At 68.8% G+C, this 55,710-nt stretch carries 58 protein-coding genes (1 of these 58 only partly in view); 20 read left to right on the top strand and 38 right to left on the bottom strand.

Annotated features, from left to right (window positions below; translation table 11 throughout):
- The 5 genes from QM591_RS10090 to QM591_RS10070 form a co-directional block, all read left to right on the top strand.
- On the top strand, positions 1-955 hold the 3' portion of the coding sequence (locus tag QM591_RS10090; RefSeq protein WP_415132148.1) for an ROK family transcriptional regulator. Its footprint begins 260 nt before the window's first position; the window shows 955 of its 1,215 coding nt (coding positions 261-1,215); its start codon lies off the left edge, out of view; its stop codon occupies positions 953-955.
- A 118-nt stretch (positions 956-1,073) separates the two neighbouring features.
- Positions 1,074-2,423 carry an extracellular solute-binding protein gene (locus QM591_RS10085; RefSeq protein ID WP_415132146.1) on the top strand — a complete coding sequence of 450 codons (1,350 nt, stop codon included), beginning with the start codon at positions 1,074-1,076 and terminating at the stop codon, positions 2,421-2,423.
- A gap of 7 nt (positions 2,424-2,430) precedes the next feature.
- Positions 2,431-3,381 (top strand): carbohydrate ABC transporter permease, encoded by a 951-nt coding sequence (locus QM591_RS10080; RefSeq protein ID WP_415132144.1) that lies wholly within the window; start codon positions 2,431-2,433, stop codon positions 3,379-3,381.
- Position 3,382: 1 nt separating this feature from the next.
- Positions 3,383-4,240, top strand: a complete 858-nt coding sequence (locus QM591_RS10075) for a carbohydrate ABC transporter permease (RefSeq protein ID WP_415132142.1) — start codon at positions 3,383-3,385, stop codon at positions 4,238-4,240.
- Positions 4,241-4,292: 52 nt separating this feature from the next.
- On the top strand, positions 4,293-7,331 hold the full coding sequence (locus QM591_RS10070) for an alpha-mannosidase (RefSeq protein ID WP_415132140.1): 3,039 nt from the start codon (positions 4,293-4,295) through the stop codon (positions 7,329-7,331).
- Positions 7,332-7,492: 161 nt separating this feature from the next.
- Here the strand turns inward: QM591_RS10070 and guaA are convergent, their stop codons facing one another.
- The 6 genes from guaA to guaB all read right to left on the bottom strand — a co-directional run bounded on the left by guaA (position 7,493) and on the right by guaB (position 14,995).
- Entirely contained in the window at positions 7,493-9,076 is a 1,584-nt protein-coding gene (guaA, locus tag QM591_RS10065) for a glutamine-hydrolyzing GMP synthase (protein WP_415132138.1), read from the bottom strand.
- Positions 9,073-9,597: a DUF3817 domain-containing protein gene (locus QM591_RS10060; protein WP_415132136.1), complete on the bottom strand. Its 525-nt coding sequence runs from the start codon at positions 9,595-9,597 to the stop codon at positions 9,073-9,075. The genes guaA and QM591_RS10060 overlap by 4 nt, the downstream gene beginning before the upstream one ends.
- A gap of 10 nt (positions 9,598-9,607) precedes the next feature.
- Positions 9,608-10,513, bottom strand: a complete 906-nt coding sequence (locus tag QM591_RS10055; protein ID WP_415132134.1) for an SURF1 family protein — start codon at positions 10,511-10,513, stop codon at positions 9,608-9,610.
- Positions 10,513-11,631 (bottom strand): GuaB3 family IMP dehydrogenase-related protein, encoded by a 1,119-nt coding sequence (locus tag QM591_RS10050; RefSeq protein ID WP_415132188.1) that lies wholly within the window; start codon positions 11,629-11,631, stop codon positions 10,513-10,515. The genes QM591_RS10055 and QM591_RS10050 overlap by 1 nt, the downstream gene beginning before the upstream one ends.
- 55 nt (positions 11,632-11,686) lie before the next feature.
- Positions 11,687-13,375, bottom strand: a complete 1,689-nt coding sequence (locus tag QM591_RS10045; RefSeq protein WP_415132132.1) for an ABC-F family ATP-binding cassette domain-containing protein — start codon at positions 13,373-13,375, stop codon at positions 11,687-11,689.
- Between the two features lie 117 nt (positions 13,376-13,492).
- Positions 13,493-14,995 carry an IMP dehydrogenase gene (gene guaB / locus QM591_RS10040; protein ID WP_415132130.1) on the bottom strand — a complete coding sequence of 501 codons (1,503 nt, stop codon included), beginning with the start codon at positions 14,993-14,995 and terminating at the stop codon, positions 13,493-13,495.
- Positions 14,996-15,229: 234 nt separating this feature from the next.
- Here guaB and QM591_RS10035 point away from each other — a divergent pair, with 234 nt between their 5' ends.
- Genes QM591_RS10035 through QM591_RS10020 form a run of 4 tightly spaced genes read left to right on the top strand, consistent with a single transcriptional unit; the run spans position 15,230 to position 19,254 of the window.
- Entirely contained in the window at positions 15,230-16,522 is a 1,293-nt protein-coding gene (locus QM591_RS10035; protein WP_415132128.1) for a branched-chain amino acid ABC transporter permease, read from the top strand.
- Between the two features lie 5 nt (positions 16,523-16,527).
- Positions 16,528-17,508: a branched-chain amino acid ABC transporter permease gene (locus QM591_RS10030; protein WP_415132186.1), complete on the top strand. Its 981-nt coding sequence runs from the start codon at positions 16,528-16,530 to the stop codon at positions 17,506-17,508.
- The gene (locus QM591_RS10025; protein WP_415132126.1) at positions 17,498-18,487 is read left to right on the top strand and encodes an ABC transporter ATP-binding protein; all 990 of its coding nucleotides are present in this window, start codon (positions 17,498-17,500) and stop codon (positions 18,485-18,487) included. The genes QM591_RS10030 and QM591_RS10025 overlap by 11 nt, the downstream gene beginning before the upstream one ends.
- Entirely contained in the window at positions 18,484-19,254 is a 771-nt protein-coding gene (locus QM591_RS10020) for an ABC transporter ATP-binding protein (protein WP_415132124.1), read from the top strand. Before QM591_RS10025 ends, QM591_RS10020 begins: the two co-directional genes overlap by 4 nt.
- On the opposite strand, the gene QM591_RS10015 is transcribed toward QM591_RS10020, so the two are convergent.
- From QM591_RS10015 to QM591_RS10005, 3 genes are all read right to left on the bottom strand, one after another.
- Positions 19,227-19,442: a hypothetical protein gene (locus QM591_RS10015; RefSeq protein ID WP_415132122.1), complete on the bottom strand. Its 216-nt coding sequence runs from the start codon at positions 19,440-19,442 to the stop codon at positions 19,227-19,229. The two genes, QM591_RS10020 and QM591_RS10015, sit on opposite strands and share 28 nt — an antisense overlap.
- Before the next feature lie 98 nt (positions 19,443-19,540).
- A complete protein-coding gene (locus QM591_RS10010; RefSeq protein ID WP_415132120.1) occupies positions 19,541-20,896 on the bottom strand; it encodes an ABC transporter substrate-binding protein in 1,356 nt (451 codons plus the stop codon).
- 96 nt (positions 20,897-20,992) lie between these two features.
- A complete protein-coding gene (locus QM591_RS10005; protein ID WP_415132118.1) occupies positions 20,993-21,274 on the bottom strand; it encodes a helix-turn-helix domain-containing protein in 282 nt (93 codons plus the stop codon).
- A 353-nt stretch (positions 21,275-21,627) separates the two neighbouring features.
- Here QM591_RS10005 and QM591_RS10000 point away from each other — a divergent pair, with 353 nt between their 5' ends.
- Positions 21,628-21,810: a hypothetical protein gene (locus tag QM591_RS10000; protein WP_415132116.1), complete on the top strand. Its 183-nt coding sequence runs from the start codon at positions 21,628-21,630 to the stop codon at positions 21,808-21,810.
- Between the two features lie 53 nt (positions 21,811-21,863).
- Here QM591_RS10000 and QM591_RS09995 read toward each other — a convergent pair whose 3' ends face one another.
- Entirely contained in the window at positions 21,864-22,124 is a 261-nt protein-coding gene (locus tag QM591_RS09995) for a hypothetical protein (protein WP_415132115.1), read from the bottom strand.
- Between the two features lie 383 nt (positions 22,125-22,507).
- On the opposite strand from QM591_RS09995, the gene QM591_RS09990 reads away from it, so the two are divergent.
- From QM591_RS09990 to QM591_RS09965, 6 genes are all read left to right on the top strand, one after another.
- Positions 22,508-23,605, top strand: coding sequence for a hypothetical protein (locus tag QM591_RS09990; protein ID WP_415132113.1), 1,098 nt, complete (start codon positions 22,508-22,510; stop codon positions 23,603-23,605).
- Between the two features lie 90 nt (positions 23,606-23,695).
- Complete coding sequence (locus QM591_RS09985) at positions 23,696-24,040, top strand: hypothetical protein (RefSeq protein WP_415132111.1); 345 nt, start codon at positions 23,696-23,698, stop codon at positions 24,038-24,040.
- 470 nt (positions 24,041-24,510) lie between these two features.
- Entirely contained in the window at positions 24,511-24,702 is a 192-nt protein-coding gene (locus QM591_RS09980; RefSeq protein ID WP_415132109.1) for a hypothetical protein, read from the top strand.
- Positions 24,703-24,774: 72 nt separating this feature from the next.
- Entirely contained in the window at positions 24,775-26,721 is a 1,947-nt protein-coding gene (locus QM591_RS09975; RefSeq protein WP_415132107.1) for a hypothetical protein, read from the top strand.
- Positions 26,721-26,990, top strand: coding sequence for a hypothetical protein (locus QM591_RS09970; RefSeq protein WP_415132105.1), 270 nt, complete (start codon positions 26,721-26,723; stop codon positions 26,988-26,990). The genes QM591_RS09975 and QM591_RS09970 overlap by 1 nt, the downstream gene beginning before the upstream one ends.
- A 91-nt stretch (positions 26,991-27,081) precedes the next feature.
- On the top strand, positions 27,082-28,059 hold the full coding sequence (locus tag QM591_RS09965) for a hypothetical protein (protein ID WP_415132103.1): 978 nt from the start codon (positions 27,082-27,084) through the stop codon (positions 28,057-28,059).
- Here QM591_RS09965 and QM591_RS09960 read toward each other — a convergent pair.
- From QM591_RS09960 to groES, 6 genes are all read right to left on the bottom strand, one after another.
- A complete protein-coding gene (locus QM591_RS09960) occupies positions 28,056-28,187 on the bottom strand; it encodes a hypothetical protein (RefSeq protein ID WP_415132101.1) in 132 nt (43 codons plus the stop codon). The two genes, QM591_RS09965 and QM591_RS09960, sit on opposite strands and share 4 nt — an antisense overlap.
- Positions 28,184-28,390 carry a hypothetical protein gene (locus tag QM591_RS09955; RefSeq protein ID WP_415132099.1) on the bottom strand — a complete coding sequence of 69 codons (207 nt, stop codon included), beginning with the start codon at positions 28,388-28,390 and terminating at the stop codon, positions 28,184-28,186. The genes QM591_RS09960 and QM591_RS09955 overlap by 4 nt, the downstream gene beginning before the upstream one ends.
- Positions 28,381-28,560 carry a hypothetical protein gene (locus QM591_RS09950; RefSeq protein WP_415132097.1) on the bottom strand — a complete coding sequence of 60 codons (180 nt, stop codon included), beginning with the start codon at positions 28,558-28,560 and terminating at the stop codon, positions 28,381-28,383. The genes QM591_RS09955 and QM591_RS09950 overlap by 10 nt, the downstream gene beginning before the upstream one ends.
- Positions 28,561-28,766: 206 nt before the next feature.
- A complete protein-coding gene (locus QM591_RS09945) occupies positions 28,767-29,546 on the bottom strand; it encodes a tyrosine-type recombinase/integrase (RefSeq protein ID WP_415132095.1) in 780 nt (259 codons plus the stop codon).
- Between the two features lie 599 nt (positions 29,547-30,145).
- The gene (gene rarD, locus QM591_RS09940) at positions 30,146-31,072 is read right to left on the bottom strand and encodes an EamA family transporter RarD (protein WP_415132093.1); all 927 of its coding nucleotides are present in this window, start codon (positions 31,070-31,072) and stop codon (positions 30,146-30,148) included.
- A gap of 173 nt (positions 31,073-31,245) precedes the next feature.
- The gene (groES, locus tag QM591_RS09935; protein ID WP_005050391.1) at positions 31,246-31,542 is read right to left on the bottom strand and encodes a co-chaperone GroES; all 297 of its coding nucleotides are present in this window, start codon (positions 31,540-31,542) and stop codon (positions 31,246-31,248) included.
- Positions 31,543-31,748: 206 nt separating this feature from the next.
- On the opposite strand from groES, the gene QM591_RS09930 reads away from it, so the two are divergent.
- Complete coding sequence (locus QM591_RS09930) at positions 31,749-32,951, top strand: THUMP-like domain-containing protein (protein ID WP_415132091.1); 1,203 nt, start codon at positions 31,749-31,751, stop codon at positions 32,949-32,951.
- Between the two features lie 77 nt (positions 32,952-33,028).
- Here QM591_RS09930 and QM591_RS09925 read toward each other — a convergent pair whose 3' ends face one another.
- The gene (locus tag QM591_RS09925) at positions 33,029-33,862 is read right to left on the bottom strand and encodes an oxidoreductase (protein WP_415132089.1); all 834 of its coding nucleotides are present in this window, start codon (positions 33,860-33,862) and stop codon (positions 33,029-33,031) included.
- Between the two features lie 119 nt (positions 33,863-33,981).
- On the opposite strand from QM591_RS09925, the gene QM591_RS09920 reads away from it, so the two are divergent.
- Positions 33,982-34,545 (top strand): TetR/AcrR family transcriptional regulator, encoded by a 564-nt coding sequence (locus tag QM591_RS09920; protein ID WP_415132087.1) that lies wholly within the window; start codon positions 33,982-33,984, stop codon positions 34,543-34,545.
- 99 nt (positions 34,546-34,644) lie between these two features.
- Here the strand turns inward: QM591_RS09920 and QM591_RS09915 are convergent, their stop codons facing one another.
- From QM591_RS09915 to coaA, 9 genes are all read right to left on the bottom strand, one after another.
- Complete coding sequence (locus QM591_RS09915; RefSeq protein WP_415132085.1) at positions 34,645-35,118, bottom strand: hypothetical protein; 474 nt, start codon at positions 35,116-35,118, stop codon at positions 34,645-34,647.
- Positions 35,115-36,176 carry a tRNA (adenosine(37)-N6)-threonylcarbamoyltransferase complex transferase subunit TsaD gene (gene tsaD, locus QM591_RS09910; RefSeq protein ID WP_415132083.1) on the bottom strand — a complete coding sequence of 354 codons (1,062 nt, stop codon included), beginning with the start codon at positions 36,174-36,176 and terminating at the stop codon, positions 35,115-35,117. The genes QM591_RS09915 and tsaD overlap by 4 nt, the downstream gene beginning before the upstream one ends.
- Complete coding sequence (rimI, locus tag QM591_RS09905; protein ID WP_415132081.1) at positions 36,173-36,682, bottom strand: ribosomal protein S18-alanine N-acetyltransferase; 510 nt, start codon at positions 36,680-36,682, stop codon at positions 36,173-36,175. Before rimI ends, tsaD begins: the two co-directional genes overlap by 4 nt.
- Positions 36,679-37,347, bottom strand: a complete 669-nt coding sequence (gene tsaB / locus QM591_RS09900) for a tRNA (adenosine(37)-N6)-threonylcarbamoyltransferase complex dimerization subunit type 1 TsaB (protein WP_415132079.1) — start codon at positions 37,345-37,347, stop codon at positions 36,679-36,681. The genes rimI and tsaB overlap by 4 nt, the downstream gene beginning before the upstream one ends.
- A gap of 41 nt (positions 37,348-37,388) precedes the next feature.
- The gene (gene tsaE / locus QM591_RS09895) at positions 37,389-37,886 is read right to left on the bottom strand and encodes a tRNA (adenosine(37)-N6)-threonylcarbamoyltransferase complex ATPase subunit type 1 TsaE (protein WP_415132077.1); all 498 of its coding nucleotides are present in this window, start codon (positions 37,884-37,886) and stop codon (positions 37,389-37,391) included.
- Positions 37,887-37,891: 5 nt separating this feature from the next.
- Entirely contained in the window at positions 37,892-39,013 is a 1,122-nt protein-coding gene (alr, locus tag QM591_RS09890) for an alanine racemase (protein WP_415132075.1), read from the bottom strand.
- Positions 39,010-39,414 (bottom strand): holo-ACP synthase, encoded by a 405-nt coding sequence (locus QM591_RS09885; RefSeq protein ID WP_415132073.1) that lies wholly within the window; start codon positions 39,412-39,414, stop codon positions 39,010-39,012. Before QM591_RS09885 ends, alr begins: the two co-directional genes overlap by 4 nt.
- A 24-nt stretch (positions 39,415-39,438) precedes the next feature.
- Positions 39,439-41,289, bottom strand: a complete 1,851-nt coding sequence (glmS, locus tag QM591_RS09880; RefSeq protein ID WP_415132071.1) for a glutamine--fructose-6-phosphate transaminase (isomerizing) — start codon at positions 41,287-41,289, stop codon at positions 39,439-39,441.
- Positions 41,290-41,361: 72 nt separating this feature from the next.
- Positions 41,362-42,306 carry a type I pantothenate kinase gene (coaA, locus tag QM591_RS09875; protein ID WP_415132069.1) on the bottom strand — a complete coding sequence of 315 codons (945 nt, stop codon included), beginning with the start codon at positions 42,304-42,306 and terminating at the stop codon, positions 41,362-41,364.
- 82 nt (positions 42,307-42,388) lie between these two features.
- On the opposite strand from coaA, the gene QM591_RS09870 reads away from it, so the two are divergent.
- Positions 42,389-43,330 (top strand): Ppx/GppA phosphatase family protein, encoded by a 942-nt coding sequence (locus QM591_RS09870; protein ID WP_415132067.1) that lies wholly within the window; start codon positions 42,389-42,391, stop codon positions 43,328-43,330.
- Between the two features lie 42 nt (positions 43,331-43,372).
- On the opposite strand, the gene QM591_RS09865 is transcribed toward QM591_RS09870, so the two are convergent.
- From QM591_RS09865 to rplM, 4 genes are all read right to left on the bottom strand, one after another.
- Positions 43,373-45,169: a hypothetical protein gene (locus QM591_RS09865; protein ID WP_415132065.1), complete on the bottom strand. Its 1,797-nt coding sequence runs from the start codon at positions 45,167-45,169 to the stop codon at positions 43,373-43,375.
- A gap of 122 nt (positions 45,170-45,291) precedes the next feature.
- Positions 45,292-46,635 (bottom strand): phosphoglucosamine mutase, encoded by a 1,344-nt coding sequence (glmM, locus tag QM591_RS09860; RefSeq protein ID WP_415132063.1) that lies wholly within the window; start codon positions 46,633-46,635, stop codon positions 45,292-45,294.
- Positions 46,636-46,641: 6 nt separating this feature from the next.
- A complete protein-coding gene (gene rpsI, locus QM591_RS09855; protein WP_067164011.1) occupies positions 46,642-47,145 on the bottom strand; it encodes a 30S ribosomal protein S9 in 504 nt (167 codons plus the stop codon).
- A gap of 29 nt (positions 47,146-47,174) precedes the next feature.
- Positions 47,175-47,621 carry a 50S ribosomal protein L13 gene (gene rplM / locus QM591_RS09850; RefSeq protein WP_067164013.1) on the bottom strand — a complete coding sequence of 149 codons (447 nt, stop codon included), beginning with the start codon at positions 47,619-47,621 and terminating at the stop codon, positions 47,175-47,177.
- A 287-nt stretch (positions 47,622-47,908) separates the two neighbouring features.
- Between rplM and QM591_RS09845 the strand changes: the two genes are divergently transcribed.
- Entirely contained in the window at positions 47,909-48,937 is a 1,029-nt protein-coding gene (locus QM591_RS09845) for a CAP domain-containing protein (protein ID WP_415132060.1), read from the top strand.
- Positions 48,938-48,952: 15 nt separating this feature from the next.
- Here QM591_RS09845 and QM591_RS09840 read toward each other — a convergent pair whose 3' ends face one another.
- From QM591_RS09840 to rpsK, 8 genes are all read right to left on the bottom strand, one after another.
- A complete protein-coding gene (locus QM591_RS09840; protein WP_415132058.1) occupies positions 48,953-49,795 on the bottom strand; it encodes a universal stress protein in 843 nt (280 codons plus the stop codon).
- Positions 49,796-49,915: 120 nt separating this feature from the next.
- Positions 49,916-50,593, bottom strand: a complete 678-nt coding sequence (locus QM591_RS09835) for an endonuclease/exonuclease/phosphatase family protein (RefSeq protein ID WP_415132056.1) — start codon at positions 50,591-50,593, stop codon at positions 49,916-49,918.
- A gap of 49 nt (positions 50,594-50,642) precedes the next feature.
- A complete protein-coding gene (truA, locus tag QM591_RS09830) occupies positions 50,643-51,479 on the bottom strand; it encodes a tRNA pseudouridine(38-40) synthase TruA (protein ID WP_415132054.1) in 837 nt (278 codons plus the stop codon).
- 39 nt (positions 51,480-51,518) lie between these two features.
- The gene (locus tag QM591_RS09825) at positions 51,519-52,403 is read right to left on the bottom strand and encodes a carbohydrate kinase family protein (protein WP_415132052.1); all 885 of its coding nucleotides are present in this window, start codon (positions 52,401-52,403) and stop codon (positions 51,519-51,521) included.
- Between the two features lie 48 nt (positions 52,404-52,451).
- Positions 52,452-53,492 (bottom strand): GNAT family N-acetyltransferase, encoded by a 1,041-nt coding sequence (locus tag QM591_RS09820; RefSeq protein WP_415132050.1) that lies wholly within the window; start codon positions 53,490-53,492, stop codon positions 52,452-52,454.
- A gap of 116 nt (positions 53,493-53,608) precedes the next feature.
- Entirely contained in the window at positions 53,609-54,166 is a 558-nt protein-coding gene (gene rplQ / locus QM591_RS09815; RefSeq protein WP_415132048.1) for a 50S ribosomal protein L17, read from the bottom strand.
- Between the two features lie 56 nt (positions 54,167-54,222).
- Positions 54,223-55,212 carry a DNA-directed RNA polymerase subunit alpha gene (locus QM591_RS09810; protein ID WP_067164028.1) on the bottom strand — a complete coding sequence of 330 codons (990 nt, stop codon included), beginning with the start codon at positions 55,210-55,212 and terminating at the stop codon, positions 54,223-54,225.
- Positions 55,213-55,327: 115 nt separating this feature from the next.
- Positions 55,328-55,710, bottom strand: a 383-nt coding sequence (rpsK, locus tag QM591_RS09805; protein WP_415132046.1) for a 30S ribosomal protein S11, incomplete at its 5' end; no start/stop codon positions are given.

The raw sequence follows: 55,710 nt of genomic DNA, 5'->3' as shown, positions 1-55,710 counted from the left end.
CCACCTCGACCCGGCAGTGGACACATTCGTCCTGGCCGACATGAACGGCGCCGTGGTCGCCCACGCCGAGCACGCACCGCGCCCCGCTCCGGATGCGGCGCGTCTTCTCCCCGACCTCGCCGAGCGAGCCAATGCCCTCCTGGATCGTGCGGGCATCCACCGGGATCGGGTCCTCGGCATCGGTGTCGCCGCTCCGGGACCGATCGACCTCGACCGGGGCATGCTGCTGCAGCCGCCCCTCCTTCCCGCCTGGCACCACGTCCCCCTCCGCGAGGAGCTCCGGAGCGCGACGGGACTGCCGGTGATGGTGGAGAAGGACGTCGTGGCCGCCATGGTGGGTGAGCTGTGGGTGGACACCGAGCAGCGACTCACCGAGGCGATCTTCTTCTACTTCGGAGCGGGCGTCGGCGTCGGACTGGCCACCGACGCCACACCCGTCCGCGGGCGCACCGGCAATGCCGGCGACGTGGCCCACATCGTCGTCGAGCCCGACGGGCCACTCTGCCAGTGCGGCAGGCGCGGCTGCCTCGGGGTTGCGCTCGCGCCCGAGCGCCTCGTCGCCGACGCCGCGGGTGACAGCAGCGAGCGTCCGCCGTCGGAGTCCCGTGCGATGCTCGGACGCCTGGCCCAGGCGGCGACCAAGGGCGACACCGTGGCCGCCGAGGTGTTCGAACGTGCCGCGGCAGCGCTCGCCCGGGGGCTGGTGGTGCTCAACAACCTGCTGGACGCCGACGTCGTCGTGATCGGCGGGCCGATCTGGAATCGCATCGCCCCCGCGGTCGAACCCGCTCTGCGGAAGGCCCTCGTCCGCAGCCAGGAGATCACGACGACGCGCGGGATCTCGCTCTACGGAACACGGCTGAGCACCGATGTCGCCGCTTTGGGCGCCGCGTGCCTCGTGCTCGACGGCGCCTTCACCGCGCGTCCGGCGGGCCTCATGATCACCCCGAGCTGAATCCGCGACACCATGCAATGGTCACGGTTGCGCGACGCCTCTTGATCTTTTAATCCATTTGGTTTAGAAAAAGACCGACGCGCAGCGCACCGCGCGGACGACAGCAAAGGAGCTTGGAATGAAGAGATCGATGACGACTCTCGCCCTCATCGGCGCGGCCTCCCTCACGGTGGGTCTCGCGGGCTGCGCCGACACCGGTGGCGGCGGAGCAGACGACGACACCATCCGCGTCGCGTACCAGAAGACCGCGTCGTTCACCGCGATGGACGAGCTCATGAAGAAGGCGAAGGAGGAGTACGAGGCGGCCCACGACGGCAAGACCGTCGAGCTCGTGCCGATCGAGGCCGAACAGGACCAGTACTTCACCAAGCTCGCCCTCATGAACGGATCTCCCGACACCGCCCCCGACGTGATCTACGAAGACACCTTCCAGATCCGCTCGGATGCCGCCGCCGGCTACCTGCAGCCGCTCGACGACTACCTCGGGGACTGGGACGGCTGGAGCCTCTACGACGACGGAGCCAAGCAGGCGGGCCTCGGCGACGACGGAAAGACCTACGGCGTCTCGCTCGGGACCGACACGCGCGGCCTGTACTTCAACAAGGACATCTTCGAGGCCGCCGGCCTCCCGACCGACTGGGCCCCCACGAGCTGGAACGACATCCTCGACGCCGCACGCACGATCAAGGCCGCCGACCCCGACGTCATCCCGCTCAACATCTACGCCTCCCGCGCACTGGGCGAGGCGACCTCGATGCAGGGGTTCGAGATGCTGCTCTATGGCACCGGTGACGAGCTCATGGACACCTCGACCAACAAGTGGGTGACGGGGTCGAAGGGGTTCGCGGACGCTCTCGGGCTCTACCAGACGATCGCACAGGAGAAGCTCGGCCCCGACCCCGCCGAGGCTCTGGACGCCGGCTGGGGATCGAAGGTGAGCACCGAGCTCCTCCCCCAGGGCAAGCTCGCGATCGCACTGGACGGCTCCTGGCTTCCGAGCAACTGGATCTCGGGCGACAACGAATGGCCGCAGTGGCAGGAGACGATGGGCTTCGCCGCCATGCCGACGCAGAACGCCGGCGGGTTCACGTCGATGTCGGGCGGCTGGACGCTCGCGATGGGCGCCAACGCCTCCGACCCACAGGCCGCCTTCGACTTCATCGCGCAGGCCCTCACTCCCGAGAACGCGCTGATGTACCACCAGGAGGCAGGGCAGATCGCAGTGCGGTCCGACGTCGCCGAGAGCAAGGAGTACCTCGACTTCAACCCGTCGTTCGAGTTCTTCTCCTCGCTCGTGCCCTACACGCACTTCCGTCCCGCGACCCCGGACTACTCGCAGATCTCTGCGAACATCCCCGTCGCCACGGAGAGCGTGTTCACCGGGCAGGCCTCCCCCGCCGACGCTCAAGCACAGTACGACTCGGCGCTGATCGGGATCGTCGGCGAAGAGAACACCCAGGCGGGCTGAGCACTCCATGACCGCCGTCGCCTCCCGCGGTCCGATCGAGCGTGGCCGGGGCTCTGCTCCCCGGCCACGCTCCGGCCCCCGCTCCTCGACCTCCCGGCGCACGCTCGGTCGCGTGCTCCCGCTCCTGCCCGCGGTGCTGCTGCTGGCGGCGTTCATGCTCGGGCCGATCGTGTACTCCCTCTACGGGTCTCTGACCGACCGCGCGATGACGGGACCACGAGCGGCGAACCCGCAGTTCGTGGGCCTCGACAACTACGCGCAGCTGTTCGCCTCACCGGAGTTCTGGAGCTCGCTCGGGCTGACGGTCGTGTTCATCCTCGCCTCCGCCGTCATCGGTCAGAACGTCCTGGGGATGCTCCTGGCGGTACTGCTGCGCAGCGCCGTGAAGCCGCTCCGTTCGCTGGTGGGCGGCCTCGTCGTGCTGGCCTGGGTCCTGCCCGAGATCGTGGCGGCCTTCGCCCTCTACGCCTTCTTCTCCAAGGACGGGACCCTCAACGCCGTCCTCGGCTGGGTCGGACTGGAAGGCACCAGCTGGCTGTACTACTTCCCCCTGATGTCGGTGATCGTCGCGAACATCTGGCGTGGCACGGCGTTCTCGATGATGGTCTACAACGCCGCGTTGTCCGAGGTGCCGCCGGAGTTGACCGAGGCCGCGACGATCGACGGCGCAGGAGCGTGGCAGCGGTTCACCCGGGTGACCCTGCCGGTGATCCGCCGGTCGATCTCCACCAACCTGCTGCTGACGACCCTTCAGACGCTCGGGGTGTTCACCCTCATTTGGGTGATGACCGGCGGCGGCCCGGGCACGCAGTCCTCCACCCTCCCGGTCCTCGCCTTCCAAGAGGCGTTCAAGTTCGCCCAGGTGGGGTACGGCACCGCGATCGCGACGGTGACCCTCCTGATCGGGGCGGTGTTCTCGATCGTCTACATCAAGATCCTCAAGCCGGAGGTGGACTGACATGGCTCGTCGCACCAGCGCCGTCAGCGTCGCCGCTCCCCGTCGACGGACCCAGACCGTGATCGCCTCGGTGATCCTCGCCGCGATCGGAGTCCTCTTCCTCGTTCCCCTTCTGTGGATCGGGTTCGCCTCGTTCAACGGCAATGCGACCGTGTCGATGACCCTCCCCGAGACCTGGACGCTGGACAACTACCGCCAGGTGATGACGTGGGAGCTCACGTGGCAGCCGCTGCTGAACTCCATCGCGATCTCCCTCGGCACGGCGGTGATCACCGTCGTCGCCGGCGTCCTGGCCGCCTATCCGCTCTCCCGCTACCGCCTGCGGTTCCAGCGGTCGTTCATGTACGCGATCCTCTTCGGCACGGGTCTTCCGATCACCGCGATGATGGTGCCCGTCTACGCACTGTTCGTGAGCCTCAAGCTGCTGGACTCCGTCTGGGGCGTGATCCTCTTCATGGCCGCGACGTCGCTGCCGATGGCGATCTGGATGCTGAAGAACTTCATGGACTCGGTGCCGATCTCCCTCGAAGAGGCAGCCTGGGTGGATGGCGCGAGTTCCATGACGGCGCTCCGGCGCGTGGTCCTCCCGCTCATGCGCCCGGGCCTCGGGGTCGTGTTCATCTTCGTGTTCACGATGGCGTGGGGGAACTTCTTCGTCCCCTTCGTCCTCCTCTTCTCGGCCGACAAGTTCCCCGCGGCCGTGTCGATCTTCAACTTCTTCGGTCAGTACGGATCGATCGCCTACGGGCAGCTCGCCGCGTACTCGGTGCTGTATGCGACGCCGATGGTCATCCTGTACGTCCTCGTCCAACGACTCTCCGGCGGCGCCTTCGCGCTCGCCGGCTCGGTCAAGGGCTGAACCGGCGACGTCTTCCCGACCCCTCTCCGATCTCGAAAGGCAACACCTCACCATGCATGACCGTTCCACGCTCGCCGAGCTCCGGGTCGACCGCTTCCTCCGCGAGCGTCTGCAGGCCTCCCTCTACCGCGCCGCACAGCCACTCGAGCTCGCACGCTGGGAGGCGGCGGGAGAACCCGTGGACTTCGCCGAGGCCGTCGGCGGCACCTATGAGCCGATCGCGGCGGGCGAGCGCTGGGGCCGCCCGTGGGGCACGACGTGGTTCCGTGTGCAGGGACGGGTTCCCGAGGACTGGCTCGACGCCGAGGGAAGACTCCCCGAGGCCACGCGGGCGGAACTGGTCGTCGACCTGGGCTTCACCACCGGGCAGCCGGGCTTCCAGTGCGAGGGCATGGTGTGGACGACCGACGGCAGCCCCCTCCGCGGCATCGCCCCCCTCAACAACGCGGTCGTCGAAGCCGTGGGCGCCGACGGGTCCGTGGACGTCTACATCGAAGGCGCCTCGAACCCCGACGTCGGGAGCCTCTTCACGTTCGACCCGACCCCGGTCGGCGACCCCGCCACCGCCGGGACCGACCCGATCTACACGCTGCGGCACGTCGATGTCCGTCTGCGCGACCTGGACGTGACGGCGCTCCTGGCCGATACGCGGGCCCTGCGAGGCCTCGTCGGCCAGCTGGATGCCGGCTCACCCCGTCGCGCGACCATCCTGCAGGCGCTCGAGCGCATGATCGACGCCGTCGACCCGCACGACGTGGCCGGCACCGCCGCCGCGGGGCGAGCGGTGCTGGCCCCCGTCCTCGCCTCGCCTGCCACGGCGAGCGCCCACACCCTGCACGCGGTGGGGCACGCCCACATCGACTCCGCCTGGCTCTGGCCGGTTCGGGAGACGGTGCGCAAGGTCGCCCGCACCTTCTCGAACGTCCTCTCGCTCATGGAGGAGGACCCCGACGTGGTCTTCGCCGCGTCGTCGGCGCAGCAGTACGCCTGGATGAAGGAGTACTACCCCGACCTCTTCGCGCGGATCCGCCGTCGGGTGGAGGAGGGACGTTTCGTACCGGTGGGAAGCATGTGGGTGGAATCCGACACCAACATGCCCGGAAGCGAGGCGATGGCGCGCCAGTTCATCGCCGGAAAGGGGTTCTTCATCCGCGAGTTCGGCCTCGACACCCCGGAAGTGTGGCTCCCCGATTCGTTCGGCTACACCGGGGCTCTGCCGCAGATCGCACGCGCGGCCGGCGCACGGTGGTTCCTCACGCAGAAGACCTCGTGGAACGAGACGAACCGGATGCCTCATCACACCTTCCAGTGGGAGGGGATCGACGGCACGCGCCTGTTCACTCACTTCCCCCCGGTCGACACGTACAACTCCGTGGTCTCGGCGGCCGAGCTCGCGCACGCGGAACGGAACTTCGCCGACAAGGGTCGCGCCTCCGTCTCTCTCCTCCCCTACGGCTACGGCGACGGCGGAGGCGGGCCGACGCGGGAGATGGCCCACGCGATCGCACGGACGGGTTCGCTGGAGGGGTCGCCGAAGGTGGTGCACAGCTCGCCCCGCCGGTTCTTCGAGACCGCCGAAGACGAGTACCCCGATCCCGAGGTGTGGGTCGGCGAGCTGTACCTCGAGTTCCACCGCGGCACCTACACGAGTCAGCTGGCCACGAAACAGGGCAACCGGCGCAGCGAGCACCTCCTGCGCGAGGCCGAGCTGTGGGCCGCGACCGCGACGGTGCGCACCGGTGCCGACTACCCGGCGGAGCGCCTGGCCCGCGCGTGGGAGACGGTTCTGCTGCAGCAGTTCCACGACATCCTCCCCGGGTCTTCGATCGCGTGGGTCTATCACGACGCCGAGCGCAACTACGCCGCGGTCGCGCGCGAGCTGGAGGACGTCATCGAGTCGAGCCTGCGTGTCCTCGCCGGCGAGGGCGACCGCGTCGTGCGGGCCAATGCCGCCCCCCACGGTCGCGAGGGCATCCCCGCCCTGGGCGCGACGGCATCCGGTGCGCCAGGGCGCGTCGCGCCACGGGCCGACGGTGAGGGCTGGGTGCTCGACAACGGCGTCGTCCGCGTCAGGGTGGACGGCCGGGGCCTCATCGTGTCCGCCGTCGACCTCGCGACCGGGCGAGACGCGGTCGCTCCCGGCGCGGCGGCGGGCCTCCTGCAACTGCATCGGGACACCCCGACGCAGTGGGACGCATGGGACGTCGACGTGCACTATCGCGAGACGGTGACCGACCTGACCGAGGTCCACGACCTTCGGGTCGACGATGACGAGATCGTGGTCGAGCGCCGGTTCGGGTCGTCGCGCGTCACGCAGCGGATCGCGCTGGATGCAGGCTCCCGCACCGTGTCGCTGTCGTTCGACCTGGACTGGCAGGAGACGCAGAAGCTCCTCAAGCTCGCCTTCCCCGTCGATGTGCACACCGGCGTCGCGACCAGCGAGATCCAGTTCGGGCACATCGATCGAGCAACGCACACCAACACGTCGTGGGACGCCGCCCGCTTCGAGACCGTCGCGCATCGCTGGATCCGCGTGGCGGAGCCGGACTTCGGCGTGGCGGTGGTCAACGACTCGACGTACGGACACGACGTGACCCGTGCCCCCCGCGGCGAAGGCGGAGGGACGGTCAGCATCGTGCGGCTCTCGCTCATCCGTTCGGCGCTGTTCCCCGATCCGACGCAGGACCGCGGTGAGCACCGCCTGCACGTGGGCCTCGTCGTCGGCGCGGACGTCGCCGATGCGGTCACCGAGGGCTACCGCATCAACCTTCCCGTGCGGACGATCGTTGCTGCCGGGGCCGAGATCGATCCGCTCCTGACCGTGAGCGATCCCGGGGTCGTGGTGGAGGCGGTCAAGCTCGCCGAGGACGGCAGCGGCGACGTGATCGTCCGGCTCTATGAAGCGCTCGGCGTGCGGGCGACCGCGACGGTGACGGCATCGTTCGCCGCGACGGGCGTCGTCGAGACCGATCTCCTCGAACGCGAGCTCCCCGCCGCCGCACTGACGTCATCGGCATCGGGCGACGGTGGCCGCTCGGCAAAGCTCGAGCTGCGCCCGTTCCAGATCGCGACCCTCCGCTTCACCCGCTGAGTCCAATCCGCTACTCCCCTCATCCAGCCCGCCAGGGGCGTTCACACCGGTTGGCAGGCGAAGTGATTCGCCCTCGGGGAGCAATCGGGGCAGGGGTCCCCGCTCTTGCTCCCCGAGGGCGAATCACGCAGCCGGTCCCCCGAGGGGACGACCGCCGCAGGTCACTCCCACTCGATGGTCCCCGGCGGCTTCGACGTGACGTCGAGCACGACCCGGTTGACCTCGCGCACTTCGTTGGTGATGCGGTTGCTGATCTTCGACAGCACGTCGTAGGGAAGTCGGGTCCAGTCGGCCGTCATCGCGTCTTCGCTCGAGACGGGGCGCAGCACGATCGGGTGCCCGTACGTGCGGCCGTCCCCCTGCACCCCCACCGAACGGACGTCGGCGAGAAGCACGACGGGGCACTGCCAGATCTCGCCGTCGAGGCCGGCCCTTGTCAGCTCCTCACGGGCGATGGCGTCGGCGTCACGCAGGATCTCGAGACGGTCAGCGGTGACCTCACCCACGATCCGGATGCCGAGGCCGGGCCCCGGAAAGGGCTGACGGCCGACGATCGCCTCGGGCAGGCCCAGCTCACGGCCGATCGCCCGCACCTCGTCCTTGAAGAGGGTGCGCAGGGGTTCGACGAGCTCGAACTGCAGGTCCTCGGGCAGGCCACCGACGTTGTGGTGGCTCTTGATGTTCGCCGTTCCGGTTCCGCCGCCCGACTCGACGACATCGGGATAGAGCGTCCCCTGCACGAGGAAGCGGATCGGGTCGCCCTCGGCGGCCGCTTCGGCGATGAGGTCGGCCTGCACCTTCTCGAAGGCGCGGATGAACTCGCGCCCGATGATCTTGCGCTTCTGCTCGGGATCGCTGACACCGGCGAGGGCGTTCAGGAACGTCTCTCGGGCGTCGACCGTGATCAGGCGCACGCCGGTGGAGGCGACGTAGTCGTTCTCGACCTGTTCCCGCTCCCCCTTGCGCAAGAGGCCGTGGTCGATGAAGACGGCCACGAGCTGGTCGCCGACGGCTTCGTGCACCAGGGCCGTCGAGACGGCGGAATCGACACCGCCCGACAGGGCCGACAGGACGCGTCCGCTGCCCACCTGGGCACGGATCTTCTCGACCTGCTCGGCGATCACGTTTCCGCTGTTCCAGTCCGACGGCAGACCCGCGGCCTTGTGGAGGAAGTTGACGATCACCTCCTGCCCGTGGTCGGAGTGCTTGACCTCGGGGTGCCACTGCACGCCGTAGAAGCACTTCTCGTCGCTGCCGAAGGCGGCCACGGGGGTCGCCGCGGTGGAGGCGAGCACCTCGAACCCGTCGGGAGCCTGAGCGACCTGGTCACCGTGGCTCATCCAGACGTTCTGCTCGGACGGCTGGCCGCCCAGGAGAACCCCGCCGTCGTTGGCGACGACCGCGTCGGTCGCACCGTACTCCCGCAGCCCCGTGTTGGCGACGATGCCGCCGAGCTGCTGGGCCATCACCTGGAAGCCGTAGCAGATGCCGAGGGTCGGGACACCGAGTTCCAGCACGCCGGGGTCGAGCGAGGGCGCCCCGGGCTCGTACACCGACGACGGCCCTCCCGAGAGGATGATCCCCACGGGGTTCTTCGCCGCGATCTCGCTCGCGGTCGCGGTGTGCGGCACGATCTCGCTGTACACGCCCGCCTCGCGCACCCGGCGGGCGATGAGCTGGGCGTACTGGGCGCCGAAGTCGACGACGAGGACGGGCCGCTGAGCGGTTTCGGTCTGGGTGGTCACCGGGGGCCTTCCGACGCGGGAACGGAGGAGACGGCCGCCGCTTCGGCTTCGCGGCGCGCGAGGTAGCCACGCACCTCCCGCGCGACGCGCGTCTCCATGATGAACGAGAGCAGGGGCACGATGCCGCCGAGCGCGAGGAGCACGAATCGCAGGAACGGCCAGCGCATGAGGCTCCAGATGCGGAAGCACGCGAAGAGATACACGACGTAGAACCAGCCGTGCGCGATGAGGATGAACAGTGAGATGTTGAATCCGTCGCCGGCCGAGGTCATCTCGCAGCCGTTGCCCCCGGGGATGAACAGCGAGAACCACTCGCAGCCGGGGCCGGCGATGACGGGGGCGAACCAGAGCAGACCTCCCGAGCCGCCCGCGAACAGCTCGACGTGCAGCGGCGTGTACTTGAGCACCATCTCCGTCACGAGCAGGAGCAGGCCGATTCCGGTGATGATGGAGGCGATCTGGTAGAACTTCAACGCCCCGCGGATCGCCGGGAACGCGGCGAGTTTCGGCTGTGCGGGCATGCCCTCCACTCTAGTCGGCGGCAGGTGGTGCCCCGGCCGCCGCTGCCTGTCCTTGGGCCGCGCGGGCGTCCTCGAGCGCCTCGACCTCCTTCTCCCACGCGTCGCGGGCCAGGCGGTACCACATGTAGAAGGCGAAGCCTGCGAACACGGCCCACTCGACGGCGTAGAAGATGTTCAGCCAGTTGACGTTGGACAGCTCCGTGGGCGCCGGCGAGTCGATCGCGACGAGTCCGGCAGGCGGGTCGATCGGACCGAGCGCATCGATGTCGGCGACGAGGAAGGGGCGGTAGACCTCGAGCCCCTCGATCGGGTGCCATTGTCCGAGCAACGCCGCCGGGGACATCGTGGTCATCTCGGTGATCGGGGCACCCGGCGCGGGCACGCGCGGGCCCTCGTCGGAGATGAGCCGGCCGGTGAGGGTGAAGGGGGCCGCGTCGATCCTCGCCAGCTCCGCTGCGATCGATCGCGCGGCAGCGTCGGCCTCGGCCCGGGTCGCGGTCCACCCGAGGGCGACCGCGAGGGCGGTGGGCTGCTCGGTGCCATCGACGAAGAAGCGGGCCGTCACCCAGAACCCTTCGACACCGTCGTTGAACCGCGACGAGACGACCAGCAGGTCGGACTCACCCCAGCCCCCCGTCACCTCCACGCGTTGACCGACGAGCGGCTCGGGGAGGTAGGCGCCCGGCTCGACCACGTCGTCGATGGGCTGGACCTGCTCGGTCGCGCCCGGCGGGGGCGGATCGGTGTCGATCGCGCGTTCCAGTTGCCATTGCCCGAGCCAGGCGAAGATCCCCGCCACGGCCAGCGCGAACACGAGCATGCCGATCCACCACGGACGCAGCATCACTTCCCGCAGGGTGGGCGGGAAGACCTCGGGAAGGTCGGGAGCGAGCGTGGAGGGCGAGGAAGAGGCCATCAGTGCGAGGAGTAGGGCGCGACGACCACCTCGACGCGCTGGAACTCCTTGAGGTCGGAGTAGCCCGTCGTCGCCATGGACTTACGGAGGGCACCGATGAGGTTGGCGGTGCCGTCGGCGACGGGAGCCGGGCCGTAGAGGATCTCTTCGAGGGGCGCCACCTGCCCCACCTCCACGCGGCGACCGCGCGGGAGCTTGGGGTGGTGTGCCTCGGGTCCCCAGTGGAAGCCGCGGCCGGGCGCATCGATCGCGCGCGCGAGGGCGACGCCGAGCATCACCGCGTCGGCGCCCATCGCGAGCGCCTTGACGATGTCGCCCGAGGTGCCGACACCGCCGTCGGCGATGACGTGGACGTAGCGTCCGCCAGATTCGTCGAGGTAATCCCGTCGCGCCCCTGCGACATCGGCCACCGCGGTCGCCAGCGGCGCGTGGACCCCGAGCGTCGCGCGAGTGGTCGAGGCGGCTCCCCCGCCGAAGCCGACGAGGACTCCCGCCGCGCCCGTGCGCATGAGGTGGAGGGCCGCAGTGTAGGTGGAGGCCCCGCCGACGATCACCGGCACGTCGAGGTCGTAGATGAACTTCTTGAGGTTGAGCGGCGCAGTGTCGCTGGACACGTGCTCTGCCGAGACGGTGGTGCCGCGGATGACGAACAGGTCGACGCCGGCCGCCACGACGGTCTCGTACAGCTCCTGCGTGCGCTGCGGAGTGAGCGCCCCCGCGACGGTCACACCGGCGTCGCGGATCTCGGCGAGCCGGTCACGGACGAGCTCGGGCTTGACGGGTGCTGCGTAGATCTCCTGCATCCGCCGCGTCGCGATCTCGGCGGGAAGCGAGGCGATCTCTGCCAGCAACGGCTCCGGGTCGTCGTATCGCGTCCACAGACCCTCGAGGTCGAGCACGCCGAGGCCGCCGAGCCGTCCGAGCATGATCGCCGTCTGCGGGCTCATGACGGAGTCCATCGGCGCCCCCAGAACGGGGATCTCGAACCCGAACGCATCGATCGACCAGGACGTCGAGACGTCTTCGGGATTGCGGGTGCGACGAGAAGGCACCACGGCGATGTCGTCGAACGCGTACGCGCGGCGGGCGCGCTTGGCGCGGCCGATCTCGATCTCCATGCTCACGCCCCCAGCCTACCCGTCGCCGCCGCGGGAGCCGCGGGCGGTGGACGCCTCACCGCGCACGCGCGACGCGTCTCTCGTCCCAGACCGGCTCCGGCGCCTCGTAGACGAGGCCGTCCGATCCGAACACGAGGAACCGGTCGAACGATCGGGCGAACCATCGGTCGTGCGTGACGGCGAGGACGGTGCCCTCGAACGACCCGAGGGCGGTCTCCAGCGCTTCCGCCGAGACGAGGTCGAGGTTGTCGGTGGGCTCGTCGAGGAGCAGAAGGGTGGCCCCCGACAACTCCAGCAGAAGGATCTGGAACCGGGCCTGCTGCCCGCCCGACAGGCTCTCGAAGACCTGCTCGGCCTGCCGGACCAGTCCGTAGCGATCCAGGGCCGAGCTCGCGGCCTCATGGGCGAGCCCCGCTCGCGCGTCATCCCCGCGGTGCAGGATCTCCAGCAGAGTCCGCCCGGTGTAGTCGGGGTGTTCGTGGGTCTGCGCGAACCACCCCGGCGTCACCCGAGCGCCCAAGATCGCTCGGCCGTTGTGCGCGACCGGCTCGAGGCGACCCCCGATCTGTGTGACGTGTCCGAGCGTCGGATCGGGATCGGTGCCGCCGGAGGCGAGCAGCCGGAGGAAGTGCGACTTGCCCGATCCGTTGGAGCCCAGAACTGCCACCCGGTCGCCGAACCAGACCTCCAGATCGAAGGGTCGCATGAGTCCCGCGAGCTCGAGACGCTCGGCGACGACGGCGCGCTTGCCCGTGCGCGCCCCGCGCAGACGCAGCCGCAGGTTCTGCTCGGGCGGGCGTTCTTCGGGAGGACCCGCCTGCTCGAAGCGCCGTAGCCGCGTCTGGGCGGCTCGATACCGCGAGGCGAAGTCGTCGCTCGCCGCGGCCTTCACCCGCATCTCGGCGACGAGTCGCTGCAGTTTGGCGTGCTCCTCGTCCCATCGTCGGCGCAACTCCTCCAAGCGCTCCATCCGATGCGTGCGCGCCTCGTGATACGTCGCGAAGCCCCCGCCGTGAACCCACGCCGTGCTGCCGGATGCCGTGACCTCGAGAGTCACGATGCGGTCGGCGGCCCGAGCGAGCAGTTCGCGGTCGTGCGAGACCAGCAGCACCGTCTTGGCGGACTCGCGCAGTCGCTCCTCCAACCAGCGCTTGCCCGGCACGTCCAGATAGTTGTCGGGCTCGTCGAGGAGCAGCACCTCGTCGGGCCCACGCAGGAGAGCCTCGAGAGCCAACCGCTTCTGCTCGCCTCCGGACAGCGTGGCGAGGTCGCGGAAGCGGGCACGCTCGTAGGGGATGCCGAGCGCCGCCGTCGTGCAGGTGTCCCACACTGTCTCGTGCTCGTAGCCACCGGCTTCGGCGTAGTCTGCGAGCGCTTGCGCGTACGCCAACTGCGTCGCGGTGTCGTCGTGCTCGATGATGGCGTTCTCGGCGGCCTCCAGCGCGCGAGCCGCCTGGGCGATACGGGCGGGCGCGACGGCGACGAGAAGATCGTGGACCGTCTCGCCCTCCGCTCCGTGGCCGATGAACTGGTCCATGACGCCGAGTCCCCCGGTCACCACGATCGCGCCCTCCGGTGCGGCCAGTTCACCCCGGATGAGGCGCAGCAGCGTGGATTTCCCGGCACCGTTCGGGCCGATGAGTGCGGTCGTGGTGCCCGAGCCCACACGGAATGTCACGGCATCCAGAAGCGGGTGCCCGTCCGGGAGGACGTACGACACCGCCGATACGTCGATGTGGCCCACGAGCGATCCTGTTCTGCCCCGGCCGGTCGCGCAGAGCCGACCAGTCTATCGGACCGGACCACCACCGCTCGATCGAGGCCGGGCCCCGCGCACGGCCCCCGGATCCCCCGATCGGACCTACTTCTTGTAGTTGGGTGCCTCGACGACGATCTGGACGTCGTGCGGGTGGGACTCCTTGAGGCCAGCGGCCGTGATGCGCACGAACTTGCCCCGCGCCTTCAGCTCCTCGATCGTGCGGGCGCCGACGTAGAACATCGACTGCCGCAGCCCCCCGACCAGCTGATACGCGACGGCGGAGACCGGCCCGCGGTAGGCCACCTGTCCCTCGATGCCCTCCGGGATGAGCTTGTCGTCGTTGGGCACGTCGGCCTGGAAGTAGCGGTCCTTGGAGTAGGACGTCTTCTTTCCGCGGGTCTGCAACGCGCCGAGCGACCCCATGCCGCGGTAGAGCTTGAACTGCTTGCCGCCCTGGAAGACGATCTCGCCCGGCGACTCGTCGGTTCCGGCCAGGAGTGAGCCGAGCATCACGGTGTCGGCGCCGGCCACGAGAGCCTTCGCGATGTCGCCCGAGTACTGCAGACCACCGTCGGCGATCACCGGGATTCCGGCCTCGCGTGTGGCCTGGAACGCCTCCCAGATCGCGGTGACCTGCGGCACGCCGACGCCGGCGACGACGCGCGTCGTGCAGATCGACCCCGGTCCGACGCCGACCTTCACGGCGTCGGCACCCGCGTCGACGAGCGCCTGGGCGCCTTCGCGCGTGGCGACGTTGCCGCCGATGACGTCGATGTGGTCGAAGGACGAGTCCGCCTTGATGCGACGGATCATGTCGATCACGCCGGCGGACTGACCGTTGGCGGTGTCGACGACGAGGACATCGACACCCGCGTCGCGAAGGGCCTCGGCGCGCTGCCACGCGTCTCCGAAGAAGCCGATCGCCGCGCCGACGCGCAGCCTTCCCTGCTCATCCTTGGTCGCGAGGGGGTACTTCTCGCTCTTGTCGAAGTCCTTGATCGTGATGAGGCCGGCGAGCTTGCCCTCGTCGTCGATCAGGGGCAGCTTCTCCACGCGGTGCTGCGCGAAGAGCGCGATGACCTCGTTCGCCCCGATGCCCACTCGCCCGGTGACGAGCCCTTCGCTCGTCATGACGTCGCGCACTTTGGTGGTCTGACGCTCGAAGCCGGAGACGAACCGCATGTCGCGGTTGGTGATGATGCCGACGAGGCGCCCGTCCTCGTCGACCACCGGCAGTCCCGAGATCCGGTACTGCGCGCAGAGAGTGTCGACCTCTTCGATCGTCGCGTCGGGCGTCGTCGTGATGGGGTCGGTGATCATTCCCGACTCGCTGCGCTTGACCCGGTCGACCATCGAGGCCTGCTCCTGGATCGAGGCGTTCCGGTGCAGGATCCCGATGCCGCCCTCGCGCGCGATCGCGATGGCCATGCGCGCCTCCGTCACGGTGTCCATCGCCGCTGACAAGAGAGGGGTCGCGACGGTGATGCGCCGGGTCACGCGGGAGGAGGTGTCGGCTTCGGAAGGGATCACATCGGTGTGCCCGGGAAGCAGCAGAACGTCGTCGTAGGTCAGTCCGACGAAACCGAACGGGTCGTTGTGCTCCATGCAATCTCCTGCGTTTTCGGGGTTCTCCGATTCTAAGGCGCGGCGGTGTGGTTTCATTCCGAGAACGTCGTGTGCGAGCCCGCGTAGCACACGTTCCCTTCCCGGGGAAGGGAAAAGAGTGTGAGGTAGGCGAAACAACGCCGACACATTACGCTCGTACCGTCGTTGATCACCGTGGATGCGACCCACGCCTCTCGAGGCGTACGGACTGGAGGATCTGTGAGTCCCACGACCGTGAGTACGAGACGCCCGTTGCGGTGGATCGTCCTGTTCCTGGGCGCGGTGCTCGCGGGAGCGACGCTCTTCGCGGGCCTCCCCACCGCCGCCCACGCCGACACTGAAGACCTGCCGTACACGGTCGTCGTCAACGTGCGCACGGGCGGTGAGCCCGTCGTCGGAGCCGAGATCACCGTCACCGGCGGTGACTTCACCGGCCAGGGCGTCACGAGCGACCGAGGCAATGTCCGCATCGGGGTTCCCGACAAGGACCGCGCCTACACGGTGGAGCTGGTTCAGACGAGCTTGCCCAGCGGAGTGCAGGCGCCCGAAGGCTTCGACTTCACGCAGGAGGCGGAGTTCGGAGCCGGGCGCACGATCACGAAGAACTTCACTCTGGAAGCGGGCCAGCGCGCGACGACCTCGTTCTTCGACCAGTTCCTCTCCCGAGCGGTGAACGGGTTGAACTTCGGCCTCATGCTCGCCCTCGCCGCGATCGGACTCTCGCTCGTGTTCGGGACGACCGGACTCTCGAACTTCGCCCACGGCGAGATGGTCACCTTCGGAGCGCTGGCGGCGCTCCTCTTCTCTGTCGGCTTCGACTTCCCGATCTGGCTGGCGATCCCCCTCGCGGTCGCCGTCTCGGCAGGCTTCGGGTTGGGCATGGACGCGGGCCTCTGGCGGCCCCTCCGGCGCAAGGGCCTTGGCACGGTGCAGTTGATGATCGTCTCGATCGGCCTCTCGCTGGCGTTGCGGTACGTGTACCAGATGTTCGTCGGCGGCGGCACGGCCCAGCTCCCCGGCGGCGCCGCGGCCACCATCCCCGGACTCGGTCCCATCCGCCTCACGGTCACCGATGTCGTCAGCATGGTCGTCTCGCTGGTCGTGATCGGCGCCTTCGCGTGGTGGCTCATGCGCACCCGCATCGGTCGCGCCACCCGCGCCGTCTCGGACAACCCGTCGTTGGCGGCGGCGAGCGGGATCGACGTCGACGCGGTCGTCCGCGTCGTCTGGGTGCTCGCGGCGGCCCTGGCGGGTCTGTCCGGAGTGCTGTGGGCTTACTTCCGCCCCGGCATCAAGTGGGACATGGGAACGAGCATCCTGCTACTGATCTTCGCGGCGGTCACCCTGGGCGGCCTCGGCACGGCCTTCGGCGCTCTGATCGGATCGATCATCGTGGGAATGCTCGTCGAGGTGTCGACCCTGTGGATACCGTCCGACATGAAGTATGTGGGCGCGCTGGCCGTGCTCATCGTCATTCTGCTGTTCCGTCCGCAGGGCATCCTCGGACGCCGAGAGCGAATCGGGTGATCGCCGTGGACTTCGGACAGATTCTCAACAACACGCTGGCGCAGATCCTCGCGCCCGCGACACTGGGCTACATCCTCGCCGCCACCGGCCTGTCGGTGCACTTCGGGTTCGCGGGCCTGCTGAACATGGGGGTCGCGGGCTTCATGGCCATCGGCGCCTACGGGTTCGCGATCTCCATCCTCACCTTCGGTCTCCCGTGGCCGGTCGCCGCGCTGATCGGTCTCATCGCGGCCGTGCTGTTCGCGCTCGTGATGGGGATCCCCACGCTCCGCCTGCGGGGCGACTATCTGGCGATCGTCACGATCGCCGCCGCCGAGGTGCTGCGCCTCTTCTTCCTCACTTCCGCATTCCGCAACTACACGGGATCCGCCGACGGTCTCTCCGGCTTCCAGGCCGGATTCCGCGCGAGCAACCCGCTGCCTCCGGGAAAGTGGGGCTTCGGCCCATGGACGTACCAGTCCGACCAGTGGTGGGTGATCCTCATCGGGGTGATCACGATCGCGGTCGTCGTACTCGTGGTCTGGCTGTTGATGCGGAGCCCGTGGGGACGCGTCATCCGCGGCATCCGCGAGGACGAGGACGCCGTCCGGTCGCTGGGCAAGAACGTGTTCGCCTTCAAGATGCAGGCGCTCATCGTCGGCGGCGTCATCATCGCGGCGGGCGGCATCGTGACCGCGATGGGGACGAACGTCAACCCCAATGTCTACGTCACCTCGCAGACGTTCTACGTGTGGACGGCACTTCTCCTCGGAGGCGCGGCCACGATCTTCGGCCCGGTGCTCGGTGCGGTGCTGTTCTGGGTGGTTCGTGCGTTCCTCTCCAATCTCCTCCCGGCGCTGGTGAAGATCGGCTGGCTGCCGTTCATGTCGACCGAGCAGAGCCAGATGCTCGTGTTCGTCCTGGTGGGAGTCGCCCTGATGCTGCTGGTCATCTTCCGCCCGCAGGGTCTTCTCGGAAGCAAGAAGGAGCTGACCTTTGTCCGCTAACGTGACGCCTCCCACTCCCCGTCCCAAGACCACCGGGCTCCACACCGGTGACATCGCTCCGGGTGTCGCCAAGGTCGATCCGATCATCGTGATCGACGGCGTTCGGCGTGAGTTCGGCGGCCTGACCGCCGTCGACGTCGAGCACCTGGAGATCCCGCGGAATGCCATCACAGCCCTGATCGGCCCCAACGGCGCCGGGAAGACCACGCTCTTCAACCTCCTCACCGGATTCGACAAGCCCAACGCGGGATCGTGGTCGTTCGACGGCACCAACCTCTCGGGCATCCCGGCGTTCAAGACGGCGCGAATGGGGCAGGTGCGCACCTTCCAGCTCACCAAGTCGCTGGGTCTTCTCACCGTGCTGGAGAACATGAAGCTCGGAGCGCCCCGTCAGACGGGCGAGAAGATCTGGGCCGGGATCCTGCCGTTCCTGTGGAGCCGGCGCGAAGCCGAGATCGAGGCCAAGGCCCGGGATCTGCTGACGCGCTTCAAGCTCGATGCCAAGGAGAAGGACTTCGCGGCCTCGCTGTCCGGCGGACAGCGCAAGCTCCTGGAGATGGCGCGCGCACTCATGAGCGATCCGACCCTGGTGATGCTGGACGAGCCGATGGCCGGGGTCAACCCGGCCCTCACACAGTCGCTCCTCGACCACATCCTCGATCTGAAAGACCTCGGGATGACCGTCGTCTTCGTCGAGCACGACATGCACATGGTGCGACACATCGCCGACTGGGTCGTCGTCATGGCGGAGGGAAAAGTGGTCGCCGAAGGTCCGCCTGATGCGGTCATGCGCGAACAGGCCGTCATCGACGCGTACCTCGGCACGCATCAGGACGTCGATCTCGGCGTCGTCACCGGGCGCTACGCGGGAGACCTCCCCGCCGACGCGCAGGAGCTCGTCGAGACGGCGCACGAGCTCAGTCAGGCGGTCGAGCCTGACAGTGACGCGGCGCCCCAGGAAGCGGAGGACCAGAAATGAGCGGAACCGCCCCCGCCGCCACCGCCGAGGTGCGTGGCGGCGCACCGGAGAACGTGGTCGAGCTGCGCGAGGTCGTCGCCGGCTACCTCCCGGGCGTCAACATTCTCAACGGCGCGAGTCTCACCGCGGCCAAGGGAGAGCTGATCGGCATCATCGGCCCCAACGGCGCCGGCAAGTCGACCATGCTCAAGGCGATCTTCGGCCAGGTCAAGGTCCGTTCGGGCGCCGTCCTGCTCAACGGAGAGGACATCACGGGACTTCGCGCGAACAAGCTCGTGGGTAAGGGCGTCGGCTTCGTTCCGCAGACGAACAACGTCTTCCCCAGCCTCACGATCGCCGAGAACCTCCAGATGGGCGCCTACCAGCGTCCGAAGGCGTACGCCGAACGGGTCGATTTCGTGACGTCGGTCTTCCCCGATCTGGCCAAGCGCCTCGCTCAGCGGGCCGGGTCATTGTCCGGCGGCGAGCGCCAGATGGTCGCGATGGGGCGAGCCCTCATGATGGACCCGCACGTGCTCCTGCTCGACGAGCCGTCGGCGGGCCTGTCGCCCTCGCGACAGGACGAGGCGTTCTTGCGCGTCTCGGAGATCAACAAGGCCGGTGTGACGACGATCATGGTCGAGCAGAACGCCCGCCGGTGCCTCCAGATCTGCGACCGGGGCTACGTTCTCGACCAGGGTCGCGACGCCTACACGGGCACGGGCCGCGAGCTGCTGAACGATCCGAACGTCATCGGGCTCTATCTCGGAACGCTCGGCGCCGACTGAGCGCGGCGCTGCCGCCGCCCGTACGGGATCATCGGCAGGAACAGTCCGGCGAACGCGACGAGCGGCCATGCGCTCGACGACGCGATCGCGACGGCGACTCCCACCGCGGCGACGGCGACCGCCAGCACCCACATCGTCACGACGACCCACCGGGGACGCTCGTTGAGCTCGTCTCTCGTGGTGATCATGCCGCCAGAATAACCGATCGGTCGTTGCGGGCTGCGGTCATGCCGACACGGCGAAGGGCCCCGGTCCGAAGACCGGGGCCCTTCGATCCGAGAGGTGGTCAGCCCACCTCGACGAACTCGTTGTTGTTGTCCTCACCGAACTGGAAGATGCCGATCGACGCCGCCGTCGGGTCGCCGACCTCGTTGAACGTGATCGGACCCGAGACACCGTCGTAGTCGGCGACGCCGCCTCCGATGATGATGTCGGCGCACTCCGCATAGCTCGTGCACTTCGTGCCGTCGCCCGTGCCGCCGGAGACCTGCTGCAGGTGCGCCGCGACGTCCGGACCCTCCGTGGAACCGGCCTCGAGCGCGGCCAACGCCAGCAGGATCACCGCGTCGTACGACTCGGGCGCGTAGGTGAAGTCCTTGAGCTCCTCGTTGCCCTCGTCAGTCCAGTACTTCTGGAGGTTGTCACGGAACTCGGTGATCGTCGCGGGATCGACCGCGGGGTAGGTCCCCTTGGCACCCGTGAGCGTTCCGGCCGGGAACTCGTCTCCGAAGTTGGAGAGGTTGCCGTCGACGAAGTACATCTTGTCGGACGGGAAGGACGCCCCCACCAGCTCGGGGATGATCGTCTTGACCTCTTCGAACGTGATCAGCGCGATGGCGTCGGGGTCGGCGGCCAGCACGTCCTCGACCTGAGCCGAGAAGTTGGTGTCACCCGTGTTGTAGAGCGACGCCGCCACGACCTTGCCGCCGGCCGCCTCGAAGGCGTCCTTCGTGAAGCACGCGAGACCGGTGCCGTACGAGTCGTTCAGGACGATGAGGCCGAGGGTCTCATTGCCGTCACCGGAGATGAGGTTGCCGAGCACCTCGCCCTGCAGGACGTCGGACGGTGCGGTGCGCCAGTACAGGCCCTTGTCCTTGTAGCCGGTGAAGGCCGCCGAGGTGTTGGCCGGCGAGAACTGGATGGCGTCGGCCGCGATCACCTGGTCGATGAACTGCAGCGACGTTCCCGACGAGGCGGCACCGATGATGGCCGTCGCGCCGGCGTTCAGCAGACGCGGCACCTCGGTCTCGTACGCCTTGTTGTCGGTGTCACCCGAGTCGCCCTGCACGAGGTCGATGGTGACGCCCTTGTCCGCCTCGTTGACGACCGACGCCGCGTACTCGGTGGCCGAGATCTCGGGCGGTCCGAGGAAGGCGAGGTTTCCGGTGACCGGAAGTGCCGTGCCGATCGTGTACTTCAGGTCGGTGCCTGGACCCTTCGACGTCGAGGAGTACTCGGGCGTGTAGGACTCCGGCGCTGCCTTGTCACAGTCGATCGGGAAGGTGTAGTCGTCGCCGGGCGCGGCGGAGCTCGCGCCGGGTGCCGGGGAGCCGGAACAGCCGGCCAAGACGAGCGCGCTCGCGCCGACCAGGGCGATGCCGCCCATGATCTTGGCGGCACGTGAGCGTGTGAGAACGGTCATGTTGCTCCTTGCTATCTGCGAACGCGGGCGACCCCGGGTGCCGCCCCAATTGGGAATAACCTAATCGCCGCAGCGCTTCGGCAATGTTGCGATCCGTTAACGCTGTGTAACGCGTCCAGGATCGTTACTTTCGTTATCTTTCCCCGTCGCGAGCCACTCGTAGCTGACGCCCGTCGCGAGCGCCCAGAGCATCAGCGTCGTCTTCCGAGGGGCAACCTTGCCCGTCTCGATCTTCGAGATAGAGGTCATCGAGATACCGGTCGCGTCGCAGAGGTCCTGCTGCTCCATCCCTGCCGAGACACGGGCCTTCCGCGCCCGGTCGTGCACGTCGAACTGAGGGATCCGAGTCCCCGTCTGAATGAGCGCCGTACTTGACATGTAGCAAGTGTGGCACGGGGTGCTTGCCTTTTCGTGGGTTATGAGAGAAAGTTCATCTGTGGCAACTGCGATAGATGACTTGTCTTCGGTCGGTGCGGGAACCGTGCTGACGACTGCTCAGGTAGCGAAACGCGTGGGGCTCTGCCGGGCTGCGGTCACTCTGGCCGTGAAAGAGGGACGCTTGCTCCCCCTGGCCAAACTGCCCACCCGCAACGGTGCGTATCTGTTCACTGAGGCGGCGGTGGTGGAGTGGCGTTGCCCGGGTGATCGGTTGGCAGGGCTGTGAGGCGTGTCCGGCGGGTGCTCAGCACCGTGATCCTCGCGCTGCGTCTGCTCCGGTCGGTGATGGGCCGTTGAGCGATAGCACGTGGTCGGAGTCGTTCGGCCTGGCGGTGTCGGAGCGTGATCGCCTCGCGCGCCATGATGCCCGGGTGGCGCTGTATTCGTGCGCGCACGACACGCGGGTGGAGCACGGCGGTGGATGGTACTGCTTCGACTGCGGGTCGGGCTTCGGCATCCCGGGAGCGACGTCGTGAGTCCGGTTCACGTGTCGACCCATGCCTCGTGCACCAGGACTGCGGACGCCTGTTCAGAGCACCTGTCGCAGCACATCCTGTCGCGTCGCGCCGAAGTACTTCGTGGAGTCGCTCTCGCTGCTCACGCCCAGCCACGACCCGTCCTGAAGCTGCTCGAGGGTGATGATCTCGGTCGACGTGCGGTGGTTGAGGCGATGCACACTCCATCTGTCGCCGTCTGGCTTGAGTACGTACTCAGTCCCGGCGTTACGGAAATGGACCGGCAGCTGAAGTGTCGGCGCAGGCAGGTTCGCGAGTGCGTATGGCTCGTTCATGTCCGCACCCTACCGAGGTCCATCGTCTGATGGTCGAGTTTTCGCCCGGGGAGCCGGGCCAGCGGCCCGGCCTTGGTACCAATGCGAGTTCGGTAACCCCGCGCTTGTCTCGGGAAGCGTTCCGCGCCGCGCGTCGTGAGCGGTTCGCGCGGCGGTCGGTGTCGTCGCGGTGGCTGGTGGACGCGACGATCGACGCGCACGGCCGCGACCACTTCGCTGAGCTCGCTCCGCGCCCGGCGACGTGCGGGTGGTCTGCGGGGTCGCACGTCGGGGTGCATAAGCGGGAGGCGGGCCCGGCCCGGTTCTCCGGTGTGCAGTCGTGTGGGTCGGTGTGGGGGTGCGCGTGCTGTGGCGCTCTGATCCGCACTCGACGTTCGACTGAGGTGCAGGATGCGGCCGCGTGGTGGGAGGGTCAGTCGGGGCAGTTCCTGTTCGTGACGTTCACCGTCCGCCACCACGGCACCGATTCGCTTGAGCGGACGATGGATGCGCTCACGGCCGGTTTCACGGCGACGATCAACGGGGCTCCGTGGAAGAGGTTCGCGCGGGTGCACGGCATCCGCCACTTCATCAAGTCGCAGGAAGTCACTCTCGGGTGGGAGAACGGGTGGCACGCGCACCTGCACGTGTTGTTCTTCGTGGACCTTCCCGGGGCTGCCGCCGACGCCCGCCAGGACGCGGCGATCGCGCTGCGGGAGGCGGAGACCCTGCGGAACCGTGACGGGTCGATGAACAAGCGTCGGGTGAAGCGGTGGGAGCGGCTGCATGCTCTCGCGTCGGACGCTGACCGGGCCGCGTCGCAGGGCATCGGCCAGAAACGGCGTTCGGAGATCCACGGGTGGCTGTCGGACCGGTGGCAGACGATGGTGGTCGGTGCCGGCGGCCGGGAACCTTCACGCCGGCGCGGGGTCGATATCCGCACTGTCCGGGACGGGGAGGTCGTCGCGCTCTACATTTCGAAGTTGCAGGAGGGTGACCGTCCCCGCGGGTGGAAGATCGGGTCGGAGATGGCCCGGCAGGACATGAAGAAGGGTCGTCTGGATTCCCTCGTGCCGCTGGAACTGCTCGACGTGGACGGGCTGACCCCGGAAGAGGTCGAACGGAACCGGGAGTGGTGGATCGAGTACGTCGAGACCACGGCGGGGCGGCGGGCGATGACGTGGAGCCGGGGCCTGAAAGACGCGGCCGGGATCGATGACGTCGATGACGAGCAGATCGTGGAGGACGAGGACGCCGACACCGCCGAGGACGACCTGGTGATCATGATCGACAAGGCGCAGTGGCGGGCCGTCCGTGACGACGCGGACGTGATCTCCCGCATCCTCGAACTGGTCGAATCCGACCGGATCGAGGAGATACGCCGGTTCGTGAGGTTCGAGTACCCGCCCCCCAGTCAGCAGGTTCCCCGCCCTGCTCCTGCGCCTGGTGCCCGCCGTCCCGGCACTCAGCGCGCGCCCCGCCCGGCCCACTGGACCGCCTGAACTTGACATTTATCAACTCTGACCGGGTGTTTCTACGCTGATTCTAGGCGCCGCGCATGGGTCGCGGCACAGGATCGAAGGGGGCCGCGCATGGCCATTGGTAGAACGCTCAGCCCGAGCGTGATGGTGACCGGGATCGTGGAGCGCTTGCAGGCGCAGACGAAGAAGTCGGACGGTGTGGTCTACGCCCACGACGTCACGCTCGTGGATCAGGACGGCGGTCGCCTCGCGGTCCGCATCTGGGAACGCTCCGGCGAGGACAACGTGCAGGTCCCCACGATCGGCTCGTTCCTCGGCGTCATCGCCACGGTCAGCGAACGCCGCGACCCCGAGACCCCCGGCAAGGTCTACACCGAGCTTCACGCCCGCCGCTACATCACCCCCGGTGACCTCGACGCGATCAACTCGCGCATGTTCACCCCCGCGAAGGGCTGAGGACGCCGGTCATGTTCGATGCGGTGATCGACGCTCTCCTGATCGGCGGCACGGTTCTGTGTGTCGGTGTCGGGATCGTCGCTCTCCTGGTCGCTGCGGTGGGTGGGGCGGACGCGTGAGTGAGGCTCTGGAACTGGCCCGGTCGGCGTACTGGGTGGGCTTGGTCACGTGTTGCCTGCTGGCGTTCGTGCTCGGCATGGCGTTCGTGAGGTCGCTGTGGTGAGCCCGCTGGTGGCGGCGCTGGTCGCTGCGGGCGTGTTCGTCGTGTCGATCTCGGCCGGGGTTCGCCTGTTCACGTGGGTGGCGCGCTGATGGATATCAGTGAGGCCGTTACCGCCGTCTTGGTCTGCTTCGCCGTTGGGGCGGGCCTGCAACTGTTCGCCTCCGTCATTCGGCGGGGGTGACCCTCTCCCGGGCGGCTGTCGTCTGGGTCAACCGGGAGATCCCTCCCACAACGAAAGGAAACACAGATGGACTCCATCACCACGTTCCTCGCCGCTGGCGAGGGATACTCCCCGGCCGACTTCACCGCCGACCTCGCCGCGGGTGGGCCCGCGGTCCTCGGCTACGTCGGTGTCGGCGTCGCGGCGGGCATCGTCGTGATGCTCGCGCTGGTCGGGATCCGTCGCGGTATCGCGGCGTTCAAGTCCACGTCGAAGTAACGGCGTCTGGTGGCCGCGTGCGTCCCTTGGGGGGTGCGTACGCGGCCACCGCTCTATCTGTGGGAGGTCAGGATGAACAGATCGATCCGTAGGACCATTGTCGCGGCGGTGGTCGCGGCTCTCGTCGTGCTGGTCGGTGCGACGCCTGCCGCCGCGGCGGCGCAGACCGTCGAGGCGGTGCGCCCGGCTGAGACTGTGCTTCCGCCGACGGTTGATCCTCTGACGGATTTTCCGCGGACGATTGGTCGCATCACTATCGGGCATCCGAATGGTCCGTCTCTCGGCAAGCCCGGTATCCGCCAACCCTCGTGGGTGCGTGCGAAGGCGCGTGCGACCGCTGCCGCTGCGGCGGCTGAGGCGGCGGCCGGTACTGCCAAACCCGCGGTCGTTGGTACTCCGATCACGGCTCCTTCGACATTCAGCAAGGTCGTTGGTGGAGCGAACATGTTCGCTGCGGCTTTCTCCGGTGGCTGGCTGCTCGGAGCGGAGGGCTTGAAGATCTATGGCGCGATCACGGATACCGACATGATGGCTGGTCTGTGTGGAGCGGATCAGTGGATGCAGGTGGGGTACGACATCCTCAGTTTTGGTATCGGCACGTCTGACTGCGTTGCCGAGTTGGCCAACCCGAATGCGGATATGACCGCGCGGCCCCAGATCACCTACGGCGGGTCCACGATGTCTGTCGTCGGCACCACCCAGACTCGTATTGGTGTGGTGACGTACAACCTCTACTGCTGGCGCGGCGGCATCCCCTCCGGCACCAACTTCGCGCAGTTCAACACGGAGGTCACCCCGCACCGGTGGGAGTCGTACAACTACATCTCGACGTCGTTTCAGGCCGCCTGCGCAAGTAGTCATCCGGGCCGCGATGGTTCTTCGCTCGCGGGCAAGTCGTACGGTCTCGTGAAGGCCGGGACGAGTCAGGTTGTGGCTCAGGCGGTGGATGTGAAGGCAGACCCTCAGCGAGAGACGAACTGCACGCTCAAGTGGCCGGATGGGACGACCACGACGGGCACCGGGGGAAGGTACCGGGAGTCTGCGGGTGTGCCGATGGAGGGGATCGAGCGCAGCTGCAACGACGCATTCGTTTCCAAGCCGGGGCACGGGCCTGACCTGATGCCCTCGGAGATCAAGGTCGGCTCCCGCGACACCGAGTCCGGTGCTCAGACCGAGATCGCCACGCAGGAGGTGCCCGACTATTCCGAGACCGAGCGGAAGGGCCTGGACCCGGGGGACGGGACCGGTCTGAAGCTGTGGAAGATTCACGACAAGATCACCTATAGCTGCATGACGTGGGCTATCGACTGCTCCAACTGGTGGACGAAGACCGAGCAGGGAACCAAGGCGCAGACCGACAGCGGAACCTACCGCTGCACCTGGGGCGGCAATCGCGTGGATCTCAACGAGTGCGGCCCTTACCGCTTCACGTTCAATGAGACTGACCTCGACACGCGGATCATCACGGGCGAGGACGGCCAGCCGATCCCCTACCCGATCCCCGGACCGACACCCAACCCGGCTCCCAACCCGCGCCCCAATCCGAACCCGAACCCGAATCCCAACCCGAATCCGACCCCGGGCACAGACCCGGCCGGTGAGTGCTGGGCGGACGGGTGGGCGTCGGTCGCGAACCCGCTCGATTGGGTGCTCGTGCCGGTGAAGTGTGCTCTGGTGTGGGCGTTCGTCCCGCGGGCGGCGAAGATGGCCGAGTTCAACACGCGGATCGATGAGAAGTGGAGGCTATCGACGCCGGGGAAGCTCGCGACCGCGATAGCCGGTGTCGGCCTCGCGTTCGAGGGGCTGTCGGATGGGAACTGTGGTGGCCTGCTGCTGTCGATGCCGAACGTCGGCGCGAACGGGAAGGTCACCCACAAGGACTACCGGTTCATGGCGGCGTGCTCCGGTGACGATCTCGCAGCCCTCGCCGGGTGGGTGTACTGGATATCCGCGTTCGGGATCGTCGTGATCGGCGTGGCCGCGATCAAGCGGCTGCTGGACAAGTTGGTGAACAACTGATGATCGTGGAGTTCTTCATCGACCTGTGGGAGATCATCTGCACCTGGTTCCTCGACCTGTTCGGCACCGGAAATCCCCCGTCGTGGCTGAGCGACTTCGGGTCGTTCCTGGCCGAGCTCGTCCACCGTGCCGCGGGCCTGGGCGCGTGGTTCCCGTTCCAACTTCTCGGGACCGTCGCGGGCACGTACTTCGTGATCTGGATCACGCTCTGGCTCGTGAAGGGCGTCCGCTGGCTTTGGGGTCTGACGCCCTTCTCGGGGGGTAGTTGATGGGCTCGGACGCACGGAGACGGCAGGCGCGTCAGCGCCGTAGTCGGAGGGCGGCCGCGCCCATCACCTGCACACCTGGAGGGATCAGCACATGAGACACCGGAACACCACACAGCAGGCGCTCGACCTGTCGACACTGCTGCCCCTGCCCCGCAACACCGGCCACCCCGACCGGAACGAACGCCTCCCCCTGCGAGCCCGGTTCGTGCTGTGGCTCGGCGGCGGCGACGTGTACCTCCGGCAAGCGATCGCGCTGCGCCGGTCGTTCCCGATCGTCGCGTTCGTCGGCCCGAACGGGGGTGGGAAGACGTTGTGTCTGATCGTCACGTCCCAGCCGACCCGCAAGGGCGTGCGGTGGCACTGCGAGAACCCCGACCATCAGCACACCAAAGAGGGCGTGGTCGAGGGGTGGCGGCGGATGCTGTCCACCGTCCCGATCCTCGACGGGAACGGGAACGAGCATCCCCTGTACGACAAGTTCGACGACTTCGAGCAGTTGGTGACCGTCGAGCACTCCGACGTGTACATGGATGAGGTCACCTCCGTGGCCAGTTCCCGCGAATCGGCGCGGATGGACGCGCGGGTGCTGAACAAGCTCGTGCAGCTGCGGAAAGCCGACGTGATGCTGTTCTGGACCGCCCCGAACTGGGCACGCGCGGACAAGGTCATGCGGGAAGTCACCCAAGCCGTGGTCGAGTGCCGGGGCTACTTCGCCGCCAAGCCCGCGACCGGTGACGGCGACCTCCACACGGTCTGGTCACCGCGGCGCGTGTTCCGGTTCCGGACCTACGATGCGATCGAGTTCGAGGAATGGTCCGCCGCGAAACGCGACGCCGTGCGCCCCCTCAACTCCCACTGGTTCAAAGGCGTCGGGTCCGAAGCGTTCCGCGCGTACGACACCCTCGGCGCGGTCACCATGGTCGCCTCCATCACGCCCGAGAACACCTGCACCGTCTGCGAGGGCACCATCGTCCGCCACCGTTGCCAGTGCCGCACCGCGAAACCCCGCACCGTGGCCGTCGTCCAGGCCGAGGCGGTCGAGCCGCCCGTCCTGGTCCCCACGTCCTAGCGGCGGCGTTTCGCGTCGGCGTAGATGGCCAGGAAGCTCACGACGAGGGCTAAGGACGCGATGATCCCTCCGTATCCGAGGAGGAACCGCACCACGCCGTCGAGGAAGAGTCCGTCGGTGATGTTCATGCGAGGTGCCTCCGGGCGGCCTCGAGTTGGTGGATGACGGCGCTCAGTGCCTCGACGGCGTTGCTGCGGTGTCCGGTGCGGATCTTCGCGGCCACGTCCATGAGGTCGTCGCGTGCGATCGCGACCTGGCAGTAGGCCAGGCCGTCGAGGGTCCACCCCTCCCCCGGCAGATCGGCTTGCATCGTGTCGGGCATCAGTTCCACGTCCACTTCTCGCGGTCTGCGCCGTTGTTGAGCATCCGTGCGGTGACGTGGCTCAGTCCGCTGATCAGCATCACTTCGCCCGTTTTGCGGTCGAACACGTTCCGGTTTCCGGCGACGTAGCGCTCGAAGCTGGATACCGCGCCTTCTGAGTACCGCTCGTCCTCGTGCATGGTGGTTGATCCTCTCGGTGGTTTCGGCTTGCCCGAATGGCTCGCCATTCGGCGCACTGGCCGCTGAGTAAGCGGAGAGCGTCGGGTCAAGCCCCCACCTCGTGGCTCGTTCGGCATGGTGCGGAGCACCGTCGTGCGGGAGGGCTGTGTGGTGGTCGGGCTTGACGCGGGGATCGCAGCGAACTACTTCGCTGTCGGGTGTCGCTCTATGCGGCGATGCGTGCAGCCGCGCTCGCGGCTCTGAGGTCGTCGTCGTTGATGTGGACGTAGATTGCCGTGGTGCCGGGGTCTCTGTGTCCGAGGAACACTTGTGTGAGTCGTAGGTTGTTCCCGGTGCGTTGGTAGACGGTGGTCCCGGCGCGGTGTCGGAGTGAGTGGGGGTTGGTGCCGACGTGTCGGCGCATCCAGTTGCGGATGGTTGCGGGGACGATGTGTCCGCCGCGGGGTGAGGGGAAGTACCAGCCGGGCTCGGGGGCCAGTTGGTCGAGAAGGCGGGCGAGTTCGGGTGAGGTGTGCACGGTGCGTTGCTGGCCGCCTTTGCCGATGATGTCGAGCCATTCGCCTCGGCGGTCGTCGGTGTGGAGTTTGGCGATCTCGTGGACGCGGAGGCCGCATTCGGCGCCGAGGAGGATGATCGCCTGCATTGTGGGGTTGCCGGTCGCGAGGCCGGTGTCGATGTGTTCGGCGGTCGCGACGCGGGGTCGCTTGGGCGGGATGCTGACTCGGCGCAGGGGTGCCGCGGGGTTGGTGTCAATGAGGCCTGTTTCGTGCGCCCAGCGGTAGAAGGCGCGGGCGGTGGCGATCGCGGCGTTGGTGGTGCAGGGCGACCAGTCGGGGTTGTTCACCCAGGCGATGAGGTCGGTTGTTGTCGCGGCGGTGAGGTCCACGACTTGCTCGAGCTGCCGCAAGTAGACGTCTCGGAGTCGAACGGTCGCGGTTGACTGTCGGCGGGCGTGAGTGATGTGGTCGAGGAATCGGGCGTGCACGGTGGTTCTCCTGCGCGCCGTCGGGGGGATGCTGCGCGTCGGCCCGGCGCGCTGGAACCTCTACGCGTTGACCAGGCTGGCCGAGTTATGCAGCGTGGCGCGAGTCGAGGGGCAGGGGGAATCCGTGACGATAACGCTGTGTAACGCCTCCCGGATCGTTACTTTCGTTATCTTTCCCCGTCGCCAGCCACTCCCCTGCGCCAGGATCCTCCGGCGGCAAACAGCGTCGTCATGACCCGAGCGCTAGCCTGACGACGCGACCCCCGGCATTCTCTTCCCCTATCTCGCAGGCGGCGTCGTCGGCGTCTGCATCGGGATCATCGCGACGATCTCCGTGTATGCGGCTTCTCGGGCTGCCCGGGAACGTCGCCGTCGACGCGAGAAGCGCCGACGCCTCGACTATTGGGCGAGCATGACCCCGGGCGCTCTCCCCGTCGGAGCCAAAGCGCAACCGGGGAAGCCCCTGCGGCCGCGGCGCCGCGCTCAGACGATCGACGACTTCCTCGACGGACAGCGGGCGAGACCGTTCGGAGACTCCGGACCGCGCGACTGGTGACGGGAGCGATCGCCCCATCGCCCGGGAGCAACCGGCACGGGCGCTAAGCGACGGACCCGACGGCGGCGCGGGCGCGCCGAGCGTGACGCACCGAGTCGACCATCAGGACGACGAGCGCCAGCCACACCAGCCCGAAGCCGATCCAGCGCTCCCACGGCATCGGCTCGCCCATGATCCATGCGCCGGTGATGAACTGCAGGATGGGTGCCACGAACTGCAGCAGGCCGATGACGGTGAGCGTGGCACGACGGGCACCGGCGGCGAAGAAGAGGAGCGGCGTCGCCGTGACCGCTCCCGCGAGGAGGAGTAGCGCGGTATGCGCCGCACTGACCTGACCCATCGTGATCCCGGTGGTCGCCCCCACCACGATCAACTGCACGACCGCGACGGGTGCGAGCCACAGTGACTCGAGCGTCAGACCGCTGATGGCGTCGACGCTCGGTCCGATCTGCTTCTTGACGAGTCCGTAGGTCCCGAAGCTCGCGGCGAGTGTCAGCGCGATCCAGGGAAAAGCCCCGTATCCGATCACGATCACGAGAACGGCGATCGCCGAGATGCCGATGGCGGCCCACTGCGCGACGCGCAGGCGCTCCTTGAGAACGAGGACGCCGAGGAGCACGGTCACGATCGGATTGATGAAGTAGCCGAGGCTGCCCTCGATGACATGGCCGGTGAGCGTGCCGACCAGGAAGACCTGCCAGTTGACGTAGATGAGCAGGCCCGCCGCCATCGTCCAGAGGACGAGCCGGCGGTTGCGCAGGATCGCCCACAGCTTGCTCCACGTGCGGGTGACGGTGAGAAGCAGCGCGCAGAAGACGAGCGAGAGCAGAATGCGCCACGCCACGACCTCCCACGGCCCGGTCGGCGGAAGCGTGAGGAAGTAGAGGGGCAGAAAGCCCCAGAGCAGATAGGCGATGAACGCGTAGACCCCGCCCCGCGCGCGTTCTGCGTCGGAGCTGCGGGATGTCATGAGTCCAAGACTAGAACGGTCCTGACTCGGTGGGTGCCGGTACACCCGGCGGGATCCTGCCGTTGTCCGCGGAGTTCCTGCCACCCAGGCCTGCGGGAACGGCGAAAGGCCCGGACGCCGAGGCGTCCGGGCCTTTCGAGACCGTCGCGCGGACGAGTCGTCCGCGGGCGATGTCAGCGAACGACGACAGCGAGGACGTCGCGCGCGGAGAGGACGAGGAACTCGTCGCCACCGAACTTGACCTCGGTCCCGCCGTACTTGCTGTAGATGACGCGGTCGCCGACCGCGACGTCGAGCGGCACACGGTTGCCGTTGTCGTCGATACGACCGGGGCCCACCGCGACGACCTCACCCTCCTGGGGCTTCTCCTTCGCGGTGTCGGGGATGACGAGTCCGCTGGACGTCACCTGCTCAGCCTCGACCTGCTTGATGACGATGCGGTCCTCGAGCGGCTTGATGGAAACCGACACGGTCTACCTCTTTCTTGCTTCAGGGGTCTTGCCTCAAGACTCATTAGCACCCGCACACTTCGAGTGCTAACGCCAGTCTAGGGCCCGGTTGGCACTCGTGCAACGCGAGTGCCAACCGGATTCCGAGCCCTTCCGCCGCCCGTGTCCCCACGCGGGAGCGCGGGAGGTCACGGGGTGCGGCGGAGCACCCGGCATAGGCTTGCCGGGTGGATCTCGCCGAACTGACGTCGCTGCTGACCCCAGACGGGCTCCGGCTCCTCGACGAGCTCGGAACGGTCGCCTCGACCGACGACGTCGCCGCGGTCGTCAGCCGGCTCCGCGCCGCAGGTCACGCGCCCGAACGCGTGTCGGCGGTCGTCGGGCAGGCGCGTCTGCGCCATCGTGCGGAGACGAAGTTCGGTCCGTTCGCCTCGCGCATGCTCTTCACGCGCGCCGGCCTGGAGCAGGCCTCGCGACTCGCGATCGCCGCGCGACACGCGGGGCGGTTCCGGGACGCCGGGGTTCGACGCGTCGCCGACCTGGGCTGCGGGATCGGGGGCGACTCCCTCGGGATGGCGGGGATCGGCCTCGAGGTGCTCGCCGTCGAGGCGGATGAGGTCACGGCGGCGATCGCCGCCTACAATCTCGCCCCGTTCGCCGACACCGTGACCGTGCGGCACGCTCAGGCTCAGGAGGTCGATCTGAGCGAGGTGGACGCCGCCTGGCTCGACCCGGCTCGCCGCACGGCCGGTCACGAGGAGACGCGACGGACGTCGGCAGCCGAATGGTCTCCGCCGCTGGAGTGGTCCTTCGACCTGGCCGCGAGACTTCCGACGGGGATCAAGCTCGGGCCGGGCTTCGACCGCGGCCGGATTCCGCCGGGCACGGACGACCACCCGGTGGAAGCCCAGTGGATCACCGTCGACGGCGCCACGATCGAACTGGTCGTCTGGACCGGAGCGCTGGCCCGTGCGGGTGTGCACCGAGCGGCCCTCGTCGTGAACGGCGACCGCGCGCACGAGATGACTGCGCCCGGCGACAGCATCGACGAGCCGGTCCGCGCTCTCGGGGAGTTCCTGCACGAGCCGGCCGGTGCCGTCATCCGCGCGCGCCTGATCGGTGACCTCGCGCGAGACCTCGATGCCGGCATGGTCGCCGACGGCATCGCCTACCTCACCTCCGACACGGCTCGGACGAGTCCCTTCGCGCAGACCTTCCGCATCCGCGAGAGCCTCCCCACCGACGTCTCGCGACTGGCGCGTGCGCTGCGCGAACGGGGAGTGGGAACCCTCGAGATCAAGAAGCGCGGTGTCGACGTCGATCCCGCCCGGCTGCGCACGCGTCTGAAGCTCCGAGGATCCGCTTCCGCCACACTGATCCTGACGCGCATCGGATCGACCCGGGTCGCGCTTCTCGCCGACAGGATCTAGGCCCCGGTGTCGGGTGATCCCCGCGTGAAGGGGCCCGGTTCCGTGGCATCGGGACCACGGAACCGGGGGCGGATCGCTCAGTCGCGGGGAACGCCCGTGGCGCGGGTGATGAGCGCGTCGAACTGGCGATCGGAGAGGATGTTCCCCGCGGTGATCAGCGGTTTGGCTCCGAACCCGACCGCGTAGCGGGTCTTCGGGCGGCGCGCCGTGACGGCCTTTCCGATCGCGTCGGAGATCACGGACGGGGGGCTGTTGCGGTTGGCGTTCGCCTCCGACCGCAACGACGCGGCGACCGCGTCGGCCTGTCGTTTGTATGCGGAGTCCTTCGATGCCTCGTCGAGGTGGTCGGCGGCGATCCCGCCCCACTCGGTGGCGATCCCGCCGGGCTCGATCACGACGACATCGATCCCGAACGGCGCGAGCTCCACTCGCAGGCAGTCGGACAGCGCTTCGAGCGCGAACTTCGTGCCGTGGTACCAGCCACCCAAGGGCGTGTAGATCTTCCCTCCCATGGAGGTGATGTTCACAATCGTCCCGCTCCCCTGCTTCCGCATGTGCGGAAGAACGAGCTGGACGAGGGCCATCGCGCCGAAGACGTTGACCTCGAACTGGCGGCGCCCCTCGTCGATGGGGACGTCCTCGATCGCACCATACGAGCCGTAGCCCGCGTTGTTCACGAGCACGTCGATGCGTCCGGTCTCGGCGATGATCTTCGCCACGCCGTCCTTCATCGACTGCTCGTCGGTCACGTCCATCCCGAGGGGACGGATGCCGTCAGAGGCCAGCTTCTGCAGCCGGTCGATGCGGCGCGCTGCCCCGTACACGGTGAACCCGAGCGACTGCAGCTTGCGGGCGGTGGACTCGCCGATGCCGGAGGAGGCGCCGGTGACGAGTGCGGTCTTGGTGGTCATTTCCTGCTCTCCCGATGTAAAGTGAATGCTGGTTCATCAACATCATGAACCATGACTCACTTTCGCGCAAGTGCGAGTCTGGCTCTCATTTACGTGTCCCTCACCGCTCAGGAGAACGCATGCCCCTCGACCGCCCCATGCGAGCCGACGCGGTCCGCAACCGCCGCAAGATCCTCGACGCCGCACAGGAACAGATCAGTGAGCACGGACCGGACGTCGGGATGGACGAGATCGCCAAGGCCGCCGGCGTCGCCGTCGGCACCCTCTACCGGCATTTCCCGACCAAGACCGACCTGCTGGCCGCCGTGATCTCCGAGTACGTCGCGGAGGTCGCGGACGACGCCGAGGCGTCCCTGGCCCGTGCCCACGACGGGGCGACGGCGGTCGACGAGGTCGTGGGGTTCCTCGACCGCGTCGTCGAGTCCTCCGCACACGCTCACGCCATCAAGGCCGCCGCGAAGAGTCTCGGCGTGGAAGGCCACGGCGACCAGTCCGACGAGGCCCGCGCGGGCGCCGCGCTGGCGGACCTCATCGCCCTCGGCCAGCAGGTGGGCGACATCCGCCCCGAGGTCACCGTCGACGACTTCTACCTGCTGATGGCGACCACACCCACCGACCAGCCCGCCCAGGTCCGCCGCAGATGGCTCGCGCTCGTACTCCCCGGCATCACCACCCAGGCATGAACGCGGCAGAGCCGGGCAGACGGACTCGATGACCACACCCGCCTGCCATCGCCCCGCGCCGCACTGAATGCGGACGCGGGGGAGCGATGGCCGCGACCGTCACGACCAGAGCGCGCCCTGCATGTGGGCCCACCAGAGCCAGCCGGCGCTGTACGCGAGCGAGAGCACACTCAGGCAGAGGGCCCAGACAGCGACGCCGCGGTTCTCCCACGGCCGGCGGAGCGCGACGATCGCCAGCACGGCGCCGAGGATTCCGGCCGGGAATCCCCACCCCACCAGGAGCGAGATCGCCAGTGCCAGGATCGCGAAGGTCAGCGCCCAGCCTGCCGACCGCGGAAGGGGCGCCGGTGGCGGAGGCGCCCACCGAACCTCGGGAGCCTCGGGCACGGCAGAGCCCGCGGCGGCGGCGATGTCGATCGGCTCCGTAAGGGGCCGCCGGAAACCGCCCCGATGCGCGCCGGGAAGCGCCGCCTCACCGGAAGCGGACGCGGTATCAGCGTCCAGCAGCGGCACCGGCAGCTGAGGCACGTCGTCGGGGAGAGAGTTCGATCCCTCGGGGCGATCGGACGTCATGCGCTCACCGCCACCTGGATCTGCGTGACCGGGAGGGTCGAGTCCGCGCCGAAGTCGAGCGTCGAGGCGGGCTGTCCGTTCCGGATCAGCTCGGCGGCGAGCGCCGCGATCATCGCACCGTTGTCGGTGCAGAGCGTGAGCGGGGGGATGCGCACTGCGACACCTGCGGCCTCTGCGCGGGAGAGGGCGACCTCGCGGAGACGGCGGTTGGCGACCACCCCACCACCCAGGAGCAGCCGCGGCACACCGTGCCGCTGGCACGCGTCGAGCGCTTTGGTGACCAGGACGTCGATGACCGCGTCCCGGAAAGAGGCGGCGACGTCGGCCACGGAGATCTGCTCACCGGCCGCCTCGGCACGCTCCACCCATCGAGCGACCGCGGTCTTCAACCCCGAGAAGGAGAAGTCGTAGCGATGGTCGGCCATGTCGGAGGCCCGAGAGAGTCCGCGCGGGAATCGGATCGCCGTGGGGTCACCTTCGGCGGCCGCACGATCGATCTCGGGCCCGCCGGGGTAGGGGAGCCCCAGGATGCGTGCGATCTTGTCGAAGGCCTCGCCCGCAGCGTCGTCCATCGTCTCGCCCAACAGCTCGACGTCGGAGACGAGGTCACGCACGAGCAGGAGCGAAGTGTGGCCCCCCGAGACCAGGAGCGCGACGGTCGGGTACTCGACGCGTTCTCCGGTCAGGATGTCGGCGGCGATGTGGCCGACGAGGTGATTGACGGCGTAGAGCGGACGGTCCAGGGAGACGGCGAGGGCCTTGGCCGCGCCCACGCCGACCATGAGCGCACCGGCCAGTCCCGGACCGCTCGTCACGGCGATGGCGTCGAGGTCGGTGAGCGCGACACCCGCCTCGGCCGTCGCGGCGCGGATCGCCGGCTCCAGAGCCTCCAGGTGCGCGCGGGCGGCGACCTCGGGGACGACGCCGCCGAAGCGTGCATGTTCGGCCATGGAGCTCGCGATCGTGTTCGAGAGCAGGGTGCGCCCGCGGACGATGCCGATGCCCGTCTCATCGCAGCTGGTCTCGATCCCCAGCACGAGCGGTTCACGTTCGGTCATCCGCACCATCCCGCCGAGTTCGTCGCGGGAGCGGCCCGCTCCGACCGCGACGCCGTCCAGCCCTCGAGGTCGAGCTTCATCACGATGGCGTCCACGTCGTCGGGCTGGTAGTACCGGGCACGGCGCCCGATCTCCACGAATCCCTCCGACGCATACAGTGACGATGCGGCCGGATTGTCGGCGCGCACCTCGAGGAACACCTCGCGGGCGCCGCGTTCCGCAGCGCTGCGCAGCAGGTCCGCCAGCAACAGGCGTCCTCGTCCGCGGCCCCGCGCGTCGGCCGCGATCGCGATCGTCTGGATGTCCGCGTCGGCCGCTCCCCGCACCGCGCGCACGCCGCCGTAGCCGAAGAGGCGACCGGCTTCCTCGTCGACGACGTACCGGCCGTGCGGAGACGCGAGCTCCGCCGCCATCATCGCGGGGCTCCATGCATCGGTCGGGAACGAAGCCCGCTCGAGATCCATGATGCGGGACAGGTCGTCCGGGGTGGCGGTGCGCAGCGTCATGTTCCGACCCGCTTCGGCCCCGAGGGCATCGTCACATCGGGCGCCCGCAGATACAGAGGGGCGCCGTCGGCGAGCCGGCGGCCGGCAGCGACGGCACGTGCCGCCACGAGGGCAGTCATCGCAGCCGAGACGGTCCCGACGTCGTGACGCTCGGCGCCGAGCTCTCGCAGCCGATCGTCGACCTCATCTCGCGGGGCCAGTGCCGGGCCTGCGACGCACCGGGGCAGCCCGTCGTCATCGAGCCCGTCGTAGACGGAGTACGCGAACTCCCGGCGGCGGGCGTCGGTGACCACCGCGAATCGGGGAACGCTCGCGAAGGGATCGGACAGCAGCACCGACAGCGCCGCGGCGTCATGGCTCGGCACGGCGACGACGGGGATATCGCGACCGAGTGCGAAGGCGCGGGCCGCCGCGATGCCGACGCGCAGGCCCGTGAAGGGACCGGGTCCCATCCCGGCTGCGACATGGGTGAGCTCGACCTCGGTCGCCGCCGACGTCGCACCCACGGGACCGAACGCGGCCTCGGTGAGGACCGCCTCCAGGAGGAGCCCGATGACCTCGGCGTGGCCCAGCGGATCGGGGCTCGACGCCTCGGCACGGATGACACCGTCACGTTCCACGACGGCGACGGACGTGCCGAGCGAAGTGTCGATGCCGAGGATCACCCCTCCAGGGTAGCCGCGGTCGAGCTTCGGACGATCCGGGGTCAGGCGTCTCGTCGCGTCACGGTCACCCGTCGCGGAGCATCATCGTCCGGCACGCCCTCGCTCGACCCTGCCGCCGTGCACACGGTGTCCTGACCCACACCGGACCACTCGCGGTCGATCTCGACCTCCCACCACCGGTCGAGGAGACCGTCGACCATTCCTCTGCCCCACTCGACGATCGTCACCGATCGGTCGAGGTCGAGGCCGAGATCGTCGAACTCGGCGGGCGATCCCAACCGGTAGGCGTCGACGTGCACGAGCGCGGGCCCGTCGACGAGCGACGGGTGCGTGCGCGCGATCACGAAGGTAGGACTCTGCACCGGTCCCCGCACGCCGAGCCCCGCCGCGATGCCGCGCGTGAGGGTCGTCTTTCCGGCACCCAGCGGCCCGGTCAGCACCAGCAGATCCCCGGCGCGGAGCGCGCCGCCGATGGCGCGACCGAACTCCTCCATCGCCTCCGGCGACGCGATCTCACGGACGCCTTCGAGCGCGGTCATCCCGCTCACCGCGACACCTCGCGGCGAGGCACCCGGGGACCCACGCGGGTCACGATCTCGTAGTTGATGGTCCCGGCAGAGGCCGCCCACCGTTCCACCGCGGGCTCGCCGAGCGTGGGGTCGCCGAAGAGCACGACGTCGTCGCCCACGGCGACGGGATGGTCTCCGACATCGACGACGAACTGGTCCATCGCGATCCGGCCGGCGACGGGGAACTGGGCGCCACCGATCCGCACTGCCCCGCCCCCGGAGGCGTTGCGGGGCACACCGTCGGCGTAGCCGAGCGGAACGAGCGCGAGAGTGGTCTCGGTCGCCGTCCGGTACTGGTATCCGTAGGAGACGCCCTGACCCGCGGGAACGCGGCGGACGGCGGCGACCGAGCCGCGCAGGGTCATGGCGGGGCGGAGTCCGAGGTCGGCCGACGAGCGGTCTTCGAACGGCGAAAGCCCGTACATCGCGATCCCGATCCGTACGCTGTCGAAGCGCGTCGCCGGCAGAGCGATCGCCGCATGTGAGGCGGCGAGGTGCCGGAGGGAGGGTTGCAGGCCCGCGACGGCGGCCGCCGCGAGCGCGTGTTCGAACCGCGCCGTGGCCGCCAGATCGTCGGCGTCGGACGTGTTCGACAGGTGACTGAAGATGCCGACCACCCGGAGCCTGCCGATACGTTCGAGACGCGCCGCCTCTGCGAAGACGATCCGCTGGTCCTCCGGGGGGATCCCGTTGCGTCCGAGACCTGTCTCGACCTTCAGGTGGACGGCGGTCGGCCGGTCCGGACGCGAGGCCGCAGCGGCGGCGACGAGCTGGTCGAACGAGGAGATCCCGATCTCGATCCCGGCCGCGGCGGCCTCGACGAAGGTCTCCCCCGGCGCGTGCAGCCACGCCAGCAGCGGCGCGACGATACCGGCACGACGTAGCGCGAGGGCCTCGGTGACGTCGGAGACGGCGACCCGGCTCGCTCCCCCGTCCACGGCCGCTCGCGCCGAGCGGACCGCACCGTGGCCGTAGCCGTCGGCCTTCACGACCGCGATGATCTCGGTGCCGGTCAGCCGCCGGAGGTGCCGCACGTTGGCGGTGATCGCGGCCACGTCGATGACGGCTTCGCGCAGACCCGTGAGGTTCTCGTTCACCGTGCCGCTCCGCTCTCTCCACCATCCGCCGCAGTCGCGGCCGCTTGCGATTCCGCCTCCGCCACGACGTACGCCACCGCCACGCCCGCGTCGTGGGAGAGGGACAGATGCAATGCGGTGATGCCGCGGTCCCGCACCGTGCGGGCGGTCTCACCGCCCAGCGCGAAGACCGGCCTGCCCGACGGTTCCGACCCGACCTCGATGTCGGTCCAGTGCACGCCGTCCGACCCGCCGAGCGCCTTGATCAGCGCTTCCTTCGCCGCGTATCGCGCCGCGAGCGACGGCGCCCGCAGTCGGCGCTCACTCTCCGCGAACAGGCGTTCCATCAGTCGCGGCGTGCGCTGGATCGACCGCTCGAACCGAGGGATGTCGACGAGGTCGACCCCGACCCCGACGATCATCCGATCACGATCCTCATCGATGGCCTATTCGACCGTGACCGACTTCGCGAGGTTCCGCGGCTGGTCGACATCCAGCCCCTTCGCCGTCGCCAGCCCCATCGCGAAGATGTGGAGGGGCACCACCGCGAGCAAAGGCTCGAAGAGAGCACCGGCCAGCGGGATGCGCAGCACCTCGTCGGCGAAGGGCAGAACGGCGGCGTCGCCTTCTTCGGCGACCGCGATCACCCGGGCGCCGCGGGCACGGATCTCTTGGATGTTCGAGACCACCTTCTTGTGGAGCTCGCCTGACTCCCGCGGAGACGGGACGATCACGAACACCGGCTGGCCCGGCTCGATCAGGGCGATCGGACCGTGCTTGAGCTCACCCGCGGCGAAGCCCTCGGCGTGGATGTAGGAGATCTCCTTGAGCTTCAGCGCGCCCTCGAGAGCGATGGGGTAACCGACGTGGCGCCCGAGGAAGAGCACCGACTGCGTGTCCGCCATCCAGTGGGAGAACTGCTCGATGTGGGACTGTTCCTTCTCGAGAACCCACGCGATCTTGTCCGGCACCGCCTCGAGCTCGGCGACGTTCCGCGCGGACTCGGCGGGAGTGAGCGCTCCACGGACCCGTCCCATGTGGAGGCCCAGGAGGTAGAGCGCCGTGATCTGCGCCACGAACGCCTTGGTGGAGGCGACGGCGACCTCGGGCCCCGCGTGCGTGTAGACGATCGCGTCTGACTCCCGCGGAATCGTGGCGCCCTGGGTGTTGCAGATCGAAAGTGTCCGCGCACCCTTCTCACGGGCGTACTTCACGGCCATCAGAGTGTCCATCGTCTCTCCCGACTGCGAGATCGAGACGACGAGGGTGTCGGGTCCGATCACCGGATCGCGGTAGCGGAACTCATGGGCCAGCTCGACGTCGACGGGGACGCGCGTCCATTGCTCGAGCGCGTACTTCCCGACGAGCCCGGCGTAGGCGGCGGTCCCACAGGCGACCACGATCACCCGCGAGATCCCGGCGAAGAGCTCGTCGAGTCCTTCGAGCTCGGGGATCACCACTTCGCCGTCGCGCAGACGTCCGCGCAGAGTGTTGGCCACGGCGTCGGGTTCCTCGGACACTTCCTTGGCCATGAACGACGACCACCCGCCCTTCTCCGCGGCGGAGGCATCCCACACCACCTCGAAGGGCTCCGCGGCGACGGGGATCCCCTCGAAGTCGGTCACCGTCACCCCCTGCGGCGTGATCGCGACGATCTCGTCCTGGCCGATGGCGAGCGCGTTGCGCGTGTACTCGACGAACGCCGCGACATCCGAGCCGAGGAAGTTCTCGCCCTCTCCGAGGCCGATCACCAGCGGCGAGTTGCGACGAGCTCCGACGACGAGCCCCGGCTCGTCCCGATGCATGGCGAGGAGGGTGAATGCCCCCTCCAACCGCGATACCACGGCGCGGAAAGCGGCGACGAGGTCATTCGAGCGGCGGTACTCGCGCCCGAGGAGCACAGCCGCCACCTCGGTGTCGGTCTCGCTACGGAAGGCGTACCCCTCCTCGAGGAGCTCGCGCTTGAGGTCGGCGAAGTTCTCGATGATGCCGTTGTGGATGACGGCGAGTCTGTCGTCGTCGGCGAGATGCGGGTGCGCGTTGGCGTCGGTGGGACCGCCGTGGGTCGCCCACCGGGTGTGACCGATCCCGGTCGTGCCGTCGGCGAGCGGGTGGTGGGACAGATCGTCGCGGAGTACCTGCAGCTTTCCCGCACGCTTGCGCAGCCCCAGCTCGCCGTCGCCATCGATCACGGCGATCCCCGCGGAGTCGTATCCGCGGTACTCGAGGCGCGCCAGCCCCCCCAAGAGAATGTCCTGGCTGGGCCGGGGGCCGACGTATCCGACGATTCCACACATGCGCTCAATCGTACGCGGGCGGCCAGTCGCCCCTGCGCCGGCCAGCCGGGAATCTGGCCGGAACCGCGGCGCTCAGAGCTTGCGCAAGAGCACCGATTCCACGACGTGGTCCTCGCCCTTGTTGAGGACGAGCTGCGCGCGGTGCTTGGTCGGCTCGACGTTCTCCCGCAGGTTCGGAAGGTTGATGTCACGCCAGAAGCCGAGGGCCTGCGTCACCGCGTCCTCATCGGAGATGTCGGCGAACACCCGGAAGAACGAGTTCGGGTTGGTGAACGCGCTCTGGCGCAGCGCGAGGAAACGGTCGACGAACCAGGTCTCGATGTGTGCCACATCGGCGTCGACATAGATCGAGAAGTCGAACAGATCGCTCACCGCGATGTCGTGGGGAGCCGGCGGCGGCGCCAGCACGTTGAGCCCCTCGACGATCACGACGTCGGGGCGGCGCACCGTCACGTAGGCGTCGGGGATGATGTCGTAGCGCATGTGCGAGTAGAACGGGGCGCGCACCTCGGGCGCGCCGGACTTGACCTCTGAGAGGAACTGCACCATCGCGCGACGGTCGTACGACTCGGGGAATCCCTTGCGCGACATCAGTCCGCGACGCTCCAGCTCCGCGTTGGGGTAGAGGAAGCCGTCGGTCGTGACGAGCTCCACCCGAGGGGTCCCCGGCCAGCGACTCATGAGTTCGCGCAGGAGACGGGCGATCGTGGACTTGCCGACCGCGACCGAGCCGGCGACCGCCACGACGAACGGGGTGGTGGAATCCGGCTCACGGAGGAAGGCCGCCGTCTCCGCGCCGAGGCGCTTCGTGTTCTCCGCGTACGCGCTCAGCAGGCGGCTGAGGGGCAGATAGACCTCGCGGACCTCGGTGATGTCGAGGCGGTCGCCGATGCCGCGCAGCTGCACGACCTCGGCCTCGGTGAGGGGATTGGCCAGTCCCGGCGCCAGTCGCGCCCAGTCCGCGCGTTCGATGCGGCGGTAGAGGGCATCGCTCATGCGGGTGTCGTCGGAGGTCATCGCGCCCACTCTAGTCCCGCCTGCTCCTCCCGCCGTGTCCCTCTGGCGGCGGTGAGCGGAAGCGCCCCACTACGCTCTTCTCATGCGCCTCGGAGTCCTCGACATCGGCTCGAACACCGTGCACCTTCTCGTGGCCGATGTCCGCCCCGGAGGCAGGCCCCTCGCCACGAGCAGCACGCGCACGGTCCTCAGACTCATGCGGTATCTGACTCCCGACGGGTCGATCAGCGAGGAGGGCGTCGTCGCGCTCGAAGAAGCCGTCCGTGCCGCCCGCGCCGTCGCGCAGGCGGAGAACGTGCGGGAGCTCCTCGCCACCGCCACGAGCGCCGTCCGGGAGGCCACCAACGGCGCCGCCGTGATCGCGCGGGTCGAACGCGCCCTCGGACAGGAGCTGCAGGTGCTGGGCGGGGAGTCCGAGGCCCGGTTCACCTTCCTCGCGGTGCGGCGGTGGTTCGGCTGGGCGGCGGGTCAGATCCTGCTCTTCGACATCGGCGGCGGCTCCCTGGAACTGGCCACGGGCTCGGATGAGCTGCCCGAGATCGCCGCGTCGGTCCCCCTCGGCGCCGGGCGGATGACCATCGAGTTCATGCCGGAGGACCCGCCCGGCGAGGACGCCGTGGAGGCACTCCGAGACCACGCTCGGGCGACGCTCGAGCCGGTCGCCGCGTCGATGCGCGACCAGCCTTCCCCCGACCACGTGGTGGGCTCCTCCAAGGCCATCCGATCCCTCGCGAAACTGGCCGGCTACCCGGCCCCCGGCTGGAGCGGCACCGAACGGATGCTCCTCCCGCGCGCGGCCCTCGGCTCGTGGATCCCCCGACTGGCACGGCTTCCCGCCTCGGCGAGGCAGGAGCTTCCCGGGATCACTGCCGATCGCACGTTCCAGATCGTCGCCGGCGCCGTCGTGCTCCACACAGCGATGACGGTGCTCGATGTCGACGAGCTGGAGGTGTCGCCCTGGGCGCTCCGGGAGGGTGTGCTGCTGCGATACATCGAGTCGCTGTCGTGGAGCGAACCGGAGTGACGCACGCGCTGGGACGCCGCACCGAGCCCTTCGCCGTTCCCGTCACCGCGCCGGGCGCGGCGGAACACGGACCGGCTCGGTAGGGGCGTCCCATCGGCGCGAGGGAGCGCGGGTGGGCGCCGGTGCCGTCACCGTGGGCACCGCCACCTCCAGCACGACATCGCGTCCGACCTGGGTCAGCCGGGCGCGATCGTCGAAGGCGGACAGCCCGAGCCCGCGCGCGCCGTGAGCGCGGAGTGTGCCCGGCGAGACGACGGCGACCGACACCGCCGAACCGTCGGGCGCGCTGGTCACCCGCACGCGCGCCGCGCGGGCCGACGAGTGCTTGACGGCGTTCACGAAGCCCTCGCTGATGATGTTGCCGACCGCAGCGGCGACCGCCGGCGCCTGCAGCGCGGCAATCGCGAGCGGATCGATCTCGGCACGCACATCGAGGACTTCGGACCAGGTCGCCAGGAGACCGTCGATGTCGTCGCCGACCAGAGGACCGGCACTCGCGCCCGCGAGGATCTCGTCGAAGGCGAGATCGGTGTCGCGCCGGAACTTCTCGCGCTCCTCCGGCGTCGGCGGCCGCTCGTCGGCGCGCGCGGCGAAGATCACGCACGTGCTCTGCACCCTGTCGTGGAGGAGGTCCACGCCCCGCCACAACGGATCGCGCGCCCGCGCGGTCTGTGAAGTGACCAGTGATGAGGTCGCCGCGAGGAGCTGGGACAGGCTCTGCCGATCGGCCTCCGCGCGGTTCATCGCGCCGACACCGATCGCGCAGACCAGTGCCAGGCCGGGAATCGAGAGGAGCGGCACGAGGAGCACCATCGCGGCGATCGACGTGAGGGCGGCGCCACCGGCGCTCATCCCCGCACCTGCCGCTGTCCAGACGACCAGGAACACCGCCCCCGCCACGGGAGGCGTCGCGCGCGCTTGCGCCCATCGGGCGATGAGATCCGCGATCACGCCGAACGCCACCAGCAGGCTCCCCGCCGCCAAGAGCAGCGGCCAGCCGCCGACCATGACGGTGTAGGGGGCGCTGGCGAGGAAGTACACCACGAGAACGAGGGCGGCCGGAGGCCGTCCCAACTGGGCCAGGAAGGAGCCGGTGCGCGGGCGACGCCGTTCACCGGCGGACAGCGCGTAGCCCGGTCGGTGGTCGATGGGCGTCTGCAGACGCTCGTCGAGGCGATGACTGGTCGCGCGCACGTCGTCGGCGAAGGCCCGAACGGCATCGAAGTCGACGGCACGGTCCAAGAGGTCGTCACGCTGCACCCGCAACCGACGGATCTCCTCGGTGAGCAGACGTCCGTTCTCGTCACCGTAATGGGCGATCCGGCGCTGGAGGTCCTCGAACACCGACAGTGCCGCGCTCAGCCGGGTGCCGGAACGCCGCGACTCCTCGTAGACGCTCGCGGCCGCCGCGACGAGGGGCAGGAGGGTGAACCAGATCAACGCGTTGGTGGCGATCCGCTGAGCCCAATGCGCCTCGCTGACCAGTCCGAAGAGCATGCCCCCGGTCGCGTCGTTGAGGAACGGGCGGAGAAGGGACACCGTCACCAGGACGACGACCACCAGAGCGCCCCGCACCGTGGGGCGCTGCAGGCGCCGCTCGACCACCGCGACGGGAAAGACCACGAGGACGATGACGACCCACGTCAGAAAAGAAGCGAACATCGCCGCAGCGGTCTCGGTCGGGCTGAGAGGACCCGAGATCGGGCTGAGGAGGAACACGGCGGCGAGCCCCGAAGCCACGAGTGTCCACCAGGTGAAGAACCGGCCGCCCGACACCGCCGACCACCAATCGTCGAATGGCGCCACCCGTCCCCGTCGGCGCGGAACGCGCTGCGTCATCGGCTGACCTCGACCCGTTTCGGCGAGCCCATGCGGGCCCTTTGACGCCATGGTACGACCAGATGACGGCCCGGAGAGCCCCGGCGTGCCGGGACAGAGGCCCCGTCGATCGGCGAACGACCTCAGCCGCGGACGACGGCCGCCAATCGCTCGGCGATCCGCGTCGCTGTCGTCTCGTCGGCGGCCTCGACCATCACGCGCACCATGAGCTCGGTCCCCGACGGGCGAAGAAGCACTCGACCACTCTCGCCCAGCTCCCGCTCCGCCTCGGCGACGGCAGCGGCCACGTCGGGGTCGGTCGCACGCGATCGCTCGACGCCGCGCACGTTGACGAGCACCTGCGGGAAGACGGTCATCACCGAGGCGAGCTCTGCGAGACTCTTCCGCTGACGCGCCATCTCGGCACAGAGGTGAAGCCCTGTCAGGAGCCCGTCGCCGGTCGTGGCGAATGCGCTCATGATGAGGTGCCCGCTCTGCTCTCCGCCGAGCGAGTAGCGCCCCTCCGTCATCCGCTCCAAGACGTAGCGGTCGCCGACGGCGGTGGTCTCCACATGGATCCCCTGGGCGTGCATCGCCCGGTGCAGCCCGAGGTTGCTCATGACGGTGGCGACGAGCGTGTCGCGGTGCAACTGGCCGCGGTCGCGCATGGCGACGGCGAGGATCGCCATGATCTGGTCGCCGTCGATGATGCGCCCCTCGGCGTCGACGGCCAGGCACCGATCGGCATCGCCGTCGTGGGCGATCCCGACGTCCGCGCCGACGCGGACGACCTCTGCCGACAGCTTCTCGAGATGAGTGGATCCGTAGCCGTCGTTGATGTTCAGGCCGTCGGGATCGTTGCCGATCACGGTGACCTTCGCTCCGGCGTTGCGGAAGGTCTCGGGTGACACCCCGGAGGCCGCTCCGTGCGCGCAGTCCAGCACCACGTGAAGTCCGTGGAGTCGGTGCGGGAGCGAAGCGAGCAGGTGGAGCACGTAGCGGTCCTCGGCGTCGGAGAACCGCACGACCCGCCCGACGTCGCCACCGGTCGGACGCAGCTTCTCCCCCGCCATCGCGTCCTCGATGCGACGCTCCACGGCATCGGGCAGCTTCACGCCGCCGCGAGCGAAGATCTTGATCCCGTTGTCGGGCGCCGGATTGTGCGAGGCGGAGATCATGACACCGAAGTCGGCGTCCACATCACTGATGAGGAAGGCCGCCGCCGGAGTGGGGAGCGTGCCCGCGTCGAGGACGTCGACTCCGGAGGAGGCGAGTCCCGCTTCCACCGCCGCACTGAGGAACTGCCCCGAGACGCGAGGATCCCGTGCGACCACGGCGGTCAGGCGACGACCCGTCGCCCGGCGCGCTTCGGCGATACGGCCCTGGCCCAGGACGACGGCAGTCGCCTGGGCCAGGGTGAGTGCGAGTTCGGCGGTGAGGGGGCCGTTGGCCAGCCCCCGCACACCATCCGTCCCGAACAGTGACACGAAGACTTAACGCTTCGAGTACTGGGGTGCCTTACGGGCCTTCTTGAGACCAGCCTTCTTGCGCTCCTTCACCCGAGCGTCGCGCGAGAGGAAGCCGGCCTTCTTCAGGGTCGGACGGTTGTTCTCGGCGTCGATCTCGTTGAGCGCACGCGCGATGCCCAAGCGGAGCGCACCGGCCTGACCGGAGTCACCGCCGCCCGAGATGCGCGCGATCACGTCGTAGGCACCGACGAGGTCGAGAGCCGTGAACGGGTCGTTGATGAGCTGCTGGTGCAGCTTGTTCGGGAAGTAGTCCTCGAGGGTCCGGCCGTTCACCGTGATGGAGCCGGAGCCGGGCACGAGACGCACGCGGGCGATGGCCTGCTTGCGGCGACCGACGGCGGCACCCGGAACCGAGAGGACGGGGCGCACAGCGGCAGCCGTCTCGGTTGCGGGCGTCTCGGTGGAGTAGTTCTCGGGGGTCTCTTCGAGGGAGTCAGCGACAGGTGCCGCATTGCTGTTCTGGGCCATGAGTTGTCCTCAGTCTGTTTCGGCGGCGCTTACTGGGCGACCTGGTCGAAGGTGTATGTGGTGGGCTGCTGGGCCGCGTGCGGGTGCTCGGCACCGGCGTAGACCTTGAGCTTGGACAGCTGCTGGCGACCCAGGCTGTTCTTGGGGAGCATGCCGCGGACGGCCTTCTCCACGGCGCGGACCGGGTTCTTCTCCAAGAGCTCGGCGTACGAGGTGGCCGTGAGACCGCCCGGGTAGCCCGAGTGGCGGTAGGCCATCTTCTGCTGCAGCTTCTGCCCCGTCAGCGCAACCTTGGCCGCGTTGACGATGATCACGAAGTCGCCGGTGTCGATGTGGTTGGCGAAGGTCGGCTTGTGCTTGCCACGGAGGAGGGTGGCCGCGTGCGAAGCGAGGCGTCCGAGGACGACGTCGGTCGCGTCGATGACCAGCCACTCACGCTGGGTCTCGCCCGCCTTGGGGGTGTAAGTGCGCGTCACAGTAGTGCTGCTTTCTTGATCGAACGGAGAGGTTCGTGAATCCCACTCCGGGGGGTTTGTCCGATCGAGCGTCGGTCAAACACACCAGTGGAGGGCTCACGTTCGCGGTGAGGGATCGGCAGAGCCGACACCAAGGATCTATCGTACGCGATGAGGACACGACACGCCAATCGTGGCGATCTATACACCCGACATCAGCCGCAATGCGGCAACCCCCGTGGCGTGTCGCCTGTGACGTGTGGTACAGATGTGGCGAGAGAGTAATCCTTTTCCCCCGGAGGATCACGATGATCAGTCGCCCTTGGCGACGCTTCGGCGTCGCCGCAACGGCGGTTGCGGCTCTGGTGGTGGCGAGTGCGGTCGCCACCACCACGGCCCACGCTGCCACCAGCACCAACGTCTCCTGCACGTCGATGACGCTCGACCAAGTGCAGAAGGAGATCCTCACCGAGGTCAACGCTGCGCGATCGAAGGCCGGCGTCCCGGCCCTGAAGGAGTACGGCGCACTCAACACGGTCGCCATCAACTGGTCCAAGAAGCAGGCCGCCGGCTCGACGATGAGCCACAACCCGCGGTATGCGTCGCAGATCCCCGATGGCTGGAGCGCCGCGGGAGAGAACGTCGCCTTCGGCTACTCGCCGGAGCGTGTCACCGATGCATGGATGAACAGCAAGGGCCATCGGGAGAACATCGAGCGCAAGAGCTTCACGCACATCGGCATCGGGGTGGCGTGCAACTCGTCGGGGTGGCCGTACTACACGCAGGTCTTCGGCGGCTACAAGACGCTCAAGGCCGCCACCCCCCAGATCGCGGGCACGGCGAAGGCCGGAGTGAAGCTGACGGCGAAACCCGGCACCTGGACCTCGGGCACCAAGCTGCGCTATCAGTGGTACGCCGGAGGCAAGGCCGTCTCGGGAGCCACCGCCAAGTCGTACATCCCGCGCGCGAAGGATGCCGGCAAGGCGCTGAAGGTCAAGGTGACCGGATCCAAGACCGGATACGGCAGCACGTCGAAGACGTCCAAGTCCACCCCCAAGGTCGCGGCTCCCAGCGCGCTGAAGGCGACGACCCCGAAGATCAGCGGCACGGCGAAGGTGGGAAAGAAGCTGACGCTCGTCCGCGGAAGCTGGACCAGCGGGACCACGTTCACGTATCGCTGGTACCGGGACGGCACGTACATCCCGGGGGCGACCAAGACCAGCTACACGCTGACCAAGAACGACAAGGGCAAGACGATCTCGATCAAGGTCACCGGCAAGAAGAGCGGATACAAGACGGCCTCACGCACGTCGGCGAGGACATCGACCGTCAGGTGACGACGGACTGGACGCTCACCGCACGACGGCGGTGACCGTCGACAGGCGCGCGAGCACCTCGTGGCTGATCGACCCCAGCAGGAATCGAGCCACGGCTCCTCTCCCGTGCGTTCCCACCACGGCGAGCCTCGCCGAGGAGGCCAGCTCGTTGATCACGTGCGAGGGGTACCCGCGCTCGACGCGGCGATCGACGACGAGGTCGGGGAAGTCGCTGGCCATTCCGGCCAGAGCCAGCGCCTGGACCTCCTCCGTTGCGGCCTGCATGTTGGTGAGGTACAGCTCCGGATAGACCGCGAGGCCATTGCGCGGAGCCTGCAGGGGCGTCCACACACTGACGGCGATCAGGGGCTCACCTGATCGATCCGCCTCTTCGGCGGCGAACCGGAGCGCATGCTCGGACACGCTCGACCCGTCGATGCCGACGACCACACCTCTGCGCGCGCCGAGATCCAGATCGGGCACCACGACGACCGGGCAGGGGGCACTCGCCGCGATCCGCACTCCATGCACTCCGCGGGCTCGGCCGCCGTCCGGTCCCCGATAATCGCTGCCGATGACGAGAACCTCGGCACCGGCGGCTGCTTCCGTCAGCACCGACACGGGGTCGCCGCTCGCGACGCGCGACACGACGTCGACGCCACGGGCCGCCACCCTCCGCGCATGGTCCCGCAGGAGATCCTCCGCGGCCGAGACGGCCTCCTCGACCACTGCGTCCTCACCGACGGTCCCGAGGGCCCCGCCGACCACCGAGATCAGCTCCACCCGCTCACCACGCACGCTCGCACGAGCGATGGCCCACTCCACGACGCGGGGGGCGACGGAACCTCCGTTGACTCCGACCACGATCGTCTTCGACATGACGCCTCACCTTCCGGCGCCGCCCTCGTCGGCCGCGCCGCTTGCGTCCAGGCTACGCCGCGGGGCCGGCAAGGACGAGGCGTCGAGCCGTGGTTACTCGGGCGGTTCGGCGACAGCCCCTCAGGGTCGCGGGTCGGCGCGGGCGGTGATGAGGATCGGGAGGTGGTCGCTGCGGCCCTGCGGCAACGTCGTGATCGAGTCGATCGTGAACCCGACGCTCGTCGCGAAGTCATAGTGGCCGCGGAAGAACTTGTAACGCGTGTACGTCCGGGCATCGCTCAGGGTGAGCTCATAGCCGGCGTCACGCACGGTCTGGCTCAGGTTCTCCTTGAACACGGGGTAGTTGTAGTCGCCGACCATGAGGATCGGCAGGCCGTCGCCCAAGCCGCTCAACTCGTCCAGGGCAGCGCGGATCTGCTTGCGTCGCAGCGAGTTGAGCGCCGTGAGCGGCGCGGCGTGGAAACTCGCGACGATGAACTGAGCCCCACTGTCGATGTCGCGCAGCCGCACTCCCAGCATGCGTTCCTCCGCGGGCTTGAGGACGCGGTCGTGCAGCGACTTCTTGAGCGAGAGCGAGCGCACCTCCAACGGGGTGAAGGTGTTCTCCCGATGGTAGACGGCCAGCCCCAGACGGTTGCGGACCGTGGCCTCGGCCAGACGCAGCCCCGCGATCTCGACCGGCAGGGTCTCCGTGTCGGCTTCCTGCAGACACAGCAGGTCGGCGCCGTGAGTGTCCACGAGGCGTTCGAGCTCGTGGGCCGCCTTGTGCTTGTTGAGGTTGTACGAGATGACCTTCATGCCGGAGCCCAGCCTAGGCGCTGTCGCCGTGTGTCGCCTATGAGAGCCGTCAGTCCTCGTCGAGGCTGCGCCGCGCGCGGGTCTGCTCCGCACGCAGGGCGAGGAGGTCGTCGGCGGGATAGCCCACCTCGGCGAGAGTCAGCCCGCGAGCGGCGAGCACCTTCGTCTCGCTCGTCCGTTCCCCCGCCTCCCGGATCTCCACGACATCGCCGGGTGTCAACCGCCCCTGGCCGACGCTCACACAGGCGCCGACGAGCGCACGCACCATGCTGTGACAGAAGGCGTCGGCCTTGACGTTCGCCACCAGGACGCCGTCGTCCTCGCGGTGCCAATCGAACTCGAGGAGAGTGCGGATGGTCGTGGCGCCGTCCCGCCACTTGCAGTACGCCGCGAAGTCGTGGAGCCCGATCAGAGAGCGCGCCGCCTCGTCCATCGCGTCGACATCGAGCGTCGCGTTCACCGTCGTGGTGCGCAGGCGATCGAGCGGGTCATACCCGGTGGCCCGATCGGCGATGCGATAGCTGTAACGGCGCCAGACGGCCGAGAACCGGGCGTCGAACCCCGGGACGGCGAGCGCGGATCGGTGGACGGCTAGATCGGGGTACTGTCCCAGGACACCGGTCAGCCGCGCCGCCAGGGCGGCGGGGTCGGGGTTGCGTCCCTGGGCGAGCCGAGCCTGCTGAGACTCGGTGAGGTCGAGGTGCGCCACCTGACCGGAGGCATGCACCCCGGCGTCGGTGCGGCCGGCGACGACGAGCGTCGGAGCTCCGCCGAGGATCCGCGCGATCGCGGCCTCGAGCGTGCCCTGAACCGTGCGCAGTCCCGGTTGCCGCGCCCACCCGCGGAAGCCGGTGCCGTCGTAGGCGAGATCGAGACGCAGTCGCACTCCGTCAGCCTAGGCGTATCCGCGCGATGCCCGCCGCGCTCAGGAGGCGGCGTCCACCTCGCCGCGCGTCGGCGGGTTCGCACCCGCCCGCGAGACCGTGATCCCCGCCGTGACGGCCGCCCGCCGGAGGGCCCGCGCCAGCGCCTCTCGCGAGGCGAAGATCCCCTCGTCGTCGAGGGCGCTGGAGATGAGGCTGGCCATGTACGCGTCCCCCGCGCCGATGGTGTCGACGACCTGGACGGGAAGGGCCTCTACCTCGACGATGCCGCCTGCGCCCCGCGCGATGGCCCCCTCGCCACCGCGGGTGACCACGACGACTCGCGGGCCGTGGGCAGCGATCTCGCCCAGCACCCGTTCGAGCGTGAGGTCCGGGTAGAGCCACGCGGCGTCCTCGTCACTGAGCTTGATGAGGTCGGCGGCCGCGGCCGCGCGCTCGAACCTCTGCCGCGCCGACGTGCGGTCACCCACCAGGGCGGGGCGGATGTTGGGGTCGACGGTGACGAGGCGGTCGCCGGCCGCTCGCTCCAGCGCCTCGACCACCGCGGCCCCTCCCGGCTCCAGGAACAACGCGATCGAACCGGCGTGCACGAGCGCCACGTCGTCGAGGACAGGGGCCGGGATGTCCCAGTCGATCGCGAAGTCGTACTCGGCCGAGCCATCGGAGCGCAGTCGGGCCCGCGCCGTCGACGTCGGCGCGTCGACCCACGAGTCGGCCGTCAGGGCCGCACCCGATGAGGCGATCTGCTCGGCGATGCGCGCGCCCCGCTCGTCGCGGCCGAGACGAGTGAGAAGGCGCACGTCGTGGCCTTGACGGGCCACGCCGACCGCCACGTTCGCGGGGCTTCCCCCCACCAGTTCGCGCACCTCGGCACCGTCGATGATGTCGATCAGCGCCTCACCGATCACGAGAGCACGAGTGTTCATGCCCCCAGTCTCTCGCAGGTGAGTGGGCGGCTGCGACCGCCGCGGGCATCAGAATCGTTGCACGAGCGCGAGCGACCGGTCAGTGGCGACGAAGCCGAGGCGTTCGTACAGGGTGTGCGCACCGGAGGGGTTCTCGGTGTCGACATCGAGGACCGCCTTGCTCAGCCCCTCCCGCGCGATCGCCTCGAGCGACGCGGCGATGACGGCCGGCGCGAGGCCGCGGCGGCGGTGGTCGCGCACGACCCCGATGAGGTCGATGTAGGCGTGCGACGCGCCGAGCGTCTCCCAGTCGTCCTGATTGACGGAGGCGAGGCACAGGGCCACGACGCGGCCGTCGGCGTCGAGCGCCAGGCGCGACAGATCGGGGCGCAGGAACTCGCCTCCGACGAACTTGCGCCAGCTCTCCTCCGTGGTGGGAAGACTCCCCCAGTGATCACGGAACGCATCGTTGCGGGCGGCGAGGACGTCGAGGGCCCGATCGGCGGAGTACGGGACCAGCTCCACGCCGTCGGGGATCGCCGGGTGGGGCGGCTCGGTCGACATGTCCCGCACCATCGTCGTGAACCAGCGCTCCACGCGCATCCCCAGGGGCTCGGCGATCGTCACGACATCGGGGGCCGACTCCTCGGCATACACCTTGATCTGCAGGGCCCATTCCCCCGGGGGCACATCCGCCACGGCCTCGGCCAGTTGCTGCCGGGCGCGTGCGTGGCTCCAGCGCAAGGCGGCGGTGCCGATCCCCCGCCGGCGCCACGCGGGACGGACCGCGCCGGCGATCGTCACGGTGAGGGTTCCCTCGCGGGACGGGTGGAGCATCGCAGAGGAGAACGCGACGGCCTCACCCCCCGGCGCGAACGCGATCAGCGTGTCGCGGCCGTGATCGATGTAGCTCAGATCGAACGCGTCGGCGACGTCCTCGCGCGGCGTGATCCACGTCGGGTGGTCAACGGCATCGGCGGCAGCCTGCACGGCGTGGATCGCATCGATGTCGTCAGCCGTCGCGGTACGCCAGCCGGCGGTGGCGGAATGTGTGGGCAGTGTCGGCGCGGGCGCAGGCCCGATCCGCTCTGCAAGTGTCTTCTCGGTCACCGCGTCAGCCTACGATGAGCCGCCGATCGCGGCACGCCCCGGCGTCGGTGTCCGCCGACGCGAAGAAGCCCGCACCGAGACGGGTGCGGGCTTCTTCGAGCGTGTGAGAACGCGGATTACTCCGTCTTCTCCTCCGCGGGGGCCTCGACGGCGTCCGCGGCGGCGGCTTCGGCCGCAGCGCCCTCTTCGGGCGACTCGGCGCCCGCTTCGGATGCGGTCTCCTCCGCGGCGGGAGCCTCCTCGGCGGCAGCCTCCTCGGCCGGAGCCGCAGCAGCCGGGGCCGCCGACTTCTTCGCGGACTTCGGCTTCGGGTTCACCGGCTCGAGAACGAGCTCGATGACAGCCATGGGGGCGTTGTCGCCCTTGCGGTTGCCGACCTTGGTGATGCGGGTGTAGCCGCCCTCGCGCTCGGCGACCAGCGGGGCGATCTCGGCGAAGAGGACGTGCACGACCTCCTTGTCACCGATGACCGAGAGCACGCGACGACGGGCGTGCAGGTCTCCGCGCTTGGCGAAGGTGATGAGGCGCTCGGCCAGCGGGCGGAGCCGCTTCGCCTTGGTCTCGGTGGTCTTGATCGACTTGTGCGTGAACAGCGCAGCGGCGAGGTTCGCAAGCAGCAGGCGCTCGTGGGCGGGGCCGCCTCCGAGGCGGGGACCCTTGGTGGGCTTGGGCATGTCAGTTACTCCTGGTGAAAAGTGTCAGCGAGAGACCCGGGCGTACCGGTGTCCGCTCAGAGGGTCTCGTCGTCGTAGCCGCCGTAGAAGTGGGCGCCGTCGAAACCGGGCACCGAGTCCTTCAGCGACAGGCCGAGCGAGACGAGCTTGTCGCGCACCTCGTCGACCGACTTCTGCCCGAAGTTCCGGATGTTCATGAGCTGCGTCTCCGACAGGGCGACCAGCTCGGACACCGTGTTGATGCCCTCGCGCTTGAGGCAGTTGTACGACCGCACCGACAGATCGAGGTCTTCGATCGGCATCGACAGCTCGTTCGTGAGCACCTGCTCGACCGGCGCGGGGCCGATCTCGATGCCCTCGGCCTCGACGTTGAGCTCGCGGGCAAGCCCGAACAGCTCGGTGAGCGTGCGACCGGCCGAGGCCACGGCATCGCGCGGGGCGATCGACGGCTTGGTCTCGACGTCCAGCACCAGCTTGTCGAAGTCGGTGCGCTCGCCGGCACGCGTGGCATCGACGCGGTAGCTGACCTTGAGCACGGGCGAGTAGATCGAGTCGATTGGGACCTGGCCGGCCTCGGCGTACTCGTTGCGGTTCTGCGTGGCCGACACGTACCCGCGGCCGCGCTCGATCGTCAGCTCCAGCTCGAAGCGAGCGCTGTCGTTGAGGGTGGCGATGACCAGCTCGGGGTTGTGCACCTCGACACCGGCCGGAGCGGAGATGTCGGCAGCGGTGACCTCTCCCGCACCCGTCTTGCGCAGGTACGCCGTGATCGGCTCGTCGCGCTCGCTGGAGACGACGAGCTGCTTGATGTTGAGGATGATCTCGGTGACATCCTCCTTCACGCCGGGGATGGTGCTGAACTCGTGCAGCACACCGTCGATGCGGATGCTGGTGACCGCGGCGCCCGGGATCGACGACAGCAGGCTGCGACGCAGCGCGTTGCCGATCGTGTACCCGAATCCGGGCTCCAGCGGCTCGATGACGAAGCGGCTGCGGAACTCGCCGATCTTCTCCTCGGTCAGAGTGGGACGCTGTGCAATGAGCACTATGTGTTCCTTTCAGTCACGTGCCCGCTATATGACACGTGGGTGTTCTGAGATGTTGAGTTTTTTCCGGCGACGGTCGGGAGCCTCGGCGACCGATACTCCCGACCGTCGAAAATCAGACGCGGCGGCGCTTGGGCGGGCGGCAGCCGTTGTGGGCCTGAGGCGTGACGTCCTGGATGGAGCCCACCTCCAGACCGGCGGCCGTCAGCGAACGGATCGCGGTCTCGCGACCCGAGCCCGGTCCCTTGACGAAGACGTCGACCTTCTTGACGCCGTGCTCGGCGGCCTGGCGAGCGGCCGACTCGGCGGCCATGCCTGCGGCGTACGGGGTCGACTTGCGCGAGCCCTTGAAGCCCACGCCACCCGACGATGCCCAGCTGATGACGGCGCCCGACGGGTCGGTGATCGAGACGATCGTGTTGTTGAACGTCGACTTGATGTGGGCGTGGCCCAGCGCGATGTTCTTCTTCTCCTTGCGGCGCGGCTTGCGCGCGGCGG

This window comes from Microbacterium sp. (assembly GCF_047607225.1).
In the GTDB taxonomy this organism is placed as follows: Bacteria; Actinomycetota; Actinomycetes; order Actinomycetales; family Microbacteriaceae; genus Microbacterium.
This window is presented reverse-complemented; position numbering and strand designations above follow the sequence as displayed.

What these genes read in the sequence shown, in the direction of transcription:
- QM591_RS10085 (WP_415132146.1), top strand. Translation starts at nt 1,074, where the DNA reads ATGAAGAGATCGATGACGACTCTCGCCCTCATCGGCGCGGCCTCCCTC.
- QM591_RS10080 (WP_415132144.1), top strand. Translation starts at nt 2,431, where the DNA reads ATGACCGCCGTCGCCTCCCGCGGTCCGATCGAGCGTGGCCGGGGCTCT.
- QM591_RS10075 (WP_415132142.1), top strand. Translation starts at nt 3,383, where the DNA reads ATGGCTCGTCGCACCAGCGCCGTCAGCGTCGCCGCTCCCCGTCGACGG.
- QM591_RS10070 (WP_415132140.1), top strand. Translation starts at nt 4,293, where the DNA reads ATGCATGACCGTTCCACGCTCGCCGAGCTCCGGGTCGACCGCTTCCTC.
- QM591_RS10060 (WP_415132136.1), bottom strand. Translation starts at nt 9,597, where the DNA reads ATGCCCGCACAGCCGAAACTCGCCGCGTTCCCGGCGATCCGCGGGGCG.
- QM591_RS10055 (WP_415132134.1), bottom strand. Translation starts at nt 10,513, where the DNA reads ATGGCCTCTTCCTCGCCCTCCACGCTCGCTCCCGACCTTCCCGAGGTC.
- QM591_RS10050 (WP_415132188.1), bottom strand. Translation starts at nt 11,631, where the DNA reads ATGGAGATCGAGATCGGCCGCGCCAAGCGCGCCCGCCGCGCGTACGCG.
- guaB (WP_415132130.1), bottom strand. Translation starts at nt 14,995, where the DNA reads ATGGAGCACAACGACCCGTTCGGTTTCGTCGGACTGACCTACGACGAC.
- QM591_RS10020 (WP_415132124.1), top strand. Translation starts at nt 18,484, where the DNA reads ATGAGCGGAACCGCCCCCGCCGCCACCGCCGAGGTGCGTGGCGGCGCA.
- QM591_RS10015 (WP_415132122.1), bottom strand. Translation starts at nt 19,442, where the DNA reads ATGATCACCACGAGAGACGAGCTCAACGAGCGTCCCCGGTGGGTCGTC.
- QM591_RS10010 (WP_415132120.1), bottom strand. Translation starts at nt 20,896, where the DNA reads ATGACCGTTCTCACACGCTCACGTGCCGCCAAGATCATGGGCGGCATC.
- QM591_RS10005 (WP_415132118.1), bottom strand. Translation starts at nt 21,274, where the DNA reads ATGTCAAGTACGGCGCTCATTCAGACGGGGACTCGGATCCCTCAGTTC.
- QM591_RS09995 (WP_415132115.1), bottom strand. Translation starts at nt 22,124, where the DNA reads ATGAACGAGCCATACGCACTCGCGAACCTGCCTGCGCCGACACTTCAG.
- QM591_RS09985 (WP_415132111.1), top strand. Translation starts at nt 23,696, where the DNA reads ATGGCCATTGGTAGAACGCTCAGCCCGAGCGTGATGGTGACCGGGATC.
- QM591_RS09980 (WP_415132109.1), top strand. Translation starts at nt 24,511, where the DNA reads ATGGACTCCATCACCACGTTCCTCGCCGCTGGCGAGGGATACTCCCCG.
- QM591_RS09975 (WP_415132107.1), top strand. Translation starts at nt 24,775, where the DNA reads ATGAACAGATCGATCCGTAGGACCATTGTCGCGGCGGTGGTCGCGGCT.
- QM591_RS09970 (WP_415132105.1), top strand. Translation starts at nt 26,721, where the DNA reads ATGATCGTGGAGTTCTTCATCGACCTGTGGGAGATCATCTGCACCTGG.
- QM591_RS09965 (WP_415132103.1), top strand. Translation starts at nt 27,082, where the DNA reads ATGAGACACCGGAACACCACACAGCAGGCGCTCGACCTGTCGACACTG.
- QM591_RS09960 (WP_415132101.1), bottom strand. Translation starts at nt 28,187, where the DNA reads ATGAACATCACCGACGGACTCTTCCTCGACGGCGTGGTGCGGTTCCTC.
- QM591_RS09950 (WP_415132097.1), bottom strand. Translation starts at nt 28,560, where the DNA reads ATGCACGAGGACGAGCGGTACTCAGAAGGCGCGGTATCCAGCTTCGAG.
- rarD (WP_415132093.1), bottom strand. Translation starts at nt 31,072, where the DNA reads ATGACATCCCGCAGCTCCGACGCAGAACGCGCGCGGGGCGGGGTCTAC.
- QM591_RS09925 (WP_415132089.1), bottom strand. Translation starts at nt 33,862, where the DNA reads ATGACCACCAAGACCGCACTCGTCACCGGCGCCTCCTCCGGCATCGGC.
- QM591_RS09920 (WP_415132087.1), top strand. Translation starts at nt 33,982, where the DNA reads ATGCCCCTCGACCGCCCCATGCGAGCCGACGCGGTCCGCAACCGCCGC.
- QM591_RS09915 (WP_415132085.1), bottom strand. Translation starts at nt 35,118, where the DNA reads ATGACGTCCGATCGCCCCGAGGGATCGAACTCTCTCCCCGACGACGTG.
- tsaD (WP_415132083.1), bottom strand. Translation starts at nt 36,176, where the DNA reads ATGACCGAACGTGAACCGCTCGTGCTGGGGATCGAGACCAGCTGCGAT.
- rimI (WP_415132081.1), bottom strand. Translation starts at nt 36,682, where the DNA reads ATGACGCTGCGCACCGCCACCCCGGACGACCTGTCCCGCATCATGGAT.
- tsaE (WP_415132077.1), bottom strand. Translation starts at nt 37,886, where the DNA reads ATGACCGCGCTCGAAGGCGTCCGTGAGATCGCGTCGCCGGAGGCGATG.
- QM591_RS09885 (WP_415132073.1), bottom strand. Translation starts at nt 39,414, where the DNA reads ATGATCGTCGGGGTCGGGGTCGACCTCGTCGACATCCCTCGGTTCGAG.
- glmS (WP_415132071.1), bottom strand. Translation starts at nt 41,289, where the DNA reads ATGTGTGGAATCGTCGGATACGTCGGCCCCCGGCCCAGCCAGGACATT.
- coaA (WP_415132069.1), bottom strand. Translation starts at nt 42,306, where the DNA reads ATGACCTCCGACGACACCCGCATGAGCGATGCCCTCTACCGCCGCATC.
- QM591_RS09870 (WP_415132067.1), top strand. Translation starts at nt 42,389, where the DNA reads ATGCGCCTCGGAGTCCTCGACATCGGCTCGAACACCGTGCACCTTCTC.
- QM591_RS09865 (WP_415132065.1), bottom strand. Translation starts at nt 45,169, where the DNA reads ATGACGCAGCGCGTTCCGCGCCGACGGGGACGGGTGGCGCCATTCGAC.
- rpsI (WP_067164011.1), bottom strand. Translation starts at nt 47,145, where the DNA reads ATGGCCCAGAACAGCAATGCGGCACCTGTCGCTGACTCCCTCGAAGAG.
- QM591_RS09845 (WP_415132060.1), top strand. Translation starts at nt 47,909, where the DNA reads ATGATCAGTCGCCCTTGGCGACGCTTCGGCGTCGCCGCAACGGCGGTT.
- QM591_RS09840 (WP_415132058.1), bottom strand. Translation starts at nt 49,795, where the DNA reads ATGTCGAAGACGATCGTGGTCGGAGTCAACGGAGGTTCCGTCGCCCCC.
- QM591_RS09835 (WP_415132056.1), bottom strand. Translation starts at nt 50,593, where the DNA reads ATGAAGGTCATCTCGTACAACCTCAACAAGCACAAGGCGGCCCACGAG.
- QM591_RS09825 (WP_415132052.1), bottom strand. Translation starts at nt 52,403, where the DNA reads ATGAACACTCGTGCTCTCGTGATCGGTGAGGCGCTGATCGACATCATC.
- rplQ (WP_415132048.1), bottom strand. Translation starts at nt 54,166, where the DNA reads ATGCCCAAGCCCACCAAGGGTCCCCGCCTCGGAGGCGGCCCCGCCCAC.